This window comes from Gardnerella sp. DNF00753, assembly GCF_049244275.1.
GTDB lineage: Bacteria > Actinomycetota > Actinomycetes > Actinomycetales > Bifidobacteriaceae > Bifidobacterium > Bifidobacterium greenwoodii.
On record NZ_CP058393.1, the window covers coordinates 1,326,095 to 1,383,765 of the forward strand.

The following is a 57,671-nucleotide window of genomic DNA, read 5'->3' on the forward strand; positions in this document are numbered from 1 at the left end:
TTGATCAGACTGCGCACGAGCTGAATGTGCATCCAAATACTGTGAGATATCGCTTGCGTAAGGTTGCGCAAACTACAGGTTGGGATGCGACGGATCCGCGCGCAGCTTACGTGCTGCAAACGGCAATAACAATTGGTCGCATTCGAGATTCGCACTAAACGAAGTGCACGACAATAAAGACGCGCGACCTAAACTACTCACCTCTGAGTCGTTTTGGTCGCATCGCAACAACAACATCTAGCAATGGTACAGTCAGCAAGCATACACATACGAAGAAAGGGCTTGGAGCCTGATGCCCCTAGTAGCACCAAACCCAAGCCCTTTAACAAAACCGACTCGTTTCCCTAACAAACAAGCCAGCCAAACACTCAACAGTCACGCCCCCGAAAACCAGCGCACAACACCACTGTGAAGAAAGAGATTTGGCAAAACAGTAGAATCATGCAAAAGTCCGAAAGCAAACCCGCTGCAAGAACATAAAGCCCTTACAGCACGTTGAGTGAAAGATTTAACAAGTGAGCGCACCATACTCACATACAGTGCGCTCACAAACAAATCATTAAACAATCAACACACTTAATGTGCTAACAGCTTAGTGACGGATCTTGCGAAGAGCAACACCCATGCCAGCAAGCACGGAAGCAGCAACAGCAGCCAAAGCTACAACAGCACCGGTCTTAGCCAATGGAGCAGCCTTCTTAGCATCAGCCTTCTTGTCAGCCTTCTTGTCAGCCTTAGCACCCTTGAGAGCCTTCAAGACATCCTTGGCGCCAGTATCGCAGCTCAAATCACGAGCGTGATCATTAGCGGAATCCAAGATAGCTTCAGCGCGAGTGCGGTTGTGATGAGCAACCTCAAGCAAGCCCTTAGCCTGAGCAATCTTACCCTTGATTACCTTAGCTGCATCCCAATCCTCAGCAGCCTTAGCATCATTGTAATCCTCGTTAAGCTCTGCAAGGATATCCTTCACAGCAGCCTCAACGTGGCCGTAGTGCTTTACAGCCTTCTGGAGCTGACGACGAAGCTTAGCCAAGTAAGCGCAGTTGTCGCCACCAAAGTTCTTAATGATGTTAGCCCAACCGGACTGCTTCAAACCGAACTCGAGCTTGTCGAGAAGAGCATCGTAAGCAGCAATGTTGGTGATACCCTTCTTGATAAGTTCAGCGGTCAAACCCTTGTAGTTGGTGTAAAGAGTGCTGGTACCGAATGGGGAAACCATGGTAGCGCCAGATGGCTCATCGCCACCCTTCAAAAGATTAATAAGATCAAGCTTCTTATCATCCTTTGGAGTGGTTGGAGTGGTTGGAGTGGTTGGAGTGGTGTTAGATGGCTTACCAGCATTAATCACATCATTATCAGAATCAACCTTATTCTGAGCATTAGTGACAGCCTTCTTAGCTTCCTCAACAGCAGCCTTCTTAGTCTTGGTTGCTTCCTTAGCCTGATTGTAAGCAGTCTGAGCAGCAGCCTTACCAGTCTCATCGGCGTTATCAAGAGCAGTCTTCTTAGCAGCCTCTTCAGCCTCAGCAGTCTTCAATTCCTTCTGCTTCTTCTCGAGATCCTTCTTAGCATCATCGAGAGTCTTCTGATCCTTCTTGAGATCTTCCTTAGCCTTAGCAACCTTAGCAGCATTAACATCCTGCACGAGCAATGGGCTAAAATCAGGATCTTGAGCCATTGCTGGGGCAGAATCTTGAGCCATTGCTGGGGCGGCGAAAGCCAAGCCGGAAACGAGGGTGGCGCCAGCAGCGAGTGCGGCGATAGCCTTCTTATTCAACATAATATTTTCCTTTCTTCTTCTCCACCACGCTTAAAACGCAGTGAAAAACATAAACCCACAAAATCAATCTCTTGTGGATAACTTTCAGATAGAGTATCTAGCTGAAAGCTGTTATTAACATACCCCCCCCCCCCGTTCGAAAAAGTCAAGAGCAAAAATATGCATCCAACACAGAAAACATCAACAAAATTACAAAAATATTCAAGTAAAATCGCATAAAACCATAAAAAATACGCCAAACAACACTGTTTAATCGTAAAAAATACTATTTCACGATTTTCAAAGATTTTTCTCAGAAAACTCTCAGGAAACTCGCGGCAGCTCCCCCGCGCAGCCCGCAAACCCTTGAAAAACCGCCATTCCTAAACGACACGCCGTGCACCCCCACGCACGCGCAACCTCTCTCGTCACCTATTCGTTACTAACGCAGATTGTCTACTGCACTAACAAAGCAAAACACCATTTATTCGTTACTAATGCAGAAACGCAGCGACATAAGTAACAAAAAACGCTGAAAACGTAACTCAAAAAGAGCACATTTTCAGCGTTTAAGCCTTAACGCTTAATTATATTGTGCGCAAAATTACGCAGGCAATAAATTCAGCAATAAATCAGGCAGCGATGCTTGCAATATCCACTGGAACACCAGGAGCCATCGTGGAAGTCACAGTTACCTTAGTAATGTAACGACCCTTGATGGTGCTTGGCTTCAAACGGCGGATTTCGTCTGCAACAGCCTTGAAGTTTTCTTCAAGAGCCTTGGCATCGAAGGAGAGCTTGCCGAAGAGGAAGGACAGGTTGCCCTGGCGATCCACGCGGAACTCAATCTTACCGCCCTTAATGTCTGCAACAGCCTTGGCAACATCCATGGTCACGGTGCCAGTCTTTGGATTTGGCATCAAGCTACGAGGACCGAGAACACGACCCAAGCGGCCAACCTTACCCATCATGTCTGGGGTTGCAACGACTGCATCGAAGTCAAGGAAGCCACCGGCAACCTTTTCGATCAATTCGTCATCACCAACGATGTCGGCGCCAGCTTCCTGAGCCTCAGTAGCCTTTGGGCCACGAGCAAACACCAAAACCTTAGCGGTTTTACCGGTGCCGTTTGGCAAGTTCACAACGCCACGAACCAACTGATCAGCCTTACGAGGATCCACATTAAGGCGCATAACAGCCTCAACGGACTCGTCGAAAGCGTGCTTTGGCATGCTCTGCAACAAAGCAATAGCTTCAGCTGGGGTGTACAGGTTATTGCGGTCGATCTTCTCAGCCGCTTCACGATACTTCTTAGAACGCTTAGCCATTTCTACACTCCCTTTCAGTCGGTAACGGTAATACCCATCGAGCGAGCGGTGCCCGCGATGATCTTCATACCGGCCTCGACGTCACGTGCGGAGAGGTCAGGCATCTTAATTTCGGCGATTTCGCGCACCTGAGCCTTGGTCACAGAACCAACCTTGTGAGTCAATGGATTCTCGGTGCCCTTCTGAATGCCAGCAGCCTTAAGCAACAAAGCAGCGGCTGGTGGGGTCTTCAAAATGAAGGTGAAGGAACGATCTTCGTAAACGGTGATCTCTACTGGGACGATCTGACCCATCTTGTCCTTCGTCTGGTCGTTATAGGCCTTGCAGAAGTCCATGATGTTCACGCCGTGGGAGCCTAATGCTGGACCCAGTGGTGGGGCTGGATTTGCTTTACCAGCCTGAATCTCGAGCTTAATAAGCGCGGAGACTTTCTTTTTCGGAGCCATAATATGGTTCTTCTTTCTTGTACAAGCGGTTCAAACGGTTGCTGCAAACGCTGATATAAAGCCGTTTTGCAGCTTCCTCCCGCATCTTGTATTGCTGTGCTGTGCTAGCGGATTACTCCTCCAGTCACAAGCCTTCCTATTATGCCACATCTTCGCGACACGCTGCATTACGACAGCTGCAATTCTTAACAATTTAGCAGCAACATATTTTCGCTACATGCTTAGCATGAAGCCACCTATGCATATTCACAAAATATGCCATGGCTCAGTAAATAAACAAAACCGGAGCGCAAATTAACGCGCCCCGGTTTGTGAAAGCTATAAAAACTTAAGATTTCGGCTTAAGATTTCGGCTCAGGATTTCAGCTCAAACAATCGGCTCAACCTGGTTGAAACCAAGCTCCACAGGAGTTTCACGACCAAAGATGGAAACCAACACTGTAAGCTTCTGAGTTGTAGGCTCCACGTCCGAAACCACAGCAGCCATAGTAGAGAATGGACCGTCTGTAACAGTAACCTGATCGCCAACCTTGTAAGCAACTTCAACCTTGCGCTTACGTGCAGCTGCAGGCTTATCTCCAGCGTTCTTCAAAGCTTCGGAAGCAATCATCGGAGCCATCATTGCCACAACTTCCTTGCGGCTCAATGGAGCTGGCTCTCTAGAAGGTCCAACGAAACCAGTCACGCCCTCAGTTTCGCGCACAATGCGACGAGCGTTTTCATCCGGCCACATGCGAATCAGCACATAACCTGGCACACGCACGCGGGTAATAACTTTCTTACCCTTTTCCGTATGCTTCTCAACTTCTTCCATTGGAACTTCAATCTGGAAAATCTTATCTTCCAAACCAAAGTTCTGCACACGAGATTCAACGTTAGTTTTTACGCGCTTCTCATAGCCAGAGTAAGTGTGAAGCACATACCACTTGCCTTCCAAAGTGCGCAGCTTCTTAGAAAACTCAGCTACAGCAATTGCGCCGGCATCAGTTGGATCGTCTTCAGTTGATTCGGAATCAGTTGCGCCAGCTTCAGCTTCAGCTTCAGTGTTATCTGCATCAAGAGATGCAACAGCGGCTTCAGCGGCAGCGGCATCATCAGCATCGTTAACTGGAGCTGCATCTACGGCTTCAACATCTTCTACAGCATATGCAACTTCTACAGCTTCTGCTTCTTCGGGATTGAACTCATCAGTCATATTTTATACACCTTCAAAATTTCAACTCAGCCGAACAACCACATTACGAACTTGCCTAAGCCAAGATCCATGCAGGTTACGAAAGCCATTAAGAATACAACGAATACGAACACAGCTATAGACCAAGCGAACAACTCTTTGCCATGAGGAGCAACAACCTTGCGCGTTTCATCGATAGTTTGCTTGACGAACATGCCAATGCGCATGAACAAGTTCGGCTTTACTGCTTTATTAGTGCTGCGTGCCTGTGCCATGCCTTATTCCTTCGTGTAGAATTTGTGAACTAAAAACTGGCAGGGACGGCGGGACTCGAACCCACAACCTACGGTTTTGGAGACCGTTGCGCTACCAATTGCGCCACATCCCTATGGTGAACTTGCTTATCATACCCCAAAAGGTGCGACATAGCAAAACCGCCAGATAGCTATGTTATCTCATGGGCATGATTTCGCGATTAATAGCATTTAGCGAGTGTCGTATAAAGCTAAGCCACAACCCACTAAAGTTGAGATTCAACCCACTTTTTCATGCGACGCATACCTTCTGCAAGCTGATCGTCCGCGAGCGCGCAAGAGAATCGCAAATAACCTGGAGCGCCAAAAGCCTCTCCTGGAACAGCAGCAACATGTGCTTCATCAAGCAACATTTCCGCAAATCGCGAAGAAGTATGCGGAACTTCGCGATGCTCGCCAAGAGGACGCTCAAGAAGCGCCTCAACGTTAGCAAAAGCGTAAAAAGCGCCGTGAGGAAGCGGACAAGTAACGCCGTCAATATTATTCAGCGCTTCCACAATTGCTTTGCGACGAGCGTCAAAAGATTCGCGCATTGTGCTAACCACGTCTAAAGATCCGCCAACTGCAGCAATTGCGGCTCGTTGCGAAATATTAGAAACGTTAGAAGTCATGTGACTTTGCAGCTTTACTGCAGCTTTTGCAACATCCGCAGGCGCAACCATCCAACCAACTCGCCAGCCTGGCATTGCGTAAGTTTTAGCAACACCGTTTAAAATCAGCAGCTGATTTCTAACTTCCGGAACCTCAACACCAATGTAAGAAGTTGAAATTCCGTCGTAATGAAGATGCTCGTAAATTTCGTCGGAAAGCACCCAAATATGGTGCTTTACAGCCCACTGGCCGATTGCGCGAATAGTTTGTGCGCTCCAAATAGCGCCCGTAGGATTCGAAGGCGAATTTACAATAATTGCGCGAGTGCGTGGAGTGCGAGCGGCTTCAAGCGCATCAATATCTGGCTCAAAACCACGTTCTGCGCCTGCCAAAACCGGCACAGGAACGCCGCCCGCAAGCTTCACGGCCTCCGGGTAGCTAGTCCAATATGGGGCTGGAATAATAACTTCATCACCATCATTTAGAAGGATTTGGCAAGCTTCGTAAACGGCTTGCTTTCCTCCGTTTGTTACTACAACTTGATTCGGTGAGACTTCGTAGCCAGAATCGCGCTTAACTTTACGGGCGATTGCTTCTCTAAGCTCCGGCAGACCGGCAGTAGCGGTGTATCGGTAGTTTCGAGGGTCTTTGCAAGCCGCAGCTGCAGCTTCGACAATATAAGAAGGAGTAGGAAAATCCGGCTCGCCTGCGCCGAAACTTACTACGTCAACGCCGGAAGCTTTCATAGCTTTTGCTTTGCCGTCGACTGCAAGCGTTGCGCTTGGTGCTACCCGGTTTATGCGCTCGCTTAATACGCGCCAATCTTCTTGTGCGGAAGTATCTACCATATTCTCTGCCATGGTTTCTAGTGTAACCGCAAGCCGCGAAACGGTAAATTTGCCGGAAATTCCCCGCGTTTGGAGCGTCAAAGCAACACAAACGCTCCAAATGCGAGAAAAGCTGCGCACATTTGGAGCAAAAACCACGCCACAACCCTCCAAACGCGGGACAAGTTGCGCACGTTTGGGAATACAGCTAATTACACAAGCACAAGATTGTCGCGATGCACCACCGGATGCGCATACTGCCTGCCAAGCGACTCCTCAAGCTCATCGCTTGTGCGCCCCATAATCTCCGGAATCTCCTCAGCATCAAAAGCCACTAAACCTTTCGCCAAGTGATTTCCCTGCTCGTCGTCAATCCACACCGGATCCGTTGCCGAAAACTCTCCGCAAACACGCACAATACCAGCCGCAAGAAGGCTCGCACGTCCGCCGCGCACAGCCTTAGCAGCACCCTCATCAACCACCAGCGTTCCGTGAGGATGTGACGCAAACCCAATCCAAAGTCGCCTAGCAGAATCGCGCGTATGAACCGGAGCAAACGCAGTTCCAACAACATCTCCAGCAAGGGCCGGCCCTGCGTTTCCAGCACAAGTAAGCACGGTTGGAATACCTGAAACTGCCGCCACATGCGCGGCCTCCAGCTTCGTCACCATACCCCCAGTGCCTACTCCCGAAACACTTGCACCAACCTTCACTTCTTCTAAAGCGCGCGTCACATCCGGCACAAAGCTCACTCGTTTTGCACCAGGCTCGCTAGGCGGCGCAGTATAAAGCGAATCCACATCTGTAAGCAGCACAAGCGCTTCTGCACGCACAATATTTGCCACAATAGCTGCGAGTCTATCGTTGTCGCCGAAGCGAATTTCGTTGCTAGAAAGCGCATCGTTTTCGTTTACGATTGGGATTACGCCAAGTTCCAGCAAACGCGTCATTGTGCGCTGCGCGTTACGGTAGCGAGATGGCGAAATAGTAACGTCTGCCGTCAGTAACATCTGCCCTACTCTGAAACCAAATTGCGAAAATGCTGCTTCATATTGTGCCATAAGCAAGCCTTGACCAACCGAAGCCGTGGCCTGCTGAGTTGGCACATCTTTTGGACGCTCCGCAAAACCAAGTAGTCCAAAGCCCGCGGCAATCGCACCAGAAGACACAAGAACAATTCGAGCACCTTGCATTTGCGCGTGACTAATTGCAGAAACAAGAGCACGCAACTTTTGCACATCCAGCCGCCCAGATGCGTCCGTAAGAGAGCTTGAGCCTACTTTTACAACAATTGTGCGCGCCTCGCGGATTGAACACCGAACCCCGTCTTCGGTAAGTTCAATTTCCGGATTACTCATAAAATTCCCCCTTGATTCCGCTAGTTTTCCTGTTCTTCACCGCGCCCAAATAAGCTATTTTCGTCATGACGATCGTCGTCCACAGAAGGATCCGCCCAATGTCCCGACTTTCGCTCAGCCATCATCGCTTCTCGAACCGCAGATTTAGCGTCCATCATGCTGTGATAATCTCGTCTACGCTCTGCATTCGTGCGTCTTGCTCCGCGAGGATCGTTCGCTTCGAGTCGCAAATCCTTGCCACGCGCACCCAAATTAGCTCCGTCCAATCCTTCCGCACCGGCTGCAATGCTTGGATCCCAGTCGAAGCAAACCATGTGCTTGCCGCTACCAATGCGAATTTCATCTCCCGGACGCGCGCCCTTCTTGCGCAACTCGTCTTCAACACCGAGCTTTGCCAAACGATCTGCCAAGTAGCCTACTGCTTCGTCGTTGTCAAAATTCGTTTGTACAACCCAGCGCTCCGGCTTGGTACCGGTTACAGTGAACCAAAAATCACCATTTCTGTCTTCTTCGCGCTTAATTTCAAAGTCCGAACTGTTTCCGCGACCATCATCGCGACGCCTGCGCAAAGTCGAAGCCGGCTGCTCAAGAGGCTGAATAACAACGCGCTCTTCTTCGCGAGCCGCTTCCTCGGCAGCGAGCTTCTCACGCATCTTTTCAACCAGTCGACCAAGCGCAAAACCAAGCTCTTTCAAGCCTTCGTGAGATGCTGTAGAAATCTCAAATACAGTCAATCCCATTTTCTCAAACTCGCCGCGCACAAAATCAGCCAATTCCTTAGCTTCAGGGACGTCGACTTTGTTAAGAATAATAATTCGCGGACGCTCCGGAATTGGGATTGCGCCCAACGGAAGCTCAAGTTTGTTAGCGTATTGCGAAAGCTCATGTTCAAGAGCGTGATAGTCGCTAATTGGGTCGCGATTTGGCTCAAGAGTTGCGCAATCAATTACGTGCGCAATAATTTCCGTGCGCTCAATATGGCGCAAAAACTCAAGACCCAAGCCCTTTCCTTCGGATGCTCCTGGAATCAAACCTGGCACGTCTGCAATTGTGTAGCGATAATTTCCGAAACTTACTACGCCAAGATTTGGCACCAAAGTAGTAAACGGATAGTCAGCAATTTTTGGTTTGGCTGCGCTAATTGATGCGACTAGGCTTGATTTTCCTGCAGATGGGAAGCCTACTAAAGCCACGTCTGCAATAGATTTGAGTTCCAAAATTACGTCGCGTTCTTCGCCTGGCTCTCCCAAAAGAGCAAAACCTGGAGCACGTCGTACTTTATTTGCCAAAGCTGCGTTACCAAGACCACCGGCACCGCCTTGAGCTACAACAAATTTATCCCCAACATGACGCAAATCCGCCAAAACTTCACCCGGACGCTTAGCGGCTCCAGCTGCGCCTTTGGCTGTGAAAACAACAGTTCCAACAGGCACAGGAAGCACCAAATCAGCGCCTTTTGAACCGTCTTTAGTGTCGCCCAAGCCCATCGTGCCATTCTCTGCTGTTCGATGAGGCATAAAACGGTAGTCGAGTAAGCTATTTGCGTTACGATCAGCTACAAAAATAACTGAACCGCCGTCTCCACCATTGCCGCCGTTTGGGCCTGCCAATGGCTTGTACTTTTCGCGACGGACTCCGGCGGAACCATTGCCGCCGTCGCCACCCTTCACGTGCACTGTTACGCGATCTACAAAATCACTCATACTGCTACCTTACTCGAAGCTAAACACTTAATCTCGAAGCTACGAAAACATTTGCCGGAGATTTTCCCGGCGTTTGTTTCCGCTCTGGCTGTTTTTGACCACATTTGCCGGAAATTTATACGGCATTTGTTTCCGCTCTGGCTGTTTTTGACCACAAACGCCGGAAATTTATACGGCGTTTGGAGCACCAAACCCGCTTCAACGCTCCAAAAACGAGGAAATATGCGAGAACAAAAAAGCCGCACCGAATTGGGTGCGGCTCGAAGACTAATTTGTCACTCAGGCGGTAACAACGTCAACAACCTTGCGGTCGCGACGAATGCCGAACTTCACATTGCCGTCCGTCAAAGCGTACAGCGTGTGATCCTTGCCCAAAGCAACATTCTGACCGGCGTGGAACTTAGTGCCGCGCTGACGAACGATAATGTTGCCAGCCACAACAGCTTCACCGCCGAACTTCTTCACACCAAGATATTGCGCTTGCGAGTCGCGACCGTTGCGCGAGCTAGACGCACCCTTCTTATGTGCCATCTCACTGTCCTTTCAGGTTTATAACACCGTCAATCAGGCGATGGCCGTGATCTTGACGAGAGTCAACTTCTGGCGATGACCCTTGCGACGAGCCACACCAGTCTTGTTCTTAAACTTCATAATGCTAATCTTTGGGCCCTTGGCTTCGTCGTTCAAGACTTCTGCCTTCACCGTGATCTTAGCAAGATCCTTGGCGCTTAAGGTCACCTTAGCACCGTCAACAACGAGCGCGACCGGGAATTCCACGGTATCGCCCTTCTTCGCATCGAGACGGTTCACGAGAATGGCGTCGCCAACCTCGACCTTCTCTTGATGGCCACCGGCCTTCACAATCGCGTACATAATTCGTTCCTTAGCTCAATTGAAAGCTTACTTCTGTCTTGCGCACAGCAAAATGCGCGCGGCAAGACACCGACTATCAAAAATACACCCACCCATGTACTAACGTCAAGTGGTTAGTTTCATTGGGCAATGCAGACAATATTCAATATTGTACTCAAGGCATATACTTAATAGATTATCCTTAAGATTATTAATACTCCGTAGGCTCTCTATATTCTGTATATTCCGTATATTCTTCAGTTTTTGCAGGTTCAGAAGATTCTACAGATTCGGTAGATTCCGCATTTTCTGCGAAATTAGCAGTTTCTTTAGTTTCAATTACTTCCGCACTTTCCGCAGATTCTACATTTTCCGCATTTTCATCATTTCCAGAATTTCCAGCAGATTCTATAGATTCACTAATTGCGGACGCTGCAGCAATACGCGCAAGCTTAGCACGCACTTCAGCGCTAGAACCCTGCTGCTTTTGCGGCTCTGGAGCAACCGTAGAAGTTCCATGACCATACTTGTTCGTTTTCACAAACGGATCGCCACCCTTAAGCGCATAAGGATCGGCATATTCCGAAGAAACCGTCGGCTCATCGTGCAAAATAAATCCACGACCCTTGCACGTTGGGCATTCCTCCGAGAAAGCTTCAACCAAGCCCTGTCCAACACGCTTACGCGTCATTTGCACAAGACCAAGCGAAGTAACTTCAGCAACCTGATGCTTAGTTCTATCTCGCGCCAAGCACTCAAGCAGTCTTCGCAACACCAAATCACGGTTGGCTGGCATAACCATGTCGACGTAATCAATCATTACCATGCCGCCAATATCGCGCAAACGCAACTGTCGCGCGATTTCTTCGGAAGCTTCCAAATTACAGCGCGTAACCGTTTCTTCCAAAGACTTACCGCGTCCAATAAAACGACCGGTATTAACGTCAATCGTAGTCATAGCTTCAGTTCGATCAATAACAATCGAGCCGCCCGACTGCAAGTAAACCTGACGCTCCATGCCTTTTCGAAGCTGGCTATCAATCTGCCACTTGTCGAAAATATCTTTGCCCTCATGCTCAGCAGGATCCCAATACTCAACCTTGCTCAACAAATCAGGTGCCATCATTTCAAGATATTCGTTAATGCGCTGGTGCACGCCCTCGCCTTCAACAATAAGCTTCTGGAAGTCATCGTTGAAAATATCTCGAACAACACGAATAGCCACATCCGGCTCGCCTTGAAGCAGCTTAGGACGCTTGCCGTGCAAATACTCCTCACGCTTTGCTTCAATGCGATCCCACTGCTTAACAAGCGATTCAAGATCCTTCTGAATTGCCTCTTCGCTTGCACCCTCAGCAGCAGTACGAATAATAATGCCCATATCTTTTGGAGCAATCTTAGAAACAATAGCGCGCAAACGCGAGCGCTCACGATCCGAAAGCTTACGGCTTACGCCCGTCATTCCGCCAGAAGGAACAAGCACAAGGAAACGACCTGCAAGAGTTACTTGCGAAGTTAGTCGCGCACCCTTGTGGCCAATCGGATCCTTAGTAACCTGCACAAGCACAGGATCTCCGGACTTAAAAGCAAGCTCAATTCTGCGAGGCTGACCTTCCAAACGCGTCATATCCCAGTTGACTTCGCCAGCATAGAGCACGCCATTTCGAGCCTGACCAATATCCACAAACGCAGCTTCCATGCTTGGAAGCACGTTTTGAATGCGACCAAGATAAATATTGCCAACGGTTGCAACTTCTTGAATATCGGAAACGTAGTGCTCCACAAGAATATTGTCTTCAATAACGGAAATTTGCGTGTGACGATCGCGCTCGCGAACCACCATCAAACGATCAACATTTTCGCGACGAGCAAGGAAATCCTGCTCCATAATTAAGTTTTGACGCGCGCGCTCGCGGCGATTGTCACGGCGACGCTGACGCTTTGCTTCAAGTCTAGTAGAGCCCTCAATATCCGTGATTTCGTCAATATACTGCTGCTTGCGAGAGCGCCTAGAAGATAAATCGTCGGCACTTAAGCGAGAAGAAGCAAAAGAATCATCCGAAGAAGACAATGACGACTGCGAAGACTGCGATTGCGATGAAGCTGCGGAATCATCCGAAGACTTAGAGCGGCGGCGACGACGGCGACGCGTGTAAAGCGTTTCTTCTTCGTCTTGAGCGCGAAGTTCTTCTGGATCCGGTATTAAATCGCGATCTTCCTGAGATACTTCGTCAATATTTTCGCGCGAAGAACGACGACGGCGACGACGACGCGTTATCATTCCCTCATCGTCATCTTCATCAAGAATGCTGCTTGACGAGTCGCGAAGACGACGGCGACGACGCAAGCCAGTATCTTGATTGTCATCTTGACCATAATCTTGACTGTCATCATTATTGTCTTGATTATCATCTCGAATGTCGCTGCGGTCGCTGCGATTGTCACTGCTGTCGCTGCGATCATCGCTATTGCCGCGATTCCTTCGATTGCGAAGATTTCCTCTGTTTCTGCGGTCGTTGCGATCACTGCGATCACTGCTGTCGCTGCCATCGTTGCGATCGTCGCTATCTAAAATATCGCTAACATCAAGAGTTTCATCGATTTGAGTATCAATAGGCGCATAAACAATATCGTCGTACGCAAGATCCTCTTCAATTTGCTCGACTTCGGCAGCAGCTCGACGCTCAACCGCATTCAGACGACGCGAGCGGCGAGAACGTTGGCTTTTTTGAGAAGATTCATTGCGATTACGATTATTGCGACGGCTTTGACGCTCATTCGCACTGTTTTCAGATTCGTCTTCAAAATCCGATTGAGAATCAGAACGTGCATCCTCACGAGAATTTGCGCGCGAATCATGACGCAAATCCGCGCGAGAAGACGAACGCGAAGACGAACGCGAATCTGCGCGAGAATCATCCCTGGAATCTTCGCGCAAACGCTCGCTTTCATCACTATTAACATGAGCCGGCAAAACAGGCTCTTGGAACAGCAAAGAAGTAATAGGGCGAGATGACGTGTGGCTTTCAGAATGACTGTCAGCATGACTGTCGACGTTGCTGTCAACATGGCTTTCTGCGCGACTTTTAACGTTATTAGCGCGACCAGCAGCGCGATTATCGCGACTATTAGTGCGACTATTAGCGCTGGCATTGGTGCTGGCATTGGTTCTAGCATTATTGCGATTATTATCGCCCCTATCAACTGCGCTATCAACGCCGCTATTAAAAATCTTCGTGCTCGACTCTTCTACCTTTAATTCCATCGCTTCGCCGGCTGCACCAGCACCACGCGTCACGCGACGGCCTCGGCGACGACGCACAACTCCAGCAGCAGAAGTAGCAGAAGCGGCAGAAGTAGCAGCTATACCTGCAGCAGAAGCGCCGACAAACGACACATCTTTAGCATCTTTAGCATCTTTAACATTTTTAGCGTCTTTAGCGTCTTTAGCCGCAACCGGATTTTTAGACACAGTTATACTATTTTCAGCTTCAGATTCATTGAAGCGTTCTCTCATTATTCTGGGCACTATGCTCCTCACGAAACGCTGCAATCGCCTCGCATCCCTGGCTTTAAGATGAACACGCACGCACGCGAGCCACCCCAAGGCTCTCTACAAAGTCTAATTGCGCGACGGCGGACGCCAGCCTCGGAAAAACACTCACGAGGGGATCGACGCCATCAATCGCCCGGCGGCTTGCAGTGCCACCGCTCTCTAGTATGCCATATTGCCGAGTCAAATATCCAATTTACTGAATATTAAAATTTACAACGTTACTTTTAAGCCAAAAGCAGAAAAACTACACGCGCGCTACTATCTGCACTAATGCAAATCGTTTGCGCACTCGCAAAAGTTGCATATCGCTCCTATAGTTGCAGCAGAGGTTTGTACGAATATATTTGCGCACTACTTAATATTTGGAATAATATTTGGAATAATTTGCGATACCCTTGGGAGGCACGAAATGGGCTTAATCAGCGCTATGCAAGGCTTTTGCGTAATCGGCATTGTGATTCTTGCCGGCTATATTACCGCCCGCCTTCACATTGGCGGCTCTCAAGCTCAAATGGTGCTAAATCGAGTAAGTTTCTTCGTTTCAAGCCCTTGCTTAATGTTCGCAATTCTTTCTAAAGAGCCTATTTTTGAGATTTTTCATTCTTCGATTTTTGTTGCGTTCTTTTCTGCAATGATTGTTGGACTTGCGTTCATATTGCTTAACCGCATATTTTTCCACCTTCCTGCAGCCGACTGCACAATTGGCGCGCTTAATTCGCTTTACTTAAATTCCAATAATATTGGATTGCCGGTTGCAACTTATATTCTTGGAAATCCTGCACTCGTAGCGCCAATTTTGGTTATGCAACAGGCCGTTTTTACTCCTGTTGGCTTGACGGTTCTTGACATCACGACTACCGGCAAATTCTCGCTTAAGCGTATTGCTCAGCAGCCTTTGAAGCAGCCGCTTTTAATTGGATCTCTTGGCGGAATTGTGATTTCTGCGATTTCCGCAAAAGTTGGCTATTTCCCTGTTCCGAATTTTTTGTACGATCCTATTAAAATGATTGGCGATTCCGCAGTCCCTATGATTTTGATGGCTTTCGGTATGTCGCTTTACGGAAGTAGACCTTTGCAGAAGGATTCAAATCGCGCTGCGATTGCAACAGTTGCGGTGCTGAAAAATTTGATTATGCCAATTATTGCGTTTTTGCTGGCTTACTTTGTGATGGGTTTTCGCGGGGCGACTTTGTACGCGTGCGTTGTGCTTGCGGCGCTTCCAACAGGCCAAAACGTTTACAATTATGCAGCTAGATACGGCGTTGGCTTAAGTTTTGCGCGTGACGGAATCCTGTTTTCTACGGTTACCAGCCCGATTTGCATAGCTGTAATCGCCGCCATTTTGGGGTAACTAATTCTCGCACATTCGTAGCATTTGCAACAAGAAATTTACCTTTCGCAAGTTGGAAGTCTACTTCCAGATTCCGCAAAACTAACTCATACTTGGAAGTCTACTTCCAAATTGAAGCTACCTTTGCGCACCTACCTTTGCGCACCTACCTTTGCGCAACTAGAGAATCGAGGCAAGCGAATCAAGGCGCGCGCGGAAAGACGGCCAATCAGTGCGCATTGCCGTAAGCAGCTTCAACTTAGGCACGTCGTCAATCGGCACCCACTTAATTTCCATACTCTCGTCGTCGTGCGCGCAAGGATCCACACTATGCCCCGGCTTTTCAAACGCAAAAACCGTTGTATAGCACCAGTTTCCGTGATCTTCACGGTAAGCTCCAACAACCTCAATATCTTCCGAAGTAATATTCGCTTCTTCAAACGACTCGCGCAACGCTCCCTCAATTGCACTTTCGCCGTCGGAAATTGCTCCGCCCGGAATGCCCCAAGTACCGCCTTCCGCACTCCAAAGCGCGCGATGCTGCATCACAACGTGCGTCACGCGCCCGGTCGCCTCATCTCGCCTAGCAAGCAGCACTCCAGCAGCACCGTTATGACCCCAGTGCCTTCGCCCACAATTGCACTGCACCCAACCATCCCCCGGCTGATGCACATTTTCTTTAGGAACTTCTGTGGAAGTCGGATCGTTCTTCGCACCAACTTCTTCCAAGGTATTCTTATTCCACAAATCTGGCCAGGCGTATCCAAGCTCGGCAACCATATTGCGAAGAAGAGGCAAGCTGATTCCAAGAACTCCGTGCGGATCTCCCTGAATTCCCTCAATAAAAGCTCCGCCGAATCCTTCTAGCGTAAAGGATCCCGCAACTTCCAGCGGCTCGCCAGTTTCTACGTACGCGCGAATTTCAGCGTCGCTCATATGTGCAAAAGTTACACTTGCGTGGCTTGTTTTGCATACAATTTTGCCAGTTTTTGCGTCGATTAAGCAATGACCAGTCCACAATTGTCCTGTTTTGCCACTCATATTCTTGATTCTCTCAAAAGCAATTTCGGGCGTGTGCGGCTTTCCGTAGCATTCGCCATCGAGCAGGAACATGGAATCGCAGCCAACAATCAGTACACCGCTACAATCATGAGAAGATTTATTTGTATATGCAAAATCGTGAATATCGAAAGTTTTTGTAGGAACAGTTACGCCTGAAAAGTCGCGAGTTTGCGCGGTATCTACGTTATGCGTTACGTCTGCTTGAGAGTCGCTTGCTAAAGCGTTGCTAGAAGATTCACCAATTTCAGAAGATTCAGATCCCGCAGTTTCAGCTTCAGCTTCCAGCGGATATCCAACAACCAAATCGCCACTAGCGCTTGCAGCCGCATCCGCCACACACTTCCACGCATCATACACGGCAGAAGCCTTCGCGCGCGCCAAAATCGAAACGCGTTGCTCAGCGCTCAACTCTTCAACGTTTGTTCCGCGCTCACTAGCCGCATCGCGCAAAGCCGCCGGCTCATCCACTTCACTCTCGTGAATCACAGGGATCACGCCGGCCGCCGCCAAAACCGCTCTACGCGCAGGCGACTTTGAAGCCAAAATCAACGTAACTGCCATACTTTACTCTTCCTTTTTATACCTTCGCACAGCCTATTTTCTGGTTACTGTAATACCGCCTGTAGCTGGCATTGCTCATTATGCATCTGAGCGTCTCTCAAAATCAAAGATTGTAAATACTTGCTTTTATTTGGCATGCCATCTCTTTTAGCAGCGCGAGAAATATATTCACTCCAAGATTTAGGTACACGAAAACGCTCTTGAACACTACTTTCGCGCCTTTCTTTCGAATTTGGTCTTCCTGGTCCAGATAAGGATGCAAATATTTCAGTTGCATCAGAATCTTCAGAAAGTAAAGTTTGCATAATTACTGAAGCATCCTTGCCTGAAAATTGAGCTACAGGAGGATTATTTGGAGCAGACACATTTTCATCAGCTAAATTCTCATAAATATCCATGCAAATCACCTCATTTGCTCCACTTTTTCCAATATTTAAACCATTTATCAGTTAAATGCTCTACGTGAAACACAAGAAAATCTTTACCTTGTGGCCTCGCAAGTACCTCGATTAAATCATCTTGCCATGCACCCGGATGCCTTAAACATATGACCAATGCAACAACTGTTCCTTTTGAACTAGGTGGATTCGACACATCATTAGGATCAACTAAAGCAAACCATATAGGCTTAGCCATAGCTTTTAGTATCTCTTCCTCATTTAGATGATCTTCATCGAAATGTTTGTATGCAGATTTGGGATCAAATCTAATAGCCATTCGATAATTGTACCACAATTTATTGACTTGTTGCTTCATTACAACTTCGCACAGCCTATTCGCGAGTTATTGCCACGCCCGAAGAATCAACCGACATGTGAAGCACCTGCCAGCCATCGCGCGAAAGCCACGGCTCCGCAATTTTGTCGATTTGCTCGTTTGCGAGCGCACTGTTTCCTGCATAAAATACAGCAACACAAGAACCTGCTCCCGAAATCGCGGCCGCAAAACCGGCATCTCGAAGCGATTTCACCAAATCCCATGAATCCTGCATAAGATTCGCGCGATACGGTTGATGAAGAGTGTCTTGAGTTGCCTCAAACAGCAGTTCATTTCTAGAAAGATTTGATTTTACAGCATCGCAAGATTCGCTATTTAGTTCACCAAACGCAACCGGAAGCATTGCAGCTCGAGACACGTTAAATATTGCGTCACCATACGGCACTTTTTCTGGAAGAGCTTGACGCGCTTTTTCTGTAGACAGCTTAAAATCAGGCACAAAAATAGAAACGGAAATGTCTTTTGAAACCTTATATTGCACCGTGTGAAACTCTTGCGAATCCTTCCAACTCATTGTCAATCCGCCAAAAACTGCGGGAGCAACGTTATCTGGATGGCCTTCAATTGCGGCCGAAATCTCAAAAATTGTCTCACGATCAATATTGCCTTCGTGCGCAAAACTCCAGGCTGCTGCTACTCCTGCCACGATTGCGCTGGCGGAAGATCCCATTCCGCGCGCTTGTGGTATTTGATTATGCGCTTCAAGAGTAAATTTCAAGTTTGGCAATCCAAAAATTTCGCAAGCTTTACGAAATGCTTTTACAACCAAATGATTTTCGTCGCGCGGAAGAGTATTTTCGCCTTCTCCGTGAATTATTACGCGAACATCTTGCGACTCATCCAGTGTAAACACCAACGAATCAGCGTAGTCAAGCGCAATTCCTGCAGTATCAAACCCGGATCCAAGATTTGCGCTGGTTGCTGGAACTCTAACTGACACGCTGTTGCATACTGGTTTCATTTCGCACCTTTTTCGTTAGAGCGTTTACTTAATAATTCGCAAAGCAAGCGGCTTATCCAGCACAAAATCTAAATCTTGCAAATCCTTGCAAATAGATTGCACAGTAGCTTTAGAACATTCGCGCACAAGAACGCGCATACTTCCAGGCCCACCAAGACCGCACTGTGGGCAATCCGACTCCCCTTCAACCTGCTCGTATTGCGCTTCACAAGCCGAAGCCAAACGCTCAACCTTAACGCCATAATCTGCAAAAACATCCATAACTTCGCTGCACAAAGCCAAAGAAGTGTCTTCCATGTTGCAACGAATCACAAAATCAGCACAAGTCTGCTCGCTAGAAGCCGGCACATACTTGTTGTACATTGGCACACCAAAGCCGGAGCATCCGCGCACAATATTTCTAGCTGCGCTAACAACATCTCCCACAACAGCGCTGGCAGTTGGAGCGCCGCCAGCACCGCGTCCGTAGAACATTAAGTCATCTGCAGCCTGAGCTTTTACAAACACAGCATTAAAACTGCCATGCACAGAAGCCAAAGGATGTTCCGCGCCAACAAGCGCCGGATACACGCTAACGCTCACTCCGTCATCTGCACTTGACTCGCCGTCACAGCCGTCACAGCCGTCACCGCCATCACCGTGCCTCTCAACTGCCGCAAGAAGCTTAATCACGCGCTTTTCCGCGCTCGCTGCCGCAATATCTTCAGCCGTAATCGCGCTAATTCCCTCAACGGAAACATCGTCAATACTTACCGGCATTTGGAATGCAAGAGTTGCAAGAATAGCAGCCTTATTTGCAGCGTCGAATCCTTCAACATCTCCGGTTGGATCCGCTTCTGCGTAGCCTTTTTCTTGAGCTGCACGCAAAGCCGAATCAAAATCAAGTCCGCGCACGGTCATTTCGTCAAGAATATAGTTTGTAGTGCCGTTTACTATGCCAAAAATTTGCGTAATTTCGTCACCAATAAGAGACTCTCGAAGCGGACGAAGAATAGGAATCGCTCCTGCAACAGACGCTTCAAAGTACAAGTCAACTCCGTGACTTTCTGCACACTCGTATAATTCCGGACCGAACTTTGCAAGAAGCGCTTTGTTAGCTGTCACAACGGATTTTCCGTGGCTCAGCGCGCTTTTTACAAAAGTATGCGCAGGCTCAAGTCCGCCAATAAGCTCGACTATAATATCAATGTCTTCGCGACTACATAAAGAGGCGGTGTCTGTAGTTAGCAAATCGCGCTTAATCCAAGGCACATTAACTTCCGCTGGGCGTAAGCACGCAACTGCTGCGAGCTCAATCTCAGCACCAGTTCGCTTCTTAAGCTCATTGAACTGTTCAACTATTAGTCGCGCTGTTTGAGACCCAACAGTTCCAGCCCCAAGTAGACCTACGCGAATAGTTTTAGTCGATTGATTGCTTTGCATAACTTTCGCCTCCTTCGTTGATTTATTTTATATTTTATTTTTATGCGATTATTTTTTACTCGCTTTTACGCAAATAACATTAGCAAATTAAGAAGTATTGAAATAATCAAAAACGCTATTACTCCAACAGTTCCGTACAATGCTTTGTTTCCAACTTTATTTGGAAGTTCTTGCGGAGCATCGAAGAATACGAGATACTTGCGGCGACGAACTAGCAAAACCACGCCTACTATGAGCATGGCAATCATAAACATCCCATAAATTCCAGCTAGAATAAAACCGGTTGGTAGGCTAGTTAATTCCTGACGCGACATCTTTTCTACGTCAATCATATTTCCGCTTGCATCAACCAGCTGCTTTTCCAGCCACAGGGCAATTATGCTTCCTTGGAAATTCACAATCATATGAAGGAATATGCTGTAGCTCAACTTGGACGTGCGAATATAAATGTAGCCAAAAACAAGTCCAAGTCCAAATGCGTAGAAGAATTGGAACACGTTCATGTGGAAAAGCGCGAAAGCAAGTGCGGAAAATACAATAGCTCGCTTTTCTCCATACACGCGCAAACGAGAAAGCAACTGTTTTCTAAAAAGCCATTCTTCCACAATTGGCGCAAGAATTACCACAAATATGAAGGTTTCCCACATATTTCCCGCTGCAATAGTGTCTGAGACGCGATTTTCTGCTTTTCCGCCGCTAAGAACTGTTGCTAGGAAAATGCCAACTATATTACCAATGTACATAATCGGTATGCACACAGCAAAGAATCCGCCAAATTGGCTAAATTTCATAGAGAATTGTCGAGTTTTTGCCGCAGGAACAGTGCGCATAATAAGCATTGCGATTGGTAGAGCGACTAAATACTGCGAAATATCCGACACAAGTAATGTGTTAAGAGAGTCGCTTAGCATGCTCTTAGGCACAAACCTTGAAGAAAGAACTCCAAGAACATATGCAACAGCAATCCAAACTACTAGGAATACGCATAAAGACATGCCAATAGTTCCTTGACGTTTGCGCGCTAACAAATAAGTCTCGTCGCGCCATGAATTTTGCAAATCTTGCATACTTATTCCTTTTTGTTTCTGCTTTTGTTTCTGCTTTTGTTGCTGTTTTATAGTTGATTAAATTATTTCAAAACACCTTCAATAAGCTTTGTGATTAAATCGCTGTAGCTTATTCCGGTTGCTTCCCAAGCTTTTGGATACATGGAAATTGGCGTAAATCCAGGCATCGTGTTGATTTCGTTAAGAATTACGCGGCCATCTTTAGTTACAAAAGAATCCACGCGACTTAGTCCACGCCCATCTGCCGCTTTGAACGCTGCAAGTGCCGTTTTGCGAACGCGCTCTAAAGTTTCCGCTGGCAAGTTTGCTGGAACTTCAACGTGCGAAGCTGCGGAATCCATGTATTTGCTGTCAAAATCGTAGAACTGGTCTTCACCAGCCTCGCGCTTGTCTAGCACAACTTCTCCAGGCCAGCTTGCTTTCGGTTCTTCGCCGTCGCGAGCTGCAAGAACCGCGCACTCAATTTCTCGAGCGTCAATTCCCTGCTCTACCAATACTCGCCAATCGTGCTCTGAAGCCTCAAAAACAGCTTCTGCTAAGGCTTTAGCATCGCGCGATTCAACTTTTGTAACTCCAAAACTAGATCCCGCACGGCTTGGCTTTACAAAAAGCGGATACTCGAGTTTTGCTGCTTCAACTTGCGCAAGAATTTCGCTTGCATATGCATCGAAGCGATTTTCCGCGTCGCTTGCAAACTTGCGCGCATCAAGTGCAATTCCAGGAGCAACATTAATTCCGGCAGCTTTAAACAGTTGCTTTGCATAGTATTTATCCATGCACGCAGCCGAAGCCAACACTCCGCAACCAACGTATGGAACTTGCATCATTTCTAGCAAGCCTTGCAAAGTGCCATCTTCACCGTTTGGACCGTGAAGAACTGGGAAAACTGCGTCAATATGACCCAAACTTGTAAGTGTACCGTCATTTTCGCGGGCTAAAAATCCGTCTGCGCCTTTGGCAGGGTCTAGCACAACATCGCGCGTTCCAGCAGTTTTTGTTATTACCGGAAGCTCTCCTTCTTCCATGCGGAAGTTTCGCGGATCTTCGCCGCCAACAATCCACTCGCCCTGTTTTGTTATAGCAATGCGCACAATTTCGAATCGACTTTCGTCAACCGCACTTAAAACGCCAGCAGCCGATATACACGAAATCGAATGTTCGTCTGCTTTACCGCCGTACAAAAATGCCACACGCTTTTTTGCCATTATTTTCCCTTAGATTATTTTTGATTATTCTGAATTATTTTGTATTATTCTGGATTATTTTCAAAAACGCTTTGTTTTTACTCTTCGCAAACGTCGTCGTCGAAAAGCATTGCGAGCATTTCTTGGCAGGAGATTCCTTCTTCCAGCACGCGAGCCATTGCGCTTGCAAGAGGCGTTTCAACGCCCAAACGCTTGCCCATTGCCACAACTGCGCTTGTAGTTGGAACACCTTCTGCAACACCATTGCTTACAGCGGTTGCTTCTTCAACGCTCATACCTTTACCAAGATTTGCGCCGAAAGTATAGTTGCGGCTTAGTGGAGATCCGCAAGTTGCAACTAGATCACCAAAGCCTGCAAGACCTGCAAAAGTGCGAGAATCTGCGCCTTCCGCAACACCCAAAGCAGTCAACTCTGCAAGACCGCGCGTTTCAATCATAGCTGCAGTATTTTCGCCGTATCCTGCGCCTCGAGCCATGCCAACTGCGAGCGCAACCACGTTTTTAAGCGATCCGCACATTTCTACGCCGATTACGTCGGTTGAAACAAACGCCTTAAAGTAGCTGTTTGAGCATGCTTTTGCAACTACTTCTGCCTGAGATTTTTCTGCACAAGCAACTACTGCTGCAGCCGGGTGGCGAGATGCAACTTCCTTGCTTAAGTTTGGTCCGGAAAGTGCAGCAAAACGGTTACGCGGCAAGTTCAATGCTTCGCACACGACTTCATCCATGCGCTTTCCTGTTGTGCGCTCAATGCCTTTCATAAGCGAAACAACAATCGCATTTTGCGGAATAATCCCCACAAATTCTGCTAACGCAATGCGAGCAAACTGTGCCGCAATCGCCACGACTACAATATCCGCGTTCGCAACAGCTTCTGCGCGATCCCCAGTTGCAGTCATATTTTCTGGAAGTTTTTCCACACTTGGCAGGCGCACGCCGTTATGATGATGGTCGCGAATTCCTTCAACGATTTCCGGCTCTATTGCCCACATCATCACTTGATTTCCTGCGTCCGCAAGCACTTGACCAAACGCAGTTCCCCAAGCACCAGCACCCAACACCGTAACGTTCATGTTTACGTCCTGCCTTTCGGTTTGAAGTTTCGTGGGCTGCGTTATAGTTTCGCGCATTTCGCAAGCTAATTTGCAGCTCAATTTTGACTTATAATCACACTATTACTTAATATTACACACGCCGCTTTACGGGATTTTAAAAAGATACTTTATTTTATTCTTACGTATATTTTTTATTCTTCCGTAACGCGTTTCATCTGCCTGTAATCAAAGTATCCAGCAGGCGCTTTTTCGCCGCGAATCTCTTCCATAATTTGCGTCATACGCACTCGCACGCGACGAGCAAGCTCTTCAGCAGATTCCATTGGAGGCAATTCTCCCCAATTTTCGCTTCCCTGCAGCAAGTCGGAATAATCAAGCTGAGTATCGTAGCACATTACAACGTTTTTCTTCGGCCAAGGCCACCAGTGGTTAATGCTTGCAGCACCCCACACAACAGCGCAAAATAGCGGAATCTGATGCCCTAGTCTTCTAGAGGCTTCAAGCGCAATAATTCCAATGCCTGGCTTCATACTCATCGGCCATTTTTGAGGGTCGCGCGTTAAAGTACCTTCTGGCCAAATGCTTAAAGGTCTTCCGTTTGTGAGGATTTTGATTGATTCTTCCTCAATTTCGCGCGCTTTTCCGCTTCTGCGCGGCACTGATTGCATACCTACTAACTGGAACCATTTGCCTAAGATTGGCCAGTGCGCAAGTTCTGCTTTTGCCATGTAGCGAGGTCTGCGTCCTTGGTGGAATAGCGCGGTCATTGGTATAAAAACGTCAAACATTGTAACGTGCGTGCAAGCGGTAATAAACACGCCTTCTTCTGGCACGTTTTCTAATCCCCACGCGCGTACTTTGCAACGCGAACGCAATACGCGCGACGTTCCTTCGAGCAGTCTTTCGGCGGCTTTAGGATTTTGCGCGTCAATTTCTGCCTGATTTGGCTTACGTGCGCCGGTTGGGTAGTAATACGTTGGGTCAACTAAGTTGTGTACGCGAGCTAAGCGCTCTACTTGCTCATCGCTTAAGGGTTTTACGGCGCTTCTTGGCGAAGGTTTTCCTTTTGATACCATACGTCTATTGTGCCGCACGCTATAAACCTGTACTAAACCTACTTTCTTAGCCTTTTGTATTTACTAGCGCTTTTGAAATCAGCCCATGCTTAGGCGAGCAAACCCAAGCAAGCACAAAAAGCACTGTTGCAACTAGCACAATCGTGCCGCCTGTTGCAGTATCAAAGCTCCAAGAAATATACATGCCCACAATCGACGACGCGCAACCAATAACCGGTGCCAAAATCATCATCCTAGACAGCCTATCTGTAAGCAGTCGCGCAGTTGCAGCAGGAGTCACAAGCAGCGCAAGCACAAGCACGTTTCCAATAATTTGCACAGAAACAACCACGGCAATCGCCACCAAAACGTACAGCATTCCGTCTAGCCACGCAACTGGCAATCCCATTGCGCGCGAAGTTTCGCGATCCATCGACACGCAAACAAGTTCTTTGTGAAACATGCTTAAAAGCGTCAAAATAATCAGCCCTGTAACAGCTACCACAGCAATATCCGAGTCCGGAATGCCCGTAATAGAGCCAAAAAGGAAGGATTCCAAAGATCCGGCGTAGCCTGAAGCTTTTGAAATTATTACAATTCCAAGCGCGAAAGCAGATACGAAGAATACGCCAATAAACGAGTCTTCGCGAAGCCTGCGGTTTTGGCTAAAAATAGATACGATTAGTGCGGTTGCAACTCCTGCGAGCGCGCCGCCAAGAAGCAGGTTCCCTTGCAATACGAAGGCGATTGCGAGTCCTGGAAATACGGAGTGCGCTACAGCGTCACCAATAAACGCCATTCCGCGAAGCACCACATAGCAGCCCACTGCTCCGCAAATTACGCTAGAAAGGCAGGCTACAATAAGCGCTTTTAGAAGAAACCAAAGGTCCGGATTGCTTAAGTCTTGTATAAATTCGATTGGAGATAACATTTACTTTTCCACCTCTATTTTTTCCCGATTACTCGCTCAACTGCTTTAATAAGCGGATTTTCAGGCGCTACATGGAATGTTTGCACCCACTTTTCCGCGCTCAAATTTTGCGGCTCGTCGTCGCCAACAATAGTGCCATCAAAAAGCATGATTCTTGAGCATGAGTTAATTGAGCCGATTATGTCGTGAGAGCTCATAAGAATTGCTTCTCCGGACTTTGCTAAATCCAAGAACAGGCTCGTAAGTAGCTCTTGAGTTGGCATATCGAGTCCGGTAAAAGGTTCGTCAAGTAGAAGAAGTCTAGGCTCGCCGGCAAGTGCTCGCGCAACCAACACGCGCTGACGTTGGCCGCCGGAAAGCTCCCCAATTGTGCGATCTCGAAAATCAGCCATTCCTGTGCGGTGAAGCGAGGCAAGCGCAATTTCGTAATCTTCTTTTTTTGCGCGACGAACGTAACCGATGTGACGAATCCTGCCCATCATTACTACATCTAAAACAGAAAGCGGAAAATCCCAAGCAATATCGTGCCTTTGCGGCACGTAACCAACGTAAGATACGCGCGGATTTACACTATCGCCTTCTGCGCTAGGAGCTTTAACTTCTAGTTTTCCAGCGTGCGGAATCAGCCCCATAATTGCACGAAACAGCGTAGTTTTGCCAGCACCGTTCGCGCCCAGCAATCCCACGAACTCGCCACTATTAATAGTAAAAGAAACGTCTTTTACAACAGCGCGATTTGCGTAGCTTACACTTAAGTTTTGCGCGTTAATAACAGTACTATTTTCGCTAATATTTTTATTCATAAGTCACATCCACTTCGCTATTACTTCGCTATTACTTCACTATTACTTCAAACATTTCGCTAAAGAATCCGCGTTCGCGCGCATCATATCTGCGTAAGTTCTAACTTTCGCGTCGAAAGCGTCACCATAAATTGGGCAAACTTTTACGCGCGCTTCAGAAGCCAATTCTTTAAGCACAGACGAGCGCGAAATCAAATTCGGTTCCAAAAATACTGCCGGAATTTCCAAGTCGCGCAAAATTTGCGAAAGCCTACGCCTATCTTGCACGCTCGGCTCACTCGAAGGGTTGATTGTTACAAATCCTGCAATATTTACGCCGTAAGCTTTACCTAAGTATGCAAAAGCGTCGTGCGTTGTAACCAAGTTGCGACGCTCTTTTGGAATTGACGCAACTTTTTTGCGCATATACACGTCCACATCTAAAAGCTTGTTAATATAACGGTCCGCATTAGCGCGATATTTGCGAGCGTTTTTAGCGTCCACTTCGCACAAGCGATCCGCAATTGTGCGCACATAAGCAATACCGTTTTTTACTGACTGCCACAAATGCGGGTCAATATCTCCGTGAACATGCTTTCCTAAAACAGCTTGCGGAAGCTGATACAACTTTTCGCGAGCAGCACCCAAAAAACGATACCCCTGCTCTGCCGGAATCTCCTTCAGCGCATTAGTCGGCACTTCTACTACTACATCGCGAGGCGCATAATACACGCGTTTTGGCGCAGCAGAGCGCTTTTCTTGCAAAGTATCCACTCGGTACATAAACCCGTGCGACGCCAAATCGTATGCTAAATCGGCATGACCTTTATTTAAAACCACGCGAGCTTTGCGATTTTTCGCTACTTTCTGCGCATTTACGCCAACAGCAAAACGCATTCTGGTATTACCTAAGCTTGCAACTCTTGCGCCTTGAGCATCTAAAATATCCGCATGCCAGTCAAGCGTGTACTCTCCTGGCTTGCTAAAAGCCCAGCTTAAATGCGTGTGAGCATCCGCTGGCAAATCAACGTGATCTTCGTCGCTAATTCCGTTCGCTGAATTTACGTAAGTTTCTACGCTTCCAAAAGTGCCTGTAAGGTAAGCGAATAATGCTCCAGGTCCTTTTACTTTTGTTGCAGTTAAGCGGATTCTGTCAGAGCGCTTCATGTTGTATGCGTTTGGCTTTATTACGGTTGCGCGTCCTTCTTTTGTTACTGTTGAAGGCGCGTTTGATTGTGAAGACTGCGAAGATGCAGAAGATTGCGATTCTTCAGAAGATTTAGAATTTTGCGATTCTTCAGAAGATTTCACAGTTGCCGATTTCGCATTTGCAGCTTCTGCTCCAGCAGCCATACGCTCCGTAGCAAGACCTAGCCAAATAGTATCCAACGACACGTCTTCAACCATTGGAATAATATCCGCCGCATGCTTCACGCTTTCTTCCGCAAGCTCAACATTAGGCACGCCTTTTCGCAAATTCGCATCCAAAGCGGTAATCACTCCATGCTCTTCAAGCATCATGTAATTACTAAAAGCCAAATCTGCATACACAACGTCTCGAATTGAGCGCAAACGCGGCTCGTAAGAATGGGGATCTGCATTATCTGGCACTATTGAGCTTACATTTGCAGCGTCTCCTGCAACATTTGCCACCATATCTCGCAAAACGCCGGTAGTAGTAACCACATTAATGCGACCATCCATATGCCCTGCGCGCGTATTGCCGTTTGCGCTTCCACAAGCAGAAAGCGGCAAGATAAGCGCAACCACTGCAATTGCGTCAATCGCAGCAAAAAAAGTTTGCTTTACTTTTCTGGGCCAACGAATCACCCTTACACACTCCTACTACTTTTAATAGCGAAATAACCTTAATAGCGCAATAACCAATTCAAACTAATAAGTCCGCGCTTATAGAGGAACCAAATTCCGCCAGCAGTAACGGATAGAACAGTTAATACTCCGCCAATAATAAGCGAGTATGCAAGCACAGGATTCCTACTAAACAATCCTTTTGCACCTTTTGCTTCAGACTTCACAACATCGTCATTATCGTTCAACTTCTGTCGGTACAAACTTTTAGCAAGCCTCTTGTTACTAATTTTTGAAACAAGACCTTTATGCTTTTTAGCTTTTCTTGGCAATTGTTTTCCAGAGTGTGAATTATTTGATCCAAAATCACGACCACCAACAAAAGGATTTCCGCCACCAACGGCACCGATTCCGCGGCTGCCATGATTGCCGACAGAACGAGGCAAATTGGTAGTAGGTTTTACTGGATTCTGAGGTGTAGAAGGACCACCATTTTTGACTTTATCATCCTTTTTTCCAGGATTTCCACCGCCGACAGCAGAGCCCATTGGCGTTTCTTGTGGATCTACGCCAACAGCAACGTGAATATTTCGAGTTACTGTAGAATTTCCGTCGGAAGCCTGGAATTGCAATGTGTAATATCCCGGTTCGTCGAAATCCCAATTCGCATGAGCATGCGTATTTGCAGGTATCGTATAATCTGTTGCTCCTTGAGTGGAGAAAATCTCTTGATCTCCACCGCCCAAGCCGCCGAACATCCAAACGCGTACGTTTCCAGGACCTTCAACTCCTGTTAGGCTCAATTGAGTTGGCTTATGCGGATTCATAGACTGATTATTCCAACCCATCCATGGCACACCATCAATTTGTGTTTGCGGTATACGATAAACGCCCTTAGTTTTACCAGCCTCACCAACTGCGAATACAACTGTGTCTGGATCTCTAAATACGTGGCTTCCTGTCACATCTTCTTGCACAGCCATATCAACATTATTTGAATCGCCAGTATATACAGCAATATCAACGTGACCGTGGTCTATAACAAGCTTGTCGCCCTTGATGTCTTTGAACTTTGTTGCAGAAGATTGCTGATTTTGAGAATTTTGCTTTCCATCTTTAACGTTATGAATCCCACTAAAAAGACCACCGTTATTATTCCCAGCAAGTCCTTGTTGTTGCATTTTTGCTCCAGGCCATGGAGTCACATACACAGTGTTGTTATTGCCGTTAATGAAGAAAGATCCGTTACTTTGTTGCACATTAATGCTGTGATCCTCACTTTGAGAATCATCATCTGAATCTTCTTCGTCGTCTTCGCCATCTTCGTCACCGTCAAAAGATGCGCCATCATAATCAGCAAAATCGCCAGCTGTTACATCATGATTAGTTACATGGAACGTATAAGTCTGCTCAGAACTTTGCTCCTCGTCACCAACAGTAGCAGTAGCCTTCATTTTTAACTTGTACACACCAGGACGGTTAAAAGACCAATACATGTGCTCGTGTTTGCCACCAGTCTCAGTGATGTCAACATCTTTCGGCCAGTTTTCAGCAGAGCCGAGCATTTTCTCATAATCGTCACCGCTGCGAGTGTACATAAAAACTTCGCCATTGTGAGGTGCTTCGATACCAGTTAATGACAGTTTGACTGTTGGATTAACTTTTGTAGAACCAGCTCCCTTATATAACGGTCTAGTATCTAAACCAGGCCACAAAGCGCCAGTATCCCCGGCTCCAGATTGATCAAAGAACCAAACCACACCTTCGCGAGTTGTTGCGTAGATTTCTTTTATTACCGAATTGTTCTCATCTTTGGAAAGCTGCATGATGTTTTTAGAACCGACTTCAAAAATAAGTCGATTCGTATCATACCGAGTGTCATTATAATCTTCACTTTCAAACGCATCGCCCAAGGTACCTAATACCATGCGATTATTCTTAGTATCAAAGAAAGTTGCAAAAACGTCAGTATGACCTTTATACGCGTGGCACATTGTAGCTTTACTATCAGCCGCAGGTTGCGAATCAGTTTTATCTAAGCGAGCGGCTGCACACGCTTCAAAATTAGCTTTCTTTATTTCGGCAAAATCTTTAGAAGATTTCTTTCCATTTGCAACAGTTGCGTCACTACCATTGCCAGCAGCAAAAGCTGCAGGCGTTCCCATCATCATGCCACACAAGCACACGCCCACCAACAAAGCGCGAGATAATTTCTTTATACTATTACGAAACATTTTCGTCACACCATTATTTCCACTGAGTACCATCAGATTGCATATTGTCTGATTGAGAATATTGAGAATATTGAGAATTATTAATTGGTGACATTACTGTCGTTTCTTGATCACTCACTAGATTTGACAAGGTATTGTCACCATTTGCATTATTCACAGAATTTGCATTATTTGCGTACTGTTGATTAGCTTGTGCAGAAACTTGCTTAGCAAGCGCAAGATTTCGTGCTTTCTTGCTTTTAACTACAGCTATTAGTACAAAAATCACAATAATTATGGCGATAATAGCCACGAAAATACCTACGATTTGAAGAACTAAAGCTGTATCGTCACTTTTTTCAGATACTTTGTGAGAATGCTTATGCTTGTTGTGAAGGAGTTCGTGATGATGATTAGCTTCATCTTTTTCGGATTCATCGTTATCTTCTTCATCTTGACCCTCTTCGTCGCCCTCGTTGCCACTTGCTCCAGCAGCACCCGCACCTAAAGCAGCATTAGGATCGGTATTATCTCCAACCGCAAAATTAAGAACACGCGTATCACTTACTGCGCGTCCATTCTTCAATTTTCCAGAAAAAGTAAGCTTCACATGATAAATTCCAGGCTTAGAAAACACCCAATTCACGTGAGTATGAGCGTTAGTTTCAATCCAGCTGTTTTGCGGATAACCTTTAGTACTATCCCAAAGTTGCTGCGGATTATTATTGCCATTTTCTAAGTAAACGTGCAATTTTCCAGGGCCGCTTACTCCTTCAAGCGAAAGGTTAGCTCCGCGATCAAGCTCGTTTAACACTCCACCTTCCTGAGTATTCCATCCAAGCCATGGAACATCAGGATTCTGAGTTTGTGGAATTACGTAAAGCTTGGTTCCAGGCTTTTCGCCAATAAAACTGTAGGCAGCATCATCAGGCATAGGAATTATTGAATTGCCACCTAATTTAAATACCACATTTTCTGGGTCTCGCCACACTGGTTCGTCACCAGTATCATCGCGAATCTTCAATTTCCATTTGCCGTCGATTAGCGTTGGTCCAAAATCAGCATGACCTGCTTGAATCATAACTGGCTGATTGCCTTCATTAGCATAAGCAGTTTCCTGCATTGGATTTGGTGCACATAAAGATGCAACCAAAGTTACTAAAGAAAATATGAGCGCAAGCAACGCAGTAGCATATACATGCTTTCGTTTTACTTGCAATGTTTCATTTTGTTTGTAATTCATTATTTAAACTTTCTAGTAATAATACGAATACCATTTACAACAATTTCAATCTAGGACGTACCAATGCGCCACATGCACCAGTTATTGCACATAAGCCGACGCTCGCACCTGAAGCTGCAACCGCAACCCACTTAGTCGAGGAACCATCACCTTTTGTATCATCTGAATCATCTTCATACGCTTCATCAGATTCTTCGTTGTATTGCCTTGCAACTTGCAAAGCATGACGTTCAGTATTCTTAACAAAATCAGAGTTATTGACAGAACTATTTTTAGACTTATTGCCAGAATTATTATCTGTTCTTACGAAATTACGAACAGTTTGCCCACTTTTCTTAGAGCTCTTGTTTTTAGCGTGAGTTCCACCAGAAGTTCGTCGCGATGAATTATGTAACGATGTTCCGCTTGAATTTTCTGTTCTTATAAAAGAGCTAGAACCAGAGCTAGAACTAGAACTAGAACCATTTTGCGCATTATTGTTAGAATTATTCTTAGGATTATTCTTACTATTAGTGAGGTTAATCTTATTGTGATTATTCTTTGTGCGCTTTAATTTTTTGTTGGATTTCTTAAAGAAATTAGATTCGAATTGGAATCCACCATTAGAACTAGATCCAAATAGTCCCGAATTTGCAGTGCCGCCGAATACACCTTTCAAAAAGTTCTTTCCACCAACAAAATGCTTAGTCTTATTTTTGCGCTTATTATGGCGCTTCTCATGGCGCTTTTTTCCATGAGGATTCTCATCATCTTCAGAATCAGAACCGTTTTGATCATCATTGCCATCATTGTTATGAGAGTGAGGAACGCCCTTCATCTCAATAACATAATCGCAAAACTCATCAAATTTGCTATTTCTGTAAAGCTCACCGTTCTTTAAAACTAAGGAAGGACGAATAGTTGCACCTTGCATTGATGCATCAAGCTTTAAGTCCAACTTGCTGCTAACAGCACCAGGGATGCGCTTAAAATCGTTTTCCCCTTCCTTTTTAATCAACCAAACATAGTCTTTAACAATGGAAGTTACAGGATTAGTAGGGTCATCGATTGGCTCTCCAGTAGTAGCATCAGTTGCAACGTGAGGGTTAAGCAATACTGTTTTCGCGTGTAAAGTATCCCCTGGTTTGAAACGCTTATAAGGAGCAATTGCTTTTACTACAGGATGTCCGTCAGCACCGTGATCTTCAACGGCGATGGTTGCAGACGCAGTATCTTTACCAATTTGCGTTTCGCCTTCAGTTGCGTGAGCATACACTTTCATCTTGTTCATTGCAGGCTCAGCTGGAAGCTGCAATCTCTCAGCAAAAAGAGTGGTTCCATACGCGTCAGGACCCTCGTCAGCGCGCACATATCTCCACTCAATACGAGCACCCTTTGGTTTGTTAACTACTTTTAAATCTAAACCGCCATAACCCTCGTATGAATGATAATGCGGATGTTCTCCAGAATCGCGAATATTGCCGATGCGCATATCGCCGCCATCGTCTTTATCCGTGTCTTTATGTTCTTTGGAAGCTTCGTGCGCTTCTTCATCATCGTCAGGATTAATAAAATCACCACGACGGTGCAAATCAAGCGTTTCCGAAAGGCCAGAAGCAGGTACTTTCCCTGAATATGTGTCTTCTACTTCAAAAGTGTATTCTGCAGGCTCGGTTGTGATCTGCTTCTTAGTGTTTTTATTTGTAATAGTTGCTGCTACTTTTAGCTTGTAAACTCCAGGCTGCGTAAATCCCCAGTTTGCATGCATGTGACCAGAGCTATGTTGGTGAATTACGCCAGGTAACATAAATCGGCTGCCATCAGTATCAGGTTCGTCGTCTAAATCATTCTCTTCAAATGATACTTTCTTCGTATTTTTACCAATGCCACCGGTAGTCCAAAGCAGAATGCGACCGTTCATTGGTCCAGTAACTTGCTGGATTGCAATATCTGCTGTTGCGTCATCTGCGTGAGATGCACCAACTAAAGTTGCAGCATAACTTGTGTCCCAACCCGGGAAGAGAGGATTTCCTTTTTGCTTTCCGGAACTATCGAGATAGTAGTATTCAGTAGCGAGAGAAGGAAGTTGCGATTTTGTAGTGTACGTGCTTTTTGCTACGCGTAAAGTAGTGTTTTCAGGCTTTAAGAAAGTGGCACCGTCTTTTTCGACAGCCATAATGAATTTACCGTTGTATTGAATTGGGTAAAATACGTCTGTATGACCGTGACTCAGCACTTCCTTTTTTGCAGGATCGTATTTTTCTCCAGGATTACTATTTTCTAATGCAACTGCCGGTAAAGCTGCACTAAATCCTGATGCAAGCACAGCAAACGCAAGTATTGCAACACTTGCCATTGCAAAAGCACGTTTCACAATATTCCTAATGACCTGAGTCATAATTATTATTTCGCTCTCTACACTTCATCTTCTTACCGTTATATGCGCTCTTCTTTTCGCAAATAGTTATGGAAGATTTTAACAACGTCTACTAATAATAATAATGATTCTCATTAAAAGCAAGTCGACACTCCGAATAAACAAAAACGCTGGCGCATCAAGCAACCAGCGTTATTAGATAATCTTTTTTAAGCAGATTTAGTAACTTATTTAAACAACTTTAGTAAGTTTAACTTTAGTAAGTAACTTTAGTAAGTTAGCCTTCTACGATATCCGCATTAAGGCAAGTCTTAAAGTGACGAAGCGCCCACTCATGCCCTGCAGGATCAAAACTTGCTACAGCATCCTTATGAACCACAATCTTAAATCCAAGATTATACGCATCAACAGCAGTGTGAAGCACACAAATATCCGTGCAAACTCCCACCAAATGCAACTCCTCAATGTGGCGTTCGCGAAGCTTAATCAGCAAATCCGTGCCATTAAACGAAGAGTAGCGAGTCTTGTGAATGTAATACACGTTGCTTTTATCTTTATTCGCTTCGTAAAAATCGCCAAGCGTGCCATATAACTTCTGACCGTGAGTTCCGGCTATATTGTGAGGTGGGAAAAGCTTAGTTTCAGGATGATACGGGTCATTCAAATGATGCGTATCAATCGCAAAAACAACGAACTCACCAGCGTCAAGAAACTCTTGCGAAATCTCAGTAATACGCTTCTCGAGCTTTTGAGCAGGCTCACCTACAGTAAGAGAACCATCACTTGCCACAAAATCATTCGTATAATCAATGTTAATAAGGGCTTTATTCATACCTACTCCTTGTATGAAATTTGCAGAATAATCGCTAATAGCATAATCTCAAATAGCACACGCTTTAGTGACAATATTCCGCATTATTAATTGCTTAATTTTATTTCAATTGATAGCCCAATTATCAACTCAATTGCTGGCCCAATTGTAATCGACGCAATACTTAATACTCAAAGCTCACTGGAATAAGCTCACGGAAATCTTAACGATAGCTTACGTAAAGCTTTCCTAAAGCTTACCAACAGCATACCGAAAGCTCACGCTTCTGCGCCGACTACAATTATTTAATCACCACCATGCGGCAAATGCGATATTCCGCGGATTCTTATGACTGTTTCCAACAACAAATGCCGTCAGTTTTCATCACGTTTGGAGGGTTAACCCTCGCTCTACGCTCCAATTGCGAGAGGGCGCTCCCGCGTTTGGAGGGTTTAGCGCCAGTATTCGCTCCATTTGCGAGACTACTCTCTCACGTTTGTAGATTTAACTTTTGTTTTTGCTCCATTTACGAGACAGTGTTATCGCGTTTGGAGGATTACAGATAACAGTAGTGTGGGAATAATAAAAAAGCGGGGAACAATCAAGTTCCCCGCTAGAAAGAATAATGCGGCAGCGTGCTAGTCTCCCACACCCTATCGAGTGCAGTACCCTCGCCGTGTCAGGCCTTAGCTTCCGGGTTCGGAATGGGACCGGGCGTCTCACCTGAGCCATGACCACCGCAAAACTATATTATACACTCACCAACAGTGAGTGGCAACGTGGCGGTTTGGGAACCGGACATGAACGCGAGCAAAAAAAGCTTTTACTAACCAATCGTTAAGCGAATCGTTTAATACTCCATGATGCTAGAAAATAATACTCAAGTTTCAAACTAGCCCCTCCTAAAAGCAGAAGGGAAGAATGTCACCATCGCCCGTTAGTACTGGTCAGCTCCACCCCTTACAGGGCTTCCACGTCCAGCCTATCAACCACGTGTTCTACATGGGGGCTCACACACTAAAGTGCAAGGAATGCTTATCTTGGAGCAGGCTTCCCGCTTAGATGCTTTCAGCGGTTATCCCTTCCGAACGTAGCTAACCGGCGGCGCCACTGGCGTGACGACCGGCATACCAGAGGTTCGTCCACCCAGGTCCTCTCGTACTATGGGCAGGTCTCCTCAACATTCCAACGAGCGCAGAGGATAGAGACCAAACTGTCTCACGACGTTCTGAACCCAGCTCGCGTGCCGCTTTAATCGGCGAACAGCCGAACCCTTGGGACCTGCTCCAGCCCCAGGATGCGACGAGCCGACATCGAGGTGCCAAACCATCCCGTCGATATGGACTCTTGGGAATGATCAGCCTGTTATCCCCGGGGTACCTTTTATCCGTTGAGCGATGCCACGTCCGTACGCCGGCACCGGATCACTATCTCCGACTTTCGTCCCTGCTCGACCCGTCAGTCTCACAGTCAAGCCCGCTTGTGCGATTACACTCAACACCCGATTGCCAACCGGGCTGAGCGGACCATTGAGCGCCTCCGTTACTCTTTAGGAGGCAACCGCCCCAGTTAAACTACCCGCCAGGCACTGTCCCTAACACGGATAACGTGTCGAGGTTAGACGCCAGATATGGAAAGAGCGGTATTTCACCTGTCGACTCCACGCAAGCTAGCGCCCGCGCTTCACAGCCTCCCGCCTATGCTACACGATCCACACCTAACGACAATACCAAGGTATAGTAAAGGTCCCGGGGTCTTTTCGTCCTTCTGCGCTTAACGAGCATCTTTACTCGTACTGCAATTTCGCCGGGCTCCTGGCCGAGACAGTGGGGAAGTCGTTACGCCATTCGTGCAGGTCGGAACTTACCCGACAAGGAATTTCGCTACCTTAGGATGGTTATAGTTACCACCGCCGTTTACCGGGGCTTAAATTCACCGCTTCACCGAAGCTAACGGATCCTCTTAACCTTCCGGCACCGGGCAGGCGTCAGAGCGTATACAGCGGCTTACGCCTTCGCACGCTCCTGTGTTTTTGGTAAACAGTCGCTACCCCCTAGCTTGTGCCACCCCCAACAGCTCAACAGTGTGAAACCATATCACCATCAGGGGTCTCCCTTATGCCGAAGGCACGGGAGTAATTTGCCGAGTTCCTTGGCCAGGATTCGCCCGATCGCTTCGGTATACTCTACCAGACCACCAGTGTCGGTTTAGGGTACGAGCGGAATCACACCTCACGTTGAAGCTTTTCTTGGCAAGCAGGATCACCGGAATCAGCCTTACAGCCTACCCATCACGCCTCAGCTTTAACATCCCCCGGATTTACCTAGAGGACAGCCCACACGCTTAGCCACGGAAAACCACCTCCGCAGCCGGCTACCTACCCGCGTCACTCCCACGCTAACCTACTACCGATACGCTCCCAACACAAACAAGCCAACAACCCCGAAAGGAAGCCAGCCTGTAAATGAAGGTTAGTACTCTCAGATTCAGTTCGAACGGTGTAACACCGGTACGGGAATATCAACCCGTTCATCCATTCGACTACGCCTGTCGGCCTCGCCTTAGGACTCGACTCACCCGGGGACGACGAACGTGGCCCCGGAACCCTTAGTCATCCAGCGGACGGGATTCACACCCGTCTCTCGCTACTCATGTCTGCATTCTCACTCCTGTAAAGTCCACGACACGTTCACACGGCCGCTTCACCCCTTACAGGACGCTCTCCTACCCCGCATGAAACAAATCATGCAGCCGCGTCTTCGGTGGCGTGCTTAAGCCCCGCTACATTGTCGGCGCGGAACCACTAGACCAGTGAGCTGTTACGCACTCTTTCAAGGATGGCTGCTTCTGAGCCAACCTCCTGGCTGTCTATGCGACTCCACATCCTTTCCCACTTAGCACGCGCTTCGGGACCTTAGACGACGATCAGGGCTGTTTCCCTTTTGACGACGGAGCTTATCCCCCGCCGACTCACTGCCGTGATAAACCTAACAGGTATTCGGAGTTTGGCTGCTATTGGTACCCGGTATGGGCCCGCAAGCATCCAGTAGCTCTACCCCCTGTAAGCAATAACACGACGCTGCACCTAAATGCATTTCGGAGAGAACCAGCTATCACGGAATTTGATTGGCCTTTCACCCCTAACCCCAAGTCATCCCCCCAGTTTTCAACCTAGGTGGGTTCGGTCCTCCACACGGTCTTACCCGCGCTTCAACCTGCTCAGGGCTAGATCATCCCGCTTCGGGTCCAGGACATGCGACTAAAACGCCTTTTAAAACTCGCTTTCGCTACGGCTCCCCCACCCGGGTTAGCCTCGCCACATACCACTGACTCGCAGACTCATTTTTCGATAGGCACGCCGTCACCCCACAAGAAGGCTCCGACGGATTGTAAGCGCACGGTTTCAGGAACTATTTCACTCCCCTCCCGGGGTGCTTTTCACCTTTCCCTCACGGTACTAGTACACTATCGGTCAGACAGGAATACTTAGGCTTACCCAACGGTCTGGGCAGATTCACGCGGGATTCCACGAGGCCCGCGCTACTTGGGAATAAGCATAAAGAGACATCGCACGACAAGCTACGGGGCCATCACCCTCTACGGCTGGGAATTCAATCCCATTCACCTAGCACGACATTTTATCACTCTTCTCAACCCCGTCAGAGGCTGAACAACCAATCCCACGACCCCGAATGCGCAACACCTGACGGTTATCACACGCACCCGGTTTAGCCTGATCCGCTTTCGCTCGCCACTACTCACGGAGTATCCTTTCCTGCAGGTACTGAGATGTTTCACTTCCCTGCGTACCCCCCACAAAAACTGTGGTGACCACCCATAACAGTGGCCGGGTCTCCCCATTCGGAAATCCTCGGATCAAAGCCCACTCGGCAGCTCCCCGAGGCATATCGCAGCCCGTCACGTCCTTCATCGGTCCTGTCTACCAAGGCATCCACCATACGCCCTTACCAGTGACACACACCAGTAAGAAACCTAACAGCAAAATTCTCTAGACAACAAATCATCACACTAAACGATCACAAAACGATCAAGACGACTCCACCAAAATGGAGCCGGTCGAAAATCAGTAAAAGCAAAAACATGAAACCCTAAAAAGAATCTCACATAATCACTCGCGTCCACTATCCAGTTCTCAAACCACCACAACACCACAAAACCCAAGCCAACACTAAAAAGCATCAACCTGAAATCCTGTGAGTCAAGGACCGCAACCCCAAAACAAAGGGGGGTGGCAATCCGGGAACCCAAAAGCATGCCCAACATACTCATTCAAAAAACGTTAACTATTGTTTTCCACACCAGTAACCACACTCATCTGAGCGTGCACAAAAACTCCGTAGAAAGGAGGTGATCCAGCCGCACCTTCCGGTACGGCTACCTTGTTACGACTTAGTCCCAATCACGAGCCTCACCTTAGACGGCTCCATCCCAAAAGGGTTAGGCCACCGGCTTCGGGTGCTGCCCACTTTCATGACTTGACGGGCGGTGTGTACAAGGCCCGGGAACGCATTCACCGCGACGTTGCTGATTCGCGATTACTAGCGACTCCGCCTTCACGTAGTCGAGTTGCAGACTACGATCCGAACTGAGACCGGTTTTAAGGGATCCGCTCCATGTCACCATGTCGCATCCCGTTGTACCGGCCATTGTAGCATGCGTGAAGCCCTGGACGTAAGGGGCATGATGATCTGACGTCATCCCCACCTTCCTCCGAGTTAACCCCGGCGGTCCCCCGTGAGTTCCCGGCATAACCCGCTGGCAACACAGGGCGAGGGTTGCGCTCGTTGCGGGACTTAACCCAACATCTCACGACACGAGCTGACGACGACCATGCACCACCTGTGAACCTGCCCCGAAGGGAAACCACATCTCTGCAGCTGTCAGGCACATGTCAAGCCCAGGTAAGGTTCTTCGCGTTGCATCGAATTAATCCGCATGCTCCGCCGCTTGTGCGGGCCCCCGTCAATTTCTTTGAGTTTTAGCCTTGCGGCCGTACTCCCCAGGCGGGACGCTTAACGCGTTAGCTCCGACACGGAACCCGTGGAATGGGCCCCACATCCAGCGTCCACCGTTTACGGCGTGGACTACCAGGGTATCTAATCCTGTTCGCTCCCCACGCTTTCGCTTCTCAGCGTCAGTAACAGCCCAGAGACCTGCCTTCGCCATTGGTGTTCTTCCCGATATCTACACATTCCACCGTTACACCGGGAATTCCAGTCTCCCCTACTGCACTCTAGCCCGCCCGTACCCGGCGCAGACCCACCGTTAAGCGATGGGCTTTCACACCAGACGCGACGAACCGCCTACAAGCTCTTTACGCCCAATAATTCCGGATAACGCTTGCGCCCTACGTATTACCGCGGCTGCTGGCACGTAGTTAGCCGGCGCTTATTCGAAAGGTACACTCACCCGAAGGCTTGCTCCCAATCAAAAGCGGTTTACAACCCGAAGGCCTTCATCCCGCACGCGGCGTCGCTGCGTCAGGGTTTCCCCCATTGCGCAATATTCCCCACTGCTGCCTCCCGTAGGAGTCTGGGCCGTATCTCAGTCCCAATGTGGCCGTCCGCCCTCTCAGGCCGGCTACCCGTCGAAGCCTAGGTGGGCCATTACCCCGCCTACAAGCTGATAGGACGCGACCCCATCCCATGCCACTAAACACTTTCCCAACAAGACATGCGTCAAGTTGGAGCATCCAGCATTACCACCCGTTTCCAAGAGCTATTCTGGAGCATGGGGCAGGTTGGTCACGCATTACTCACCCGTTCGCCACTCTCACCAGTCAGCAAGCTGACTAGATCCCGTTCGACTTGCATGTGTTAAGCACGCCGCCAGCGTTCATCCTGAGCCAGAATCGAACCCTCCACGAAAAACTTCAATGAAGAGCCAACATAAGGCTCCAATATAAAAGAAAAAGACGAGACATTCTTTAAGGAAAGAACATCCCAACAAAAACCTCACCACCATTTAACCATCTCTCAGGCACCCTGCAACATGCAAGGCAGGCAATGAACTGGCAATAATTAACTAATAAGTAGTACAGACACGCTCTTGAGTTCTCAAACCACCACCACACCAGCCGGCTCAATCAACCCCGAAGAAGAGAACCAGCCGCGCTGAGCAGCAAGAGATAAACTTACACCAAACCCAACCAAAACGCAAACCCACCCCACAAACCAGCCACAAAAACGTTGGAAATACTAGCATCCCCCGGAGTGTCGAAAAACTAGAAAAAGTAACTAAAAATACGTGCGTTAAAGAAATCCGCCAAAGCAGCAATATTCGGCTCACCATATTGATCCACCAACTGCAACCAACGGCAAGCATTTTCTTCCCCAAATCGTGCAGCTTTGCGACGATACTCTTCAACAGTCAAAAAACGAGGCGGAATAGACTTACTATTGTATTTATCCGCAACCATAACAATTTCTTGTTCAACAGTTTGCGGCTTATAGTCGTCCACAGGAAGCGGCAGGTTTTGCAGAGCAACCTGCTCGCGAGTCAACCCAACTCCAGTATGATTGCGCGCAAACTGGGCAGCTTCCTCGCTAAAACCACATTTAAGCAAATAGTTGTACCCACGCAATCCGTGCAAAATATAATTCGGACCGTCAAAACTCAATTCGCCATCAAAATTTGCGGATCCATCTTTCTTCAGCACAAAATACGTGCCAATATCGTGCAACATTCCACCAATAAAAGCAGCGTACTCATCAATAGGTTGCTTTGGCGCGCGCCCACCTTTAATTGGCGGAAGATCAGAATAATTATTCCCAATAAGTTTTTTAATACAAGATTGCGCGAGTTTAGAACGATCCAAAATAGAAGGCGAACACTTTGCTTTAGACTCAAGCAACATATTGCAATGATGCGCAATTTGCCAAGAGATTGTGGCAATTACCACACAATGGCCGTGAATAAGGTTGTAAGCAGATTCAGAAGGCGCAGTAGTGCGATGCAATTGCTCCACCTGGCTAAAATCAGGCAAATCGGCATTTTTTACTGCATCGCACTGTAGCGTTTCTTCTGAATTGTTACGCATTTTATTCAAGATTCTTTATTTTCCGCACGCGCAGCATCTTCTACAGCCTGTACAACGGCATGAGTTACGTTGGCGGCGTCAAGATTAGTTTTATCGCCACTAAAATTCGCGTTAGATGCCTTTGCTTGCGCCTTAAGCGGCACAGGACTAATGTTCCCAGTGTTTGCAAGTTTTTCATCTGCAAACAGAACATTAGCTGCAGCAATATCACGAGCGTTCATAACTGCAGTCTGCTCCGCATCAGTAGGCCGAATATCAGAATCAGCCTGCGTGGCAGTTTCAACAGCTGAAGCGCCTTGCAACGATTGCACTGCACGCTGCGAATAATCTTCACGACTCAAGCGCGGAGGTCTGCGTGTAGAAACAAACAGCGGCTGCACTTCAACCACAGGATTATAAGGCGCCAAGCCAAACCACTTAACTGGAGTTCCAGCAATATGACGAATCGCATACTTCATTTTTAGTGACAATGCGCCACGCACAGAAATATTAGATTCCGGCATTAAAGCCTTGTGCAGCAGAACGTAACGGATTGGACCAATATCTGGATCCGCATCAACCTTTGGATACACAGATTTTTGACGAGGAAGCTCGCCGGTATGCGATAAATCGTGCATAATTTGGTGCAAATATGCAGGTATAGATGGCGAAACTTTAAAACCTAACTTTATTTTTACGCGGAACAAATAATCCGTACCAAAGTTTTCAACGCAATACTCGCGCGTAAACGGAGCGTCGTCGGTTTCCACAGATACAGCCCACCAAGCTCTAGCTCGCTTAGGATGGTCAGCAAAAATGGAGAAGAAAATTCCAGTATCAAGTCGCTTCATTTCGCGATCAGAAGTCAAGTAAACAATATTGTCGGCAAAATACGGGATTCTAAAATCACCATGCAACTTATCGAGTACAGGCAGGAAGTCTTTAGGCTTCATATGCAAACGCTGCGATCGCTCTATCTTGGTACCGTCTTTCCAAGTAACCATGATTGTTAAAATCGAAGCTCCAAGAAGCATAGTGAACCAGCCGCCGTGCATAAACTTTGCCATGGAAGCAATGAAGAACATAAGCTCAATCATTAGGAAGATTACAGCAAAACCAATAGCTGCAAAACGCTTCTTCTGATACCACATATGAGCTGTAAGCAAAATGGTGGTTGCTAGCATTGTAAGCGTTAATGCCAAGCCGTATGCGCCAGAAATATGTTCAGAGTCGCGGAAAACAGCAAGCACTGTAATAGTCGCAACGCAAAGCACAACATTCACTACAGGAATATAAAGCTGTCCACGAGTGCGCGCAGGATAACGAACCTGCAAATGCGGCATCCAATTAAGGCTAGTAGCTTCAGAAACCATAGTGTATGCACCAGTAATCAAAGCTTGAGAAGCAATAATGCCAGCTGTTACAGAAAGAATAACTGCAATATATCGCACATTAGGTTCGAGCATTTGGAAGAATGGATTTAATCCTTCCACAGACCACAATGATTTATCGTTCTGATGTTGCAGCATCCACGCGCCCTGCCCAAAGTAATTAAGCAGCAGAGCAACTTTAATAAACGGCCACGTTGCGTATACGTTTCCTCGACCAACATGACCCATATCTGAATACAACGCTTCCGCACCAGTAGTAGAAAGGAAGATTACACCCATAACTGCCAGACCCTGCACATTGTGCGAACTGAACAGGAATTCCACACCATAAATTGGGTTAAGCGCTTCAAAAATAGTCCAATCTTGACCAATATTCATAACGCCAACCAACGCGAGGAAAGCAAACCAAAGCATAACTACTATGCCGAAGACTTTACCAATACGCTCAGTTCCGCGCTGCTGAACAGAAAACAGTATGACGATGATAACAACCGTAATCATCATCGACAAATTCTCGTTTTCTAAGAATATTGGTTTAAACACTGCAATAGTGCGCAAACCTTCTACTGCGGAAGAAATAGAAACTGCAGGAGTTAGCACAGAATCTGCCAAAAATGCAGCTCCACCAATCATTGCCGGTATTGCAAGCCACGCACCTTTTTTGCGCAAAAGTGAGTACAGGGCAAAAATACCGCCTTCGCCTTTGTTGTCGGTTCGCATTGCAACGAATACGTATTTGACGGTTGTGATCAACGTAATTGACCAAAACAAGAGCGAAAGCATGCCGAATACGGTTTCGCGATTAATATTTTGTAATCCGCCTTGACCGGCCAAAAAAGTTTGAGCAGTATACAAAGGCGATGTACCAATATCGCCATAAACAACACCAAGAGCCACAATAGCCATGCCCAAGGTAAAGCGGTCAGAGCTTGTTTGCAGCTTTGCCCACCATCTGCCTAAAGGACCTCTAACAGCGCTGGCAACAAGTTTTTCTGCTTCCTTAACTTCCTGAGCCTGCTGTTGCGCTATTACTTTTCGCTCTTCACGAGTTGTTGTTTTTTGAGACACCTTTGGTGCCTTTGTAAAAGACGCAGCTCGTAATATAGCATCCTTCGAACTCTTAGTAGTCTTCGGACTCTTCTCGGAATCTTTCGCGCCGTTGCGAGGATCCTTTGTGCCTTCTGCTGACGGCACAGTAGTGCGTGACTTCGTCATGCTTAATTGTTCCTCCTAGGTAAGGCTCTTCTTGATGCCACAAGAAGATGCAGTCACCTTGCCCTTCACAGTTTTATTTCCGTACTTGGATATTGTATACAACGATAGCTATATAGTGCAAAAAATCTTTAGAAATCGTTGAAAAATAAGGATTATTAAGATTGTCTTTTTGCTTAAAATCCGTAAATTTTCTTCGTGTTTTCTCTAGTTACTTTAGCCGCCTTCTCAAGCGAAATATCTAGTACATTAGCAAGCACTTGCAAAGTATACGGAACCATATAAGGCGCGTTTGGCCTACCACGGTAAGGCATTGGCGTTAAATACGGCGCATCTGTTTCTACAGTTATGTGACTTTCGCCAATAATCCTGGCAGACTTACGCAATTCTTCGTTTCCTTTGTAACTTAAAGTTCCGGAAAAACTTGCGTACCAGCCGTGTTCTTTTAGTATTTGGGCTAAATCTTCGCCGCCTGCGTAGCTATGAAACACTGTTCTCTCAGGCGCTCCGTCTTGCAATAAAACTTTTACTACGTCTTCGTGCGCGTCACGATCGTGAATTTGCAACGGAAGATTCAGCTCTTTTGCGAGCGCAATATGGTCACGAAAAGCTTCTCTTTGTGCAAGCCTCGCAGACTCTCCTGTGCGAAAATAATCCAAACCGGTTTCTCCTATTGCAACAACTTCTTTTGGATGCGCAATTACAAGCGAACGCAAATGTTGCATAGCTTCGTCGAATGGAATATCGTGATACGGCTTATAAATTATTGGCAATCCGTCTGGACCTTGTGCTCCCCTGTGTCCGTGTAAAACGGCTTCGTTTGGGTGTATTGCAATTGCTGCACGAACGCAATCCGCGTGTGATGCAGCAAACGAAATTGTCGGCTCCCAGTCTGGGTATTCGCAACCTACTTCTAGCATGTTGGAAACTCCAGCAGATTTTGCTTGAGTAACCAAGTCGTCTGCAGTCGGCTCGTTAATGAGTTCGCGCCCTTTTTCTGCTAATTCTTGGTTAAGATTATGCGCAAAATCAACGACACTAAGCATATGCGTGTGGTCGTCCGCAATTGTTACGCCGCTTTTTATTAGATTTTCCCATACTTTAGATTCTTCGGTTAATTCAGGCGCCCAATTATGCTCGCGATGATGTTTACTCATATTTTTAAGTCTACTCGCAAATAAAACAGTATTTTTACCAGCGATTTTTCTTCCAGCGATTTTCTACAAATACTTTTCTACAAATACTTTGTATGCTTACAAAATTGTTTTGCGAATTGCGTCGTATTGAGATTTAACAAGGCGATAGTAAGATCCTTTTTCTTCCATAAGTTCCTCATGCGTACCGCGCTCAACAATTTCACCATGGTCTATTACGCAAATCAAATCAGCATTTTCAATAGTAGAAAGCCTGTGTGCGATTACAAAAGACGTACGATTTTTAAGCAACTGAGCCAATCCTGCTTGTAGAGCTTCTTCCGTACGCGTATCAATATTGCTGGTTGCTTCGTCGAGGATCAAAATACGAGGATCTGCCAAAAGTACGCGCGCAAAAGAAATAAGCTGCCGTTGACCTGCGGAAAGAGTAGCTCCTCGCTCCTCAATTTCAGTGTCGTAACCTTTATCCATTTCACTAATAAACTCGTGCGCGTGAACAGCGCGAGCAGCAGACTCAATTTCTTCGTCAGTTGCGTCTAGTTTCCCGTATCGAATGTTTTCGCGCACAGTTCCGCTAAAAATAAAGCTATCTTGTAGCATTACTCCCATTTGTTTTCTAAGCGACGCTAAGGTTACTGAGCGCACATCGTGGCCGTCTATAGTAATCGAACCTTCTGAAACGTCGTAGAATCTAGAAAGGAGACTTACGAGAGTAGTTTTTCCAGCACCAGTCGGACCTACTAGAGCAACGGTTTGCCCCGGAGACACGTGCAAGTCAACCAGGTTCAAAATTGGCCTTCCGCCTTCTTCGTAACGGAACACAACGTCGTTTACGTCGACTTTTCCACGAATTTGCGGCAATTCTTGAGCCTCCGGCTTGTCTACAATATTTGGCTTAATTCTTAGAGTTTCAAAAATTCGCTCCAAATATACTGAGCATGTTACGAGCTGCGTGTAAAAATTACCAATATTTACTACTGGATCCCAAAATGTAGTCGAGTACCATACGAATGCTATAAGCGTTCCCGTGCTCACGTTCATTCCGCCTAAATTCGACACTCCAACGTAGTACAAAAGCGCTATTGCAGCGGTTTCAATAACTGAAGCTCCAGGCCAAAGCAGCATTTGAAACCTAACGTTTCGCATCCATGCGCTTCTTACTTCTGCTTGCTGATTCTGAAAAGTTTCGTATGCTGCAGACTCTCTTGCAAAAGTTTGCGTTGTTTTTACGCCTGCAATTGATTCGTGCAAATACGCGTTTAAATTACTTTGCTTGTTCGATAGTTTTTTAGACGCTTTTCGTTGCAGAATTTGCAAAACGCGCGTCCAGATTATAAATATTGGAAATAGCGCCAAACTCCATAGCGCCATTCGCCAATCTATAACAAACATTGTTATTAATGTAATAATCAGCACAAAAACGTCTGAAAATACGTTAATAAGACCAGAAGAAAGAGTATCCGAAAGAGTATTAATGTAGTTTACTATGCGAATCAAAATCTTTCCGTGCGGGCGCGAATCAAAATAATCAAAAGATAGTGATTGCACGTGAGTAAAAATATCGCGTCGCATGTCTCTAATTATCATCTGTCCAATTCGCGTAATTGCAAGTGTTCTGTATGCTAAGCCTAGCTCGTACAGCACAATAAGCAGCATAAAAACCGCAATAATTTCATATAAGTACGTGTAGCTTTTCTGCGGCAATACCACGTCGATTAGCATTTTTGTAATCATTGGCATTGCTGTCATAATTATGCTTCCGCTTATAACCACCATAATTACGAGTAGGAGTTTAGTAGCGTACGGCTTCATGTATTTTTTAACGCGCATAAGCTCGTGCACGTTTACATGTTCTTCTTGTTCTTCGTCTTCGCGATAAGTGTTTCGTTGAGCCATTTCTACTCCCCCTTCGTTTCAAATCCTGCAGACTTGCCGCTTTGCAATCCAAGCTGCTTCCTATAAATTTCCCAATACCTTCCATGCTGAGCAACAAGCTCCGCGTGAGTGCCACGCTCTACGATTTTTCCGTGATCTAACACAACAATCATGTCTGCATCTTTAACGGATGAAATTCTGTGCGCAATAGTGATTACGGTGCGCGTGCCGTCGAGTTTCTTTAGCTCTTGCTGAATATGCTCTTCTGTTTCCATATCTACAGCAGAAGTTGTGTCATCCATAATTAGGATTGCAGGATCGTTTGCTAAAGCGCGAGCTAAGCTTAAGCGTTGCTTTTGGCCGCCAGAAAGACCAACTCCGCGCTCTCCTACTACAGTTTCGTAACCTTCTGGCATGCTCATAATAAAATCGTCAGCTGCTGCGATTCTAGCCATTCTGCGAATTGTATCGTCTAGTTCCTTGCAATTTTCTTTATCTTGAGGCAAACCGAATCCAATATTTCCTGCAATCGTGTCCGAAAACAGGAAAGTTTCCTGAGCTACTATGCTAACTTCATTTCGCACAGTTTCCAGAGGCCATTCACGCACGTCTTTTCCGTCAATTAAAACGCGACCACGCGTCGGATCGTAGAATCTTGCAATAAGGCTTACAAGAGTTGATTTTCCAGACCCAGTTTCACCAAGAATACCAAGCTTACTTCCGGCAGGAACGCTTAAATCAATATTCTTTAAGATTGGAGAGTCTTGATCGTCCGGGAATGCAAAATCAACATGTTCAAAAGTGATTTCGCCTTTTACTTTAACGCTTGCGTCCGCTTCTTTTAGAAGATTAATATGAGATTCTTGCGTAAGAAGCTTACGAATATTAACGCAACCCGCGTTAAAACGCTGCCAGTCGTTAATAAGCCATCCTGACATTCTAACCGGCATATGAAGCATCCAAAGGAAGCTGTTAAAAGTAACGAATGTGCCTAATGTCATGCTGCCGTTTAGCACGAGCAATCCGCCGAAACCAACTGTTATAAGCTCGAGCACAAAACCCATGCCATCAAGCCACGGCATGTATTTTTGCGTGTTTTTTGCAAGCGTAATATTTCGATTAAAGTAGTCTTCGTTACATTCATCGAATTTTTTAGTTTCGTAAGACTCACGCACGAAGGCTTTTACTACGCGATTTCCTTCAATATTTTCTTCAACCATTGAATTCATGCGCGCAAAAGATTCGCGAATTGCAAGGAATTTCGGTCTAGCTTTTTTGCCCATAACTCTTGCAAGCATGAACAAAAATGGCGTAATTGCCATAAGAGCTAAAGCAAGCTGCCACTGAATTGAAAACATTATTACTAGCGCAAGCACGAACATTACTACGCAATCTAACGCCATATAAGAAACCCAGCTTAGAATATGGCGAATCGCATCCGTATCCGACGTCATTCGGCTCATAATATCGCCTGTGCGCGTGTGATTAAAGTACGTAAAATCTAAAGAGTGCAGCTTTTCGTACTCGTCGCTTACAAGGCGGTACACGGCGTTTTGGCCGAATCTTTCCATTTGAAGCTGGTAAATGTACCTTGAGCCTACGCGAATAATCATCATCGCAACCATTAAAACGCATACGCTTATAAGCAGATTATGCTGTTTGCCAATAATGATTTTGTCTACAATAAATCCCGAAAGCAACGGCATTGTCATTGCCATTGTGTCGTTAATAATAAATAGAAAAATAGAAATCCAAACTCTCCACATGTCTGGCTTGCAGTATTGCAATACCCAGCGCACGTTGTTCGCGTCTTTGCGTTTATTTGGGTTGACGTACATGCGCCGGATTCTCCTTTGTTTGATTTTGCGATTTATTTTTTATTAAGTTTTATTAAGTTTACATTATTTTCTGCGTGATTATTTTCTGCGCAATTATTTTTTACGCAATTACACACAAAAGCATGTGGCGTGCAGCCCAAAGACTACACGCCACACGCTATAAGTTAAGCAATCAGCTTAGTAAACTTGCGCGAATTATCGCTACAAATTTACTTACTTCTGCCAGCCCATATCCTCTGGGTAGGTGGTTGCGTAACCAGCAGGGCCGTTGTTAGCAAAGCCCTTCTTGAACACCTGGTAGATAGGAGGAGCGGAAACTGGAAGAGTGCCGTACAAAGCAAGAGCTGCAGATTCTGCCTTGTTTGCATACTCAGTCTGTTCCTTGTAGTCGTAGGTCTTGCCGACCTTGTTGAGCATAGCATCAATCTTCTTGTTGCCAACGAGACCGAGGTTGGAATCGCTGTCAGACTTGTAAACCTGGCTTGCTGAAGACAAGAAGCTCAATGGAGAATTGGACTGCCATGCCAATGGAAGCACCTGGTACTTGTGAGAAGCAACAACCTCGGAGAACTTAGCAACAGCCTGGTTCACAGTCTTGCACTTGATGCCAGCCTTCTTCATCATGGCCTGGAATGCGTTAGCAAGAGCTGCCTGAGTAGAATCGTCGCCGAAGAAGGTGAAGGAAATCTCAAGAGTCTTGCCATTCTTGGCGTAGTAGCCATCCTTGCCCATCTTGTAGCCAGCAGCTTCAAGGGTCTTCTTAGCGTTTTCGGTGTTGTACTTGCCGTCAGCAGGAAGATTGTTCTTGTAGCCAGCCTGGAACATGGAGAGAAGCTCAGAACCTGGCTGCTCGCTCTTCCAGTTCATGCCCTGGAACTGAATCTTGTTGTAGGTAGCAACGTCGAATGCCTGAACAATAGCCTTACGAACTGCAAGCTCGTTAAGTGGCTTGGACTTGGCGTTGAAGTTAAGCACGCGAACCTTGGTGCTGTAGCCGTAACGGAGCTGAGCGCCCTTAACGCTACGAGCAGACTTGATTGCGTCCTTAGCAGAAATGCTATCGGTTACAGCGTCGATTTCGCCGTTCTGGAAGGCGTTCAAAGCTGCGGTATCTTCCATACGCTTTACAACGACCTTATCGAGCTTTGCCTTCTTACCCCACCACTTTGGATTGCGGGTGAAAACAACCTGATTTTCGGTTGCGGATTCAATCTGGAATGGACCTGCACCCCACTCGTTGTGAGGATTGTTTACCCAACCCTGGTTGAAGGTCTTAACGTCACCGGCCTTTGGATGAACCAGTGGAGCGAAAAGCATTTCCCATGTTGCGCATGGCTTCTCATAAGTCACTATAACCTGCTTTGGAGTGGAACCTTGTTCAACACTCTTGATGCAGTCATAGCCTTCAGTACTTGGGACGGAGTAATCCTTGTTCTTTCCGTTCAAAGCCTGCCAAGTAGCCTTAAATGCGGTGTAATCAATATCAGTGCCGTCGTTCCACTTGGCCTTTGGGTTCAAGTTGTACTGAACAACGAGTGGCTTATCGCTAACCTTCTTGACGGAAGTGATGTAGTCAGGGTTGTACTTAAGCTTTTCACCCTTAACGGTGTCATAAGCCATAAGATTTGGCTGGTAGAAGCCCCACAAAGTAGCCATGTAGCCAGAGTTACCATCGTTAGAAGCGTAATTCCAGTTTGGACCGAGAACAGGAAGAGCAACGGTGTAAGTGCCGCCGTCCTTAACGTTGTCACGTGACTGTGGATTATCGTAACGCTTGTTGACATCTGGCATTGGAAGTTCGCCAGTGTAAGAAGTGTCAACACCAGCAGCTGGCTCTTCAGTCATACCTGCTTTACCAGCATTGTTAGTAGCACCGCCGCAAGCGCCGAGCAGCATTGCAACAGAAAGTGCAGCTGCGGCAAATACAGTCAGTTTACCTGCTTTTGTATTTTTCATGATTCCTCTCATTCCCCGGATGATGTCCGTCTTCCGGTATGTTGTATGAGTATATACAACTCTATGACATTCGACAAATCGTTTTCACAAAATATTGATTTTTTTCTTTTCAACTTTATGAAAAATAGGCAAAAAAGAATAATTTATTATCTATAATAGGCAAAACAGAAAATTTTTTAGTTTATTTTTGCTAAAAAACAAAATATATTACGTTTTTTAAATTTATGTTACACAATAAAAAATCGCGCATGTTGTAATAAACATGCGCGACTAAGTAATTTATTCAGATTGATGAAGATTAACTAAAATCGACAAGTCATGAATTACCTAACATCGTCAAAATTATCTTCTTCAGAAAGAATAATACGCTTACGGTTCTTCTCAATTGTAGGATCCGGAATTGGCACAGCGCTAATCAAAGCCTGAGTGTAAGGGTGCTTTGGATTATCAAACACCTCATCCGTTTCGCCAGATTCAACAATTCGACCGTGATACATAACAGCAATTCGGCTAGAAATATGTCGAACAACAGCCATGTTATGAGCCACGAACAAGTAAGCAACGCCAAGCTTATCCTGCAAATCTTCAAGCAAGTTAATAATTCCAGCCTGAATAGAAACATCCAGAGCAGAAACAGGCTCGTCAAGAAGCAAAAGCTTAGGATTCACAGCCAACGCGCGAGCAATAGCAATACGCTGACGCTGGCCGCCAGAGAACTGCGTTGGGAAGCGATCAACTTGATCAGGATTCAACTCAACCAATTGCATAAGCTCAGCAATACGCTGGCGAATTTCTTCCTTCGACTTCTTTTGCACGAGCAAAGGCTCTGCCAGAATATCGTAAATAAGCATACGAGGATCAAGCGAGCTCATTGGATCCTGGAACACGTACTGAATCTTAGAACGAAGTTCGCGACGCTGCTCACGAGTCAACTTATCGTTCAACTCAGTACCAAAAACTGTAATAGAACCAGACTCAGGCTTCTTCAAGCTCATAATTTCCATCAAAGTAGTTGACTTACCCGAACCAGACTCGCCAACCAAAGCCACAGTTTCGCCTTCACGAACTTCAAGATCAATGCCGTCAACAGCACGAACCTCACCAACCTTACGGCGCAAGAAGCCGCCGCTAGTAATTGGGAAGGTCTTAACCAAGTTCTTAACATCCAAAACAACATTGCGCTGTTCACGAGGAATGCCATCAAACATAGGCTTGATTGGCCTTTCAGTTTCAGCGTGGAGCAAGGCGCGAACTGTTTCACTTTCGGCTTCAAGGCCCATCATTGTGCCGTCGTCCCCACCTTTTTCTTCAGCCATAAGCATATCCATAGTCGGCTTAGAAATTGGGGTTAAGCGGCGAGTGCGCTTTTGGTCAACGCGAGGAACAGCGCCCAACAAGCCAATAGTGTACGGCTGAGTTGGGTGAGCAAAAATCTCCTCAACGCTATTATGCTCAACCAAATGGCCCGCATACATAACAATAACTTCGTCTGCAACGCCAGCAATAACGCCCAAATCGTGGGTAATGAAGATCATTGCAGCGCCAGTTTCTTTCTGGGCCTTCTTCAAAACTTCCAAAACCTGAGCTTGGATTGTAACATCCAAAGCGGTAGTAGGCTCGTCTGCAATAATAATATCCGGATCGTTAGCAATTGCCATAGCAATCATCACGCGCTGGCGCATACCACCAGAAAACTCGTGAGGGAAAGCCTTCAAACGCTCAGCAGGCTTAGTAATACCAACCAAATCAAGCAATTCAATAGAACGCTCGCGAATCTGCTCTTCGCTCATGCCCGGGTTATGAATAACCAAAGCTTCCTTAAGCTGATCACCAATAGAGAAAACTGGAGTTAAAGCAGAAAGAGGATCCTGGAAAACCATGGCAATATTCTTGCCACGAATCTTACTCATCTCTAAATCGGACTTAGTTAAAAGCTCTTCGCCCTTATACTTCACAGAGCCCTTAACGCTTGCGTTTTTATCCAGCAAGCCCATAACAGCCAAGGACGTGACCGACTTACCAGAACCAGATTCGCCAACGATACCAATAGTCTTTCCGCGGTACAAATCAAAATTCATTCCGCGCACAGCATGCACAGTACCAGCTTCAGAAGCGAAGCTAACCTGCAAATCACGTACAGAAAGCAATGGTTCGTTGTTTTGATCTTGCATCGTAGTTTCTTCCTTAATTGCGTTATTATCCATATCAGTCATGTTCATACCCCCAATCAAGCCCTACTCGGCCTTACCAACAGACTTAGAATATGGATCGATAGCATCGCGCAAGCCATCTCCAATAAGCTGCACAGAGAAGGTTAACAAAACCAAAACTGCAGACGGCACCAAAAGTACCCAAGGAGAAGTCTGAACTACGCTTTGACCAGCATTTAGCAAAGTACCAAGAGAAGTATCTGGAGCCTTAATACCAAGACCCAAGAAGCTTAAAGCGGTTTCGCCGTTAATCGCACCAATAACACCAAGAACCGTGTTAATAATCAACACAGAACCCAAGTTTGGAACCAAGTGGCGAACAATAATTCGGAAGGAAGAAACACCTTCGAACTTAGCTGCGCGAACATACTCGCGCTCACGCAGGCTCAAAGTCAACGTACGAAGAGTACGAGCGTAACCAATCCAACCAAAAGCAGTTAAGCCAAATGCCAACCACAACCAATCGCTACCACCACTAGAAGCACTAATGATTAAAGCAATCAGCAGGAAGGAAGGAACAATCAGCAGCATGTCCAAAAGCCACATACCAACCTGCTCGAACCATCCTTCGAAGTAAGAAATAGCAGTACCAACCAAAGCAGCAATAACTGTAATGGTAATAGAGCTAACAATACCAATGGAAAGTGAACGGCCAAGTCCGCGCACAACCATTGCATACATATCTGAGCCGCCTGGCGTAGTGCCGAGCCAATGCTCTGCAGAAGGAGGCGTTGCGAGAGAAGAAAAGTCTGGTTCGTCATAACTCCACTTTGAAATCTTTGAGCCAAACAAAGCAAAAAGAATCAAAATTACGAGCATAACCAAGCCAACAACAGCTGATGGTCGACGGAAGAAACGACGCGTGTAAAGCGTCATCTTTCCAGTGCGCTTAAAATTGCCCCATGCGTTAGAAGTAGCCGTTTTATTTGCAGCAGACTCAAGAGGTTCTGAAGATACATCTTTTTTATTCATGTCAATGTCACCTACACTGTTGCACAATTAGTTCAAACGAATACGTGGATCAAGCCAAGCAGAGAAGATATCTGCGAGCAAGGCACCAACTAAGGTACATACGGCACCAAATGCAGCAATAGCAACCGAACCGTTGATATCGTTCTGCATAATGGTCTGAACGAAGTAGCTACCAAGGCCGTTAATAGCAAACACGGTTTCAGTAATAACTGCACCGGTGAAAACGCCTGCAATAGAGAATGCGACGTCAACAGCTGTTGGAATCAAAGAAGTACGCAAAGCGTGACGACGAATAGCCATATTCAAAGGTAAGCCCTTCGCCCTAGCTGTACGAACGTAATCAGCATTCATAGTATCGAGAAGATAAGTTCGCTGAGTTAAATGATACCCAACCATGCCAGGAACTGTCATAACAATTGTCGGCAAAATCAAATGCTGAAGGAAGTCAAGAATGAACATAAACGGGTCAGAACCCTGGTAAGAGTGCAAACCAGTAACGTAGAAAAGTCGCACGCCTGCTGCGTGGTTAATGCTAATAGCAGCAAGCACAACCATCAAACCCAAAACTGCTGCAGGAACAACCAGCAGGAAGGTTGCGGTGGAATTAAGAACTCGATCTTGCCACTTGTACTGACGGATAGCAGTGTAAACACCAACGCTAACACCGAGAACAATACCAAGAATTGTAGCGCCAGTAACCAGCTGAACAGATGCGCCAATACGAGACATGATTGCCGGGCCAACTGGAGCCTGATCTGGGCTCAATCCCCAATCCCACTTAGTAAAAATGTTGTAAATCCAACGGCAATAACGAGTAAACACTGGAGTCTGGTCGTTAATATTTGCCAGATCCAAAGAACGGTTAATAGATGCAATTGGCGGATGTGGATGCCTAGACATGTAGTTCGAACGCGGTCTCATAAAAGCACTTGCCAAGAAATACGTCATGGATACGGCAACAAACAGCATCACCACATAATTCAGGCATCGTTTAACGATGTATCGTATCATTGTGACTCTTTTCTACGCCTAACCATTGTTTACCTCCATTTGGCATGCTGCAAATCGTCAAATCTACAGCGTAACCGCTTTAGCGTTTCGCCCTCAAAAGGGCGCGCTTGAACTGACCCTCGTCAATCCGGGACACATAATTAGTATATTTTTAGCCAAGCTATGTACAAAAAGCTTAACAGAAAATATTTTTGCGAAATACTTTTTTAAGTATATAAAAGCAAAATTTAGAATATATAAGTTGTGTTATACAAATTACAGCTTTCGCAAAAGCGCGGAATTTCAACGTTTCTTTGATATATAATTACGAGAAAATATGTATTACAGGGTCAAAAAATTATTTTTATACATACAAAATACGCATTATCAGCAAATATAATAAATTCAAAAATTAATTACAAAAACTGAATATTTAACGGAAAAAGTCTAGTTTTACAAAAATAATTAAGGTTATTCGCACAAAGGCCGGAAATCGCTATAAACAAGAAACACACGCAAGACATTGTGCAGTATACAATATCTGTTATTCGTATTATCAACTCTAAAAGGAGACTGAGTAAACTCATGGCTGAAAACGTTAAAGCCGTAACTCTGGAACATGTAAAAAATTATTCCAAGCATTTCAACGAGCAGCGTGCAAATCTTTTAGCAGCAAATGCAGCAGTAACAAATGGCGTGCTTAAAGCTGCAACAAGCTATCAAGGCCAGCGCGCACTGCCACGCGAATTCTCTGTGGAATTAAAGCAAGGAAGCATTACAAATCAAAAACGTTCCGGACGCTGCTGGATGTTTGCATCCCTTAACACTTTGCGATACGAGTTAATGCATAAGTGGAATTTAGACGACTTTGAGTTTTCAGAAAGCTACCTGTTCTTCTGGGACAAGATTGAAAAAGCAAACGCGTATTTGGAAAACGTGTTGGCAACTTTGGATGAAGAACTTGATAGTCGAGTTTTTGAAAGCATTAACTACGGTCCGATTGATGACGGCGGTTGGTGGCAAATGTTCGTCAACCTGGTAAACAAGTACGGACTTGTGCCAAAGAGCGCCTACCCTGATTCGCAGAATGCAACTGATTCCGACTCCTTTGTGCAGTACATCAATACAAAGTTGCGCGAGTTTGCTTGCGAATTGCGCGAAGCTTATAAGAACGGCTCTTCTTTGGAAGAATTGCGCGAAATGAAAATCCGCGATTTGGAAACCGTTTACCGCATGACCACTATTGCGCTCGGCGAGCCGCCAGCAAAGTTCGACTTCTTCGCACGTACTAAAGATGACGACGATAAGAAGGACGAGAAAAAGAACGAAAACAAGGATGGCGAAAAAGCCGACGAAGAAAAGAAGGACAGCAAGGACGACAAGCCAAAGACTGGCAAAGACGAACGTCCGATGATTCGCGAATACGGCATTACTCCACTTGAGTTCGCTAAGAAATATGTTCCTGTTGACGTAAACGACTTCGTAACATTGTGCAACTCGCCTATGAAACGAACTCCTTTCAACAAGCGCTATCAACTCAAGTACAGCACGAATGTTGCTGAAACAGATGAGCTTGAATTTGTGAACGTTCCTCTTGAAGTGTTCCGAAAGGCAGCTGTAGCGCAGCTAAGCGACGGACACCCAATTTGGTTTGCTTGCGATTGCACACAGTTCTCTTTGCGCGATAGCGGCTTCTTTGATCCTGCAGTAGTTCGCGTTGACCAACTCTTCGATGTTGAATTTACATTCGATAAGGCGAAGGGTTTGGAATACATGGATATTCCAGGAAATCACGCTATGACATTTACAGGCGTAAACTTAGACGAAAACGGCAACCCGGATCGCTGGAAGATTGAGAACAGCTGGGGTAAAGATGCAGGCGAAGATGGCTACTACGTTGGCTCTGCCGACTGGTTCGACCGCTACGTTACTGAAGTAATCATCAATAAGAAGTATCTTGACGAAGCAACTCTTGCCATCTTAAAGCAAGAGCCTGTAATGCTTGAGCCGTGGGAGCCACTTTCAAAGCGCTGCCGCTAGTTTAAGTGCTTAAATTTATAGGCGCAGATTGCTTTTTGCAGTCTGCGCTTTTTAATTAAAAAGAAGCCCGGCGGGAGGAAACCCGCCGGGGCAGAGAGAAAGAGAGAAGAAGGTTTCAATTATGGGGTTCGCGAACGAACCTCGCTAATGGCGAACCATTAACATATGTTAGTATAGCTAAACTTTCGTCCAAAGAAAAGAGTTTTTCCTTAAAATTTCCTTAAAATATTTTTTATTAAGAAAACTTGCTATATTTTTTGTTATTTTATAACGATTTACCTAAAATTTTCAACCTATTCGCCGCTATTTTCCAAAGATTTTTTTGCAGCAGCAAGTCTTTCTGCTTCAACACGCTGACGCTCTGCCAATGCAGAAGCAAAACGTTCAAGCTCCTCATCAACCGCTTCCTTCGGAATCTTAGCAAAGATAGGAGTTGGCTTAGGAAC

Annotated in this window: 41 protein-coding genes, 1 tRNA gene and 3 rRNA genes (2 of these 45 running past the window's edge); 3 read left to right on the forward strand and 42 right to left on the reverse strand. The window is 46.3% G+C overall.

The annotated features are described in order from the left end of the window. A protein-coding gene (locus HXT33_RS05335; protein WP_421786873.1) for a helix-turn-helix domain-containing protein crosses the window boundary here: on the forward strand, positions 1-158 show its end. It extends 1,204 nt beyond the left edge of the window; only the last 158 of its 1,362 coding nucleotides appear in the window; its start codon lies off the left edge, out of view; the stop codon is at positions 156-158. 434 nt (positions 159-592) lie between these two features. Here HXT33_RS05335 and HXT33_RS05340 read toward each other — a convergent pair whose 3' ends face one another. From HXT33_RS05340 to HXT33_RS05395, 12 genes are all read right to left on the reverse strand, one after another. Beyond that, complete coding sequence (locus HXT33_RS05340) at positions 593-1,780, reverse strand: hypothetical protein (RefSeq protein ID WP_421786875.1); 1,188 nt, start codon at positions 1,778-1,780, stop codon at positions 593-595. A gap of 611 nt (positions 1,781-2,391) precedes the next feature. Further along, positions 2,392-3,087 carry a 50S ribosomal protein L1 gene (gene rplA, locus HXT33_RS05345; protein ID WP_004106273.1) on the reverse strand — a complete coding sequence of 232 codons (696 nt, stop codon included), beginning with the start codon at positions 3,085-3,087 and terminating at the stop codon, positions 2,392-2,394. Positions 3,088-3,101: 14 nt separating this feature from the next. Then, entirely contained in the window at positions 3,102-3,533 is a 432-nt protein-coding gene (gene rplK / locus HXT33_RS05350; protein ID WP_004118588.1) for a 50S ribosomal protein L11, read from the reverse strand. Between the two features lie 367 nt (positions 3,534-3,900). Further along, positions 3,901-4,728: a transcription termination/antitermination protein NusG gene (nusG, locus tag HXT33_RS05355; RefSeq protein WP_421786877.1), complete on the reverse strand. Its 828-nt coding sequence runs from the start codon at positions 4,726-4,728 to the stop codon at positions 3,901-3,903. A gap of 26 nt (positions 4,729-4,754) precedes the next feature. Then, positions 4,755-4,982, reverse strand: coding sequence for a preprotein translocase subunit SecE (secE, locus tag HXT33_RS05360; protein ID WP_308583014.1), 228 nt, complete (start codon positions 4,980-4,982; stop codon positions 4,755-4,757). 37 nt (positions 4,983-5,019) lie between these two features. After that, a tRNA-Trp gene (locus tag HXT33_RS05365) sits at positions 5,020-5,095 on the reverse strand. A 132-nt stretch (positions 5,096-5,227) separates the two neighbouring features. Then, on the reverse strand, positions 5,228-6,472 hold the full coding sequence (locus tag HXT33_RS05370) for a pyridoxal phosphate-dependent aminotransferase (RefSeq protein ID WP_410314526.1): 1,245 nt from the start codon (positions 6,470-6,472) through the stop codon (positions 5,228-5,230). Between the two features lie 179 nt (positions 6,473-6,651). Next, positions 6,652-7,797 carry a glutamate 5-kinase gene (gene proB, locus HXT33_RS05375; protein ID WP_004135592.1) on the reverse strand — a complete coding sequence of 382 codons (1,146 nt, stop codon included), beginning with the start codon at positions 7,795-7,797 and terminating at the stop codon, positions 6,652-6,654. Between the two features lie 20 nt (positions 7,798-7,817). Continuing rightward, positions 7,818-9,500 (reverse strand): GTPase ObgE, encoded by a 1,683-nt coding sequence (obgE, locus tag HXT33_RS05380; RefSeq protein ID WP_421775970.1) that lies wholly within the window; start codon positions 9,498-9,500, stop codon positions 7,818-7,820. 279 nt (positions 9,501-9,779) lie between these two features. Continuing rightward, positions 9,780-10,031: a 50S ribosomal protein L27 gene (gene rpmA / locus HXT33_RS05385; protein WP_004133764.1), complete on the reverse strand. Its 252-nt coding sequence runs from the start codon at positions 10,029-10,031 to the stop codon at positions 9,780-9,782. A gap of 33 nt (positions 10,032-10,064) precedes the next feature. Then, positions 10,065-10,373, reverse strand: a complete 309-nt coding sequence (gene rplU, locus HXT33_RS05390; RefSeq protein WP_004129104.1) for a 50S ribosomal protein L21 — start codon at positions 10,371-10,373, stop codon at positions 10,065-10,067. A gap of 190 nt (positions 10,374-10,563) precedes the next feature. After that, positions 10,564-13,869, reverse strand: a complete 3,306-nt coding sequence (locus tag HXT33_RS05395; RefSeq protein WP_421786880.1) for an Rne/Rng family ribonuclease — start codon at positions 13,867-13,869, stop codon at positions 10,564-10,566. A gap of 448 nt (positions 13,870-14,317) precedes the next feature. Between HXT33_RS05395 and HXT33_RS05400 the strand changes: the two genes are divergently transcribed. Then, positions 14,318-15,259: an AEC family transporter gene (locus HXT33_RS05400; RefSeq protein ID WP_004135598.1), complete on the forward strand. Its 942-nt coding sequence runs from the start codon at positions 14,318-14,320 to the stop codon at positions 15,257-15,259. Between the two features lie 159 nt (positions 15,260-15,418). Here HXT33_RS05400 and HXT33_RS05405 read toward each other — a convergent pair whose 3' ends face one another. The 29 genes from HXT33_RS05405 to HXT33_RS05545 all read right to left on the reverse strand — a co-directional run bounded on the left by HXT33_RS05405 (position 15,419) and on the right by HXT33_RS05545 (position 55,206). Further along, on the reverse strand, positions 15,419-16,861 hold the full coding sequence (locus tag HXT33_RS05405; RefSeq protein WP_004135600.1) for a Maf family nucleotide pyrophosphatase: 1,443 nt from the start codon (positions 16,859-16,861) through the stop codon (positions 15,419-15,421). 44 nt (positions 16,862-16,905) lie between these two features. After that, positions 16,906-17,259: a hypothetical protein gene (locus HXT33_RS05410; protein ID WP_004135602.1), complete on the reverse strand. Its 354-nt coding sequence runs from the start codon at positions 17,257-17,259 to the stop codon at positions 16,906-16,908. Positions 17,260-17,269: 10 nt separating this feature from the next. After that, the gene (locus HXT33_RS05415) at positions 17,270-17,578 is read right to left on the reverse strand and encodes a hypothetical protein (RefSeq protein ID WP_032841537.1); all 309 of its coding nucleotides are present in this window, start codon (positions 17,576-17,578) and stop codon (positions 17,270-17,272) included. Positions 17,579-17,633: 55 nt separating this feature from the next. Beyond that, on the reverse strand, positions 17,634-18,599 hold the full coding sequence (gene thrB / locus HXT33_RS05420) for a homoserine kinase (RefSeq protein WP_421786882.1): 966 nt from the start codon (positions 18,597-18,599) through the stop codon (positions 17,634-17,636). 24 nt (positions 18,600-18,623) lie between these two features. Beyond that, entirely contained in the window at positions 18,624-20,021 is a 1,398-nt protein-coding gene (locus HXT33_RS05425) for a homoserine dehydrogenase (RefSeq protein ID WP_421786884.1), read from the reverse strand. A 65-nt stretch (positions 20,022-20,086) separates the two neighbouring features. Further along, a complete protein-coding gene (locus tag HXT33_RS05430; RefSeq protein WP_421786886.1) occupies positions 20,087-21,088 on the reverse strand; it encodes a CPBP family intramembrane glutamic endopeptidase in 1,002 nt (333 codons plus the stop codon). A 62-nt stretch (positions 21,089-21,150) separates the two neighbouring features. Continuing rightward, a complete protein-coding gene (locus HXT33_RS05435) occupies positions 21,151-22,293 on the reverse strand; it encodes a D-alanine--D-alanine ligase family protein (RefSeq protein ID WP_421786888.1) in 1,143 nt (380 codons plus the stop codon). Positions 22,294-22,370: 77 nt separating this feature from the next. Then, positions 22,371-23,366 (reverse strand): NAD(P)H-dependent glycerol-3-phosphate dehydrogenase, encoded by a 996-nt coding sequence (locus tag HXT33_RS05440; protein ID WP_421786890.1) that lies wholly within the window; start codon positions 23,364-23,366, stop codon positions 22,371-22,373. Positions 23,367-23,539: 173 nt separating this feature from the next. After that, a complete protein-coding gene (locus HXT33_RS05445; RefSeq protein ID WP_019261124.1) occupies positions 23,540-24,424 on the reverse strand; it encodes a lysophospholipid acyltransferase family protein in 885 nt (294 codons plus the stop codon). Between the two features lie 46 nt (positions 24,425-24,470). Further along, on the reverse strand, positions 24,471-25,334 hold the full coding sequence (locus HXT33_RS05450; protein WP_421786892.1) for an anchored repeat-type ABC transporter permease subunit: 864 nt from the start codon (positions 25,332-25,334) through the stop codon (positions 24,471-24,473). Positions 25,335-25,348: 14 nt separating this feature from the next. Continuing rightward, the gene (locus HXT33_RS05455) at positions 25,349-26,137 is read right to left on the reverse strand and encodes an anchored repeat-type ABC transporter ATP-binding subunit (protein ID WP_415699916.1); all 789 of its coding nucleotides are present in this window, start codon (positions 26,135-26,137) and stop codon (positions 25,349-25,351) included. Positions 26,138-26,179: 42 nt separating this feature from the next. Beyond that, a complete protein-coding gene (locus HXT33_RS05460; protein WP_421786895.1) occupies positions 26,180-27,946 on the reverse strand; it encodes an anchored repeat ABC transporter, substrate-binding protein in 1,767 nt (588 codons plus the stop codon). 38 nt (positions 27,947-27,984) lie between these two features. Next, on the reverse strand, positions 27,985-30,159 hold the full coding sequence (locus tag HXT33_RS05465; protein ID WP_421787612.1) for a choice-of-anchor M domain-containing protein: 2,175 nt from the start codon (positions 30,157-30,159) through the stop codon (positions 27,985-27,987). Between the two features lie 13 nt (positions 30,160-30,172). After that, entirely contained in the window at positions 30,173-31,381 is a 1,209-nt protein-coding gene (locus tag HXT33_RS05470; protein WP_410313596.1) for a choice-of-anchor M domain-containing protein, read from the reverse strand. Positions 31,382-31,415: 34 nt separating this feature from the next. After that, a complete protein-coding gene (locus HXT33_RS05475) occupies positions 31,416-33,758 on the reverse strand; it encodes a choice-of-anchor M domain-containing protein (RefSeq protein ID WP_415703842.1) in 2,343 nt (780 codons plus the stop codon). 256 nt (positions 33,759-34,014) lie between these two features. Then, complete coding sequence (locus HXT33_RS05480) at positions 34,015-34,569, reverse strand: cysteine hydrolase family protein (RefSeq protein WP_004118531.1); 555 nt, start codon at positions 34,567-34,569, stop codon at positions 34,015-34,017. Between the two features lie 604 nt (positions 34,570-35,173). Next, positions 35,174-35,290 (reverse strand): 5S ribosomal RNA (gene rrf / locus HXT33_RS05485). 176 nt (positions 35,291-35,466) lie between these two features. After that, positions 35,467-38,527, reverse strand: a 23S ribosomal RNA gene (locus HXT33_RS05490). Positions 38,528-38,577: 50 nt separating this feature from the next. Beyond that, positions 38,578-38,838, reverse strand: a complete 261-nt coding sequence (locus HXT33_RS05495; protein WP_421786897.1) for a hypothetical protein — start codon at positions 38,836-38,838, stop codon at positions 38,578-38,580. A gap of 71 nt (positions 38,839-38,909) precedes the next feature. Continuing rightward, a 16S ribosomal RNA gene (locus HXT33_RS05500) occupies positions 38,910-40,436 on the reverse strand. The 16S, 23S and 5S rRNA genes sit together here, the layout of an rRNA operon. 356 nt (positions 40,437-40,792) lie before the next feature. Next, positions 40,793-41,608 (reverse strand): HD domain-containing protein, encoded by an 816-nt coding sequence (locus tag HXT33_RS05505; RefSeq protein ID WP_421786899.1) that lies wholly within the window; start codon positions 41,606-41,608, stop codon positions 40,793-40,795. Positions 41,609-41,613: 5 nt separating this feature from the next. Continuing rightward, positions 41,614-44,193, reverse strand: coding sequence for a KUP/HAK/KT family potassium transporter (locus HXT33_RS05510; RefSeq protein ID WP_421786901.1), 2,580 nt, complete (start codon positions 44,191-44,193; stop codon positions 41,614-41,616). Positions 44,194-44,366: 173 nt separating this feature from the next. Beyond that, entirely contained in the window at positions 44,367-45,347 is a 981-nt protein-coding gene (locus HXT33_RS05515) for a TatD family hydrolase (protein WP_421786903.1), read from the reverse strand. A 96-nt stretch (positions 45,348-45,443) separates the two neighbouring features. Beyond that, entirely contained in the window at positions 45,444-47,240 is a 1,797-nt protein-coding gene (locus HXT33_RS05520; RefSeq protein ID WP_421786905.1) for an ABC transporter ATP-binding protein, read from the reverse strand. 2 nt (positions 47,241-47,242) lie between these two features. Continuing rightward, positions 47,243-49,057 carry an ABC transporter ATP-binding protein gene (locus tag HXT33_RS05525; RefSeq protein ID WP_421786907.1) on the reverse strand — a complete coding sequence of 605 codons (1,815 nt, stop codon included), beginning with the start codon at positions 49,055-49,057 and terminating at the stop codon, positions 47,243-47,245. Between the two features lie 213 nt (positions 49,058-49,270). Continuing rightward, positions 49,271-51,013 carry an ABC transporter family substrate-binding protein gene (locus tag HXT33_RS05530; RefSeq protein ID WP_421786909.1) on the reverse strand — a complete coding sequence of 581 codons (1,743 nt, stop codon included), beginning with the start codon at positions 51,011-51,013 and terminating at the stop codon, positions 49,271-49,273. Positions 51,014-51,336: 323 nt separating this feature from the next. Next, complete coding sequence (locus HXT33_RS05535) at positions 51,337-53,226, reverse strand: dipeptide ABC transporter ATP-binding protein (protein ID WP_415699371.1); 1,890 nt, start codon at positions 53,224-53,226, stop codon at positions 51,337-51,339. A gap of 21 nt (positions 53,227-53,247) precedes the next feature. After that, positions 53,248-54,195: an ABC transporter permease gene (locus tag HXT33_RS05540; protein ID WP_004129231.1), complete on the reverse strand. Its 948-nt coding sequence runs from the start codon at positions 54,193-54,195 to the stop codon at positions 53,248-53,250. Positions 54,196-54,222: 27 nt separating this feature from the next. After that, a complete protein-coding gene (locus tag HXT33_RS05545) occupies positions 54,223-55,206 on the reverse strand; it encodes an ABC transporter permease (RefSeq protein WP_165844148.1) in 984 nt (327 codons plus the stop codon). Between the two features lie 564 nt (positions 55,207-55,770). Between HXT33_RS05545 and HXT33_RS05550 the strand changes: the two genes are divergently transcribed. Then, positions 55,771-57,225, forward strand: a complete 1,455-nt coding sequence (locus HXT33_RS05550) for an aminopeptidase C (RefSeq protein ID WP_004129237.1) — start codon at positions 55,771-55,773, stop codon at positions 57,223-57,225. 293 nt (positions 57,226-57,518) lie between these two features. Here the strand turns inward: HXT33_RS05550 and metG are convergent, their stop codons facing one another. Beyond that, on the reverse strand, positions 57,519-57,671 hold the end of the coding sequence (gene metG / locus HXT33_RS05555) for a methionine--tRNA ligase (protein ID WP_421786912.1). It continues 1,719 nt past the right edge of the window; 153 of the gene's 1,872 nt are visible here — the last part of the coding sequence; the start codon falls outside the window, past its right edge — the gene reads right to left on this strand; it ends in the stop codon at positions 57,519-57,521.

Bases quoted from the DNA above. Each gene is read 5' to 3' on its own strand.
- rplK (WP_004118588.1), bottom strand. From the start codon at position 3,533: ATGGCTCCGAAAAAGAAAGTCTCCGCGCTTATTAAGCTCGAGATTCAG.
- HXT33_RS05530 (WP_421786909.1), bottom strand. From the start codon at position 51,013: ATGAAAAATACAAAAGCAGGTAAACTGACTGTATTTGCCGCAGCTGCA.
- HXT33_RS05370 (WP_410314526.1), bottom strand. From the start codon at position 6,472: ATGGCAGAGAATATGGTAGATACTTCCGCACAAGAAGATTGGCGCGTA.
- HXT33_RS05465 (WP_421787612.1), bottom strand. From the start codon at position 30,159: ATGTTTCGTAATAGTATAAAGAAATTATCTCGCGCTTTGTTGGTGGGC.
- HXT33_RS05395 (WP_421786880.1), bottom strand. From the start codon at position 13,869: ATGAGAGAACGCTTCAATGAATCTGAAGCTGAAAATAGTATAACTGTG.
- HXT33_RS05495 (WP_421786897.1), bottom strand. From the start codon at position 38,838: ATGAGTATGTTGGGCATGCTTTTGGGTTCCCGGATTGCCACCCCCCTT.
- HXT33_RS05455 (WP_415699916.1), bottom strand. From the start codon at position 26,137: ATGAATAAAAATATTAGCGAAAATAGTACTGTTATTAACGCGCAAAAC.
- HXT33_RS05515 (WP_421786903.1), bottom strand. From the start codon at position 45,347: ATGAGTAAACATCATCGCGAGCATAATTGGGCGCCTGAATTAACCGAA.
- HXT33_RS05405 (WP_004135600.1), bottom strand. From the start codon at position 16,861: ATGGCAGTTACGTTGATTTTGGCTTCAAAGTCGCCTGCGCGTAGAGCG.
- HXT33_RS05410 (WP_004135602.1), bottom strand. From the start codon at position 17,259: ATGGATATTTATGAGAATTTAGCTGATGAAAATGTGTCTGCTCCAAAT.
- HXT33_RS05525 (WP_421786907.1), bottom strand. From the start codon at position 49,057: ATGTACGTCAACCCAAATAAACGCAAAGACGCGAACAACGTGCGCTGG.
- rplA (WP_004106273.1), bottom strand. From the start codon at position 3,087: ATGGCTAAGCGTTCTAAGAAGTATCGTGAAGCGGCTGAGAAGATCGAC.
- rpmA (WP_004133764.1), bottom strand. From the start codon at position 10,031: ATGGCACATAAGAAGGGTGCGTCTAGCTCGCGCAACGGTCGCGACTCG.
- proB (WP_004135592.1), bottom strand. From the start codon at position 7,797: ATGAGTAATCCGGAAATTGAACTTACCGAAGACGGGGTTCGGTGTTCA.
- HXT33_RS05435 (WP_421786888.1), bottom strand. From the start codon at position 22,293: ATGGCAAAAAAGCGTGTGGCATTTTTGTACGGCGGTAAAGCAGACGAA.
- HXT33_RS05450 (WP_421786892.1), bottom strand. From the start codon at position 25,334: ATGTTATCTCCAATCGAATTTATACAAGACTTAAGCAATCCGGACCTT.
- thrB (WP_421786882.1), bottom strand. From the start codon at position 18,599: ATGAAACCAGTATGCAACAGCGTGTCAGTTAGAGTTCCAGCAACCAGC.
- secE (WP_308583014.1), bottom strand. From the start codon at position 4,982: ATGGCACAGGCACGCAGCACTAATAAAGCAGTAAAGCCGAACTTGTTC.
- HXT33_RS05535 (WP_415699371.1), bottom strand. From the start codon at position 53,226: ATGACTGATATGGATAATAACGCAATTAAGGAAGAAACTACGATGCAA.
- HXT33_RS05475 (WP_415703842.1), bottom strand. From the start codon at position 33,758: ATGACTCAGGTCATTAGGAATATTGTGAAACGTGCTTTTGCAATGGCA.
- HXT33_RS05540 (WP_004129231.1), bottom strand. From the start codon at position 54,195: ATGAATAAAAAAGATGTATCTTCAGAACCTCTTGAGTCTGCTGCAAAT.
- HXT33_RS05510 (WP_421786901.1), bottom strand. From the start codon at position 44,193: ATGACGAAGTCACGCACTACTGTGCCGTCAGCAGAAGGCACAAAGGAT.
- HXT33_RS05440 (WP_421786890.1), bottom strand. From the start codon at position 23,366: ATGAACGTTACGGTGTTGGGTGCTGGTGCTTGGGGAACTGCGTTTGGT.
- HXT33_RS05445 (WP_019261124.1), bottom strand. From the start codon at position 24,424: ATGGTATCAAAAGGAAAACCTTCGCCAAGAAGCGCCGTAAAACCCTTA.
- rplU (WP_004129104.1), bottom strand. From the start codon at position 10,373: ATGTACGCGATTGTGAAGGCCGGTGGCCATCAAGAGAAGGTCGAGGTT.
- HXT33_RS05480 (WP_004118531.1), bottom strand. From the start codon at position 34,569: ATGAATAAAGCCCTTATTAACATTGATTATACGAATGATTTTGTGGCA.
- HXT33_RS05415 (WP_032841537.1), bottom strand. From the start codon at position 17,578: ATGGCTATTAGATTTGATCCCAAATCTGCATACAAACATTTCGATGAA.
- HXT33_RS05545 (WP_165844148.1), bottom strand. From the start codon at position 55,206: ATGATACGATACATCGTTAAACGATGCCTGAATTATGTGGTGATGCTG.
- HXT33_RS05425 (WP_421786884.1), bottom strand. From the start codon at position 20,021: ATGCAAAGCAATCAATCGACTAAAACTATTCGCGTAGGTCTACTTGGG.
- obgE (WP_421775970.1), bottom strand. From the start codon at position 9,500: ATGAGTGATTTTGTAGATCGCGTAACAGTGCACGTGAAGGGTGGCGAC.
- HXT33_RS05340 (WP_421786875.1), bottom strand. From the start codon at position 1,780: ATGTTGAATAAGAAGGCTATCGCCGCACTCGCTGCTGGCGCCACCCTC.
- HXT33_RS05400 (WP_004135598.1), top strand. From the start codon at position 14,318: ATGGGCTTAATCAGCGCTATGCAAGGCTTTTGCGTAATCGGCATTGTG.
- HXT33_RS05520 (WP_421786905.1), bottom strand. From the start codon at position 47,240: ATGGCTCAACGAAACACTTATCGCGAAGACGAAGAACAAGAAGAACAT.
- HXT33_RS05430 (WP_421786886.1), bottom strand. From the start codon at position 21,088: ATGCAAGATTTGCAAAATTCATGGCGCGACGAGACTTATTTGTTAGCG.
- HXT33_RS05505 (WP_421786899.1), bottom strand. From the start codon at position 41,608: ATGCGTAACAATTCAGAAGAAACGCTACAGTGCGATGCAGTAAAAAAT.
- HXT33_RS05470 (WP_410313596.1), bottom strand. From the start codon at position 31,381: ATGAATTACAAACAAAATGAAACATTGCAAGTAAAACGAAAGCATGTA.
- nusG (WP_421786877.1), bottom strand. From the start codon at position 4,728: ATGACTGATGAGTTCAATCCCGAAGAAGCAGAAGCTGTAGAAGTTGCA.
- HXT33_RS05550 (WP_004129237.1), top strand. From the start codon at position 55,771: ATGGCTGAAAACGTTAAAGCCGTAACTCTGGAACATGTAAAAAATTAT.